The organism is Sphingobacterium sp. GVS05A, assembly GCF_019969845.1.
Classification (GTDB): Bacteria; Bacteroidota; Bacteroidia; order Sphingobacteriales; family Sphingobacteriaceae; genus Sphingobacterium.
Genome location: NZ_JAHXYR010000005.1, coordinates 346,028 through 403,698, shown reverse-complemented (window position 1 = coordinate 403,698; position 57,671 = coordinate 346,028). Strand labels below are relative to the sequence as shown.

Genomic DNA, 57,671 nt, shown 5'->3' with positions numbered 1-57,671 from the left:
ACGACACAAACCTTGCACGAATTTATGCCATCCAATTTTCCCGAAGCAATCGCCTTAATCACCCAAGTTGTTGAGAATCTAATTGTGGCAGGATATCGCGGTGGACTTGAATATATTATATTCCCCGACTACATCGAAACTTATGGTATTGATCATTTCGAAACAGCCGTGCGGTCGCTAGAAATAATTACACAATTCATCACTTGTGAATTTGCTGTTCGCCCCTTTATTATCAAATATAGAGAACAGATGATCAGCGTAATGGAACACTGGGCGCAAAGCCCGAATGCACAAGTTCGCCGTTTAGCAAGCGAAGGTATTCGTCCACGACTACCCTGGGCTATGGCTATCCCCTTTCTGAAGAAAGATCCAAGCCCGATTTTGCCGATTTTGGATTTACTAAAAAATGATGTATCAGAAACTGTAAGAAGAAGTGTCGCTAACAATTTAAACGATATCTCTAAAGATAACCCTGATATTTTGCTGGCCATTGCGAAAAATTGGAAAGGGATCAGTAAAGATACAGACGGAATCATTAAACACGGCTGCCGCACATTACTTAAGCAAGGGCATCCAGAGATTTTACACTATTATGGTTTGGACGGAACAGATTTTGAAGTTTCCGATCTACGCATTGAGACACCGTATGTAAAAATTGGTGAATATGTCTTTTTTTCATTTCAGATCGAAAATACACATGCGCAATCAAAACCACTCCGCTTGGAGTATGGATTATATTATCAAAAATCAAATGGTTTAATGTCCCGTAAAGTCTTTAAGATTAGCGAGAAGATCTATCTATCAGCTGAAAAAAATCGGATTGAACGCAGACAATCATTTAAAGTAATAACCACCAGAAAATTCTATATTGGTAAACATAAGATTTCCATTATTGTCAATGGCAGGGAAACATCGGAAATGGAATTTGACTTGATTTGATAATTCTCAAATAACATTTGCGCTGGTTGATTCGGGCTCCAAGTCTCAAGCTAAAACAAAGTGGGCAGTATGATGTTTTTATCCGTAGGTCTCTATTTGAGATGGTATTGATATAAACGTTCCACCGCAAACAACGCTATTATGAAGAAGCTACTTTTGGTTCTATTGTTATTGCTGATTGTGATTTTTATTGGTTTAGTGATCAACACATTGCTCTTCCCTTTCACCAAGACAAAAAAATCCGATGCACAAGCATTCCAGCCCATAAGCAATGATAGCATCTTATCCCGATTAGCTGGGGGAATTAAAATACCATCCGTTTCCAATGGTGACCCCAATTTATTTGTATACGCCCCTTTTGATACTTTTAAGCAGTATATCGCAGCAAGTTATCCGCTTATTCACCAACAATTGGAGATCTATACAGTCCATTCCTATGGTTTAGTTTTTAAACTTAAGGGTAGCAATAGCAATTTATTACCACTCCTATTTTTGTCCCATTATGATGTTGTTCCTCCGGGGTCAGCTGAAATTAAAAACAAATCCGAACATGTTTTCCGTCCTTCAGACAAACCACTCCCCCCAGTTTCCACGATATCAGAAGATTGGGATTATGCCCCTTTTTCTGGTGCAGTAGCAGATGGTCGGATTTATGGGCGCGGAACATTGGATATGAAAGGGATGCTCTTTTCATTACTTGAAGCCATGCAGCAAATACTGCTGGATAAGGAAAGGCCTCAACGTGATATCTACCTTGCGTTTGGTTTTGATGAGGAAGTTGGGGGCGAACTTGGGGCAAGCAAAATTGCTGCAGATTTCCAGCGTAAGGGACTTCGATTCGAAGCTGTCTACGATGAGGGTGGACTCATTATCGAGAAAGGATCTGTTAAAGGAGTTAATTCAGATGTCGCGCTAATTGGCTGTGCCGAAAAGGGGTTCCTGTCTTTAAAGGTTAAAGTTAAAGGTTTAGGTGGACATTCTTCAATGCCACCGTCTGAAACGGCCGTTGGCAAAGCCGCGGTGATCATGCAACGGCTCGAAGAACAGCAGATGAAACCAATGATCAGTCCACTTATTCAGCGTTTTTTCCAACAGATCGGTGGTTCAATGCCATTTGTTTCGCGCTTTGCGATAGCAAATAGATGGTTGATGGAACCTATGCTACTTGCCCAGTTAACCAAAAATCATTCGACCAACGCCTTGGTACGCACCACCACAGCGCTGACGATGATGAAAGGCAGCGATGCCCCCAATGTACTGTCACCAGAAGTCGAATTTGTTGTCAATTTTAGGCTATTGCCCGAAAATACAATTCAGGAAGTTCAAGCACACGTTAAGAAAGCGACAGCGGGATTTAATGTCGAAATAGAACAGGTTGATAATGCCCGGGAGGCCTCCAACGTATCCCCCAGCGATACAAAAGCCTATCAGATGATGGAAGCCTCCATCCGAAAGTTATACCCAGATCTTATTGTTACACCATACCTGACCGTCGGCGGTACAGATGCCGTCAAATACCAAGAGCTCAGTAGGAATATTTACCGATTTATGCCAATCAAAATCAATCATTCCGAACAGCAAAGCATGCACAGTACCAATGAATATATCAGTATCGAAAACTATATGAAAATGATTACGTATTTCTATTATATTATGCGAAATTATGACGGGCAAATACCATCATCTAAATAATGGCTATCTAGTGTAGCACTATGGTTTTCTGAATTTTATGCAAGTATGTAAGCGATTGCTATTAATTTCCGCTTTTAAAAGTCAAAAAATCACGTATGTTTGTAAGAACCAACGATTAAGCAATTGGAACCAAATTTAAAATCAGTAGTCTGGTCGGCTCTTTTTCGATACAGAAGCCTAATGGCATCTATTTCGAAAAGTTTAACAACTTAATAGGAATATAACCAATAGATGCCCGATGGCATTCAAAATCTAAAATAATCCAGAATGAAAATTAAAATTTTAGTCTTCTCCATTTTATGTGTCCTCTTACATGGTAAGAGCATGGGCCAACAAAAGAATGCTCCATTGAAAATAGGTTTAATTGCAGACCCGCAATACGCTGATCAGGACACCAAAGGGAGTCGATTTTACCGCAATTCCCTTTCGAAATTAGATTCAGCAACGACAGCAATAAATGCAACTGGTGTGGATTTTACGGTTATTGTAGGAGATTTAGTCGATGTAGGGACAAAAGATTTGACTCCGGCTTTACGGCATCTGGACAAACTCAAGGCACCAGTTTACAATTTACTTGGCAACCATGATTATGTTGATGTGAAAGACGGCGCCACACTCTACAAGGCTTATCGCATGCCCGCCCCCTACTATACCGTAGAAAAAGGGCATTGGTTATTTATTCTCCTCAACACCAATGAACTTAGCGAATACGCAACATCCGCAACATCAGCGGAGCACTCTGCTTGGCAAGCATTAAATAATCAGCTGAAACTCGAGCAACGGCAAAATACACAACCATGGAATGGTGGCATCAGCACACAACAACTTGCATGGATGGAAAAACAGCTAAAAAAAGCAGAAAAAGATGCTAAGAATGTCATCATCTTTACCCATCATCCCTTATTTCCAGAAAACGGACTTGAAACACTCAACAACAGGGATATACTGGCCGTAATTGAAAAATACCCTCGTGTGAAAGCAGTTATCTCAGGACATCATCATCCCGGTAACTTCGGCAACTATAAAGGGATTCCCATGATTACACTTGAAGGGATGATCGAAACCAGCAATGAAAATGCCTATGGGGTTTTGGAACTATACCTCCACCGAATAGACCTGAAAGGTCAGGGTCGTATGACCTCTAGAAAATTTGATTTTTAATAGCAGAATCACGCCAATATTGGATGATTTGTTAGCTAAGCGTTAGCGTACTGTTAAATTAGATTTGATTCAAATTGCAATTAGATGCCTGTAAAGATATTGAAAGCAAAGTTTTAAAATTATCTTTAAAGTGCTAAATATAATGCGCAACGGATATGGAAAAAATAAGAACTTTTCAGCAATATGAGCTAAACAAAATCAGGAAAAATGTCAAAGATAGCGGACTGCAATTCGAAAAGTTTGGGAGATCTTCAAATATAATGGATTATTCCGATAGAGAAATCAACGAGATGATTCTAGGCATCTATAAAGATAGTAAGCATCTATTGGTCGATGGAGATTATTTTATTGATGTCTCAACAGTGCAGAAAGCGACGTGCATTTTAACTGATATATCCTATTCCCGGAGAATAAAGCTGGATAAAAGCTCCCCGATCAAATTGAAAAATATAAGAAATTTTTATATTCAGGATTATTTCCTGGAGACAAGTGAAGAGTTTTCCAATTCCACTAAACACAAAATAACTGGCTACCTAAAAAAAATAGGCGGTATCAGTCTTGGCAAGGGAAGGTATAATCATGCTTACTCTATTCCAAACGATTTCAAAACCTTCTATACAGGCATTCCAATAGACCTTTTTTACCCAATCCAACATTATATCAATGGATTATTTTTTGGAGATGATTACCATGTATCAAATTTCGAAGTAATCAGTAACTTAACTATTATAGACGAATAGGGCTCTCAATTTCTCATAAAGAGTCTGTCTGTCTCAATCTTCAGTAATGAGTTTATTAGCTCCTATTATTTTCTCTCAAAAGTCAACAGTCCCTTACTTTTTCGTAAATTCAATGCATTGAAATATTATGCGCGCTATGAGAAAAGTAATTGCAGCGATTAATATGAGCCTAGACGGCTTTTGTGATCATACCTTAATGCTTCCAGATGATGAAATTCATCAACATTATACAGACTTATTACGTGAGTCTGGTACAATATTATATGGTAGAATAACCTACCAGCTCATGGAATATTGGCGGGCCTTCCTGAAAACCTCCAGTGGTAATAAATCCTCAGACGAATTTGCACATGTCATGAATGCGATACCAAAAGTCGTCTTTTCAAGAACCCTAAAAAATCTGGATTGGGATAGTGCAAGACTGGCAAACCGAACTATCGTTGACGAACTTCTGGCACTTAAACAGTTACCGGGCAAAGATATTTTGATAGGTAGTCCTAGTCTAATTGTCGCATTAACAAAAAGCGACCTTATAGACGAGTATCAAATTTGTATTCATCCCGTTATCGCTGGAAATGGTTTGCCTTTGTTCAATAACATAAACAGAAAAATACAGCTGACATACCTAAAGACAAAAACCTTTGCTGGCGGTGCTACAATTCTATATTACAAACCTGCTCACCAATAAACAATCGTATACTCATCTTGTTGTAAACGACTCCCTCCATTGGTCTGTATACTATTTAAAGATGTCCATACTTTCGTCATAAACAGGGCTCTGTATATTTAAGAAGTTCAGAACACTGTGAAATACATGGTTCTGGGTCAATATTTCATTGGGTTTTAGCTCTTTTGCTGGATCAGAAACCCAAACGATAAAAGGAATATCATATTGCTCCTTAGGTGCGATACTCATTGGTAATCCATGCATATATAAATTGTTTTCACCTAAAGATTCACCATGATCAGATACAAAAAGCATAGCACTTTGGTATTCCTTCAACTCTTTTAAATCTTCTATCAAGCGGTTTAAAATATAATCGGTATACACAATGGTATTGTCATAAGCGTTGACGAGTTCCTCTTTAGAACATTTACCCAACTCTACACTATTACAAACTGGCTTAAACATTTCAAATTGAGCAGGATATTTTTTGCTATAAGTCGGACCATGACTTGTACTTGTGTGTAACACAATAAATATCTTATCCTTTTTACTCGCTAATATCTGCTCCTTTAATCCTGCCAGAAGAACCTCATCATAGCTACAGTCCTCGCCTTGACAATTCGATGTTAATTGTTCTGCTTTTTTGTAATCCTTGATGTGAACCGGAGGTTCTCCCCAGTTGGAAGTTCTCCAGACAACATCTACATCATTCCTGAATAGATAATTTGGTAATATCTCATATAAATCTCCGCTATTTTTATGTTCCAAAATACATTTCACACCAGCGGTTGTATAAGTGGAACAGGAGGTCGCTTCAAAATGATGTAAATTCGGGATCTTGGATAGTAAGGGATTTGTATTTTTCTTATAACCGTACAACGAAAAATTCTGACTTCTAGCAGATTCACCTATTACCAAAACAACAACAGACTTTTTGTTATCCATTATTTTGGCATCTGGAAGCAAGATTTCCTTTTTACTTTCCTGCTGCTGATGAATATAAAAACGACTGAAGTTTACCGTATAAGACCAAGGCATCGCTAACCCTCCCAATATCTTTGAATTTTTATCGATCCATAACCAATTACTCGCGTTCGCAAAAATCAGAATGATAATAAACAATAGGCTGAGCGCAGAAGTAATAAGAAAACGCTTTAATTTCACATTCTCTATTTTCACTTTCGCAATATAGATACTGGGCAGGATACCCAATAAAACGACATATAAAATCAGTTTAATTGAGAAAAAACTACTCGACTCCCCGTAATTGGTATTGAGGATATTCCCCACCATCGTTTCATCTATGATGACACTATAGGTATTGATAAAGTAAACCGCGATAGAACTGCCAATGAAAAAGAAGATCAGCAAGACTTTGCCAACTAGACGTGACAGAAAAAATATTAAATAGAGTACAAAAGCATTCAAAACCAGCATTAGGATCACTAAGCTTAGGATCAGAACAATGCCATTCAGACTTTTATAATCGATATTATTAAAAACAAAGGAAAAAAAAGGGAGATGGAAAAATATAAAATTAAGAACACTCATCAATAACACGAATTGAGTTATCTTTAGGTTATTTTTTAGCTTAAACATTGTTGTTTTATAAAGTGAAATAACTATGTTCGCCAACGAAAAAGCAAGAAAAACATCAAATTTCCGTCAACTATTCCGATGATTAATATCGTGCCGAAAATAAGAAATAATAAAATAAAAAACGGATAAAATTTCTTAATATTAATCGATACCAGATTCATAAAAAACCACCCCACCCCGCGTATGACTGATTCCCGAAAATGCGCCTTAAAAGCTTTAGCCTAATCTTTAGAACACAGAATAAGCTAAAGCGTGGCTTATTTTAAATTTATAAGCTAAAAATGTTCAAAAAGTTTTCCAATTCTTCTATCGGAACCTGGTTTGCTGAAGCGACAACAGCATAACGATTGCCCTCTAAGTATTGTATACTCGTCAAGCCATCGCTTTCGAACATACTCCAGTCAAATGAGACTAACCATCCCTTATAATTTTTAACTGCTGACTTGTCTTCCGGTGTATAAATTTCTTTCAGTTCTAAATAATTCAATAGATTAGCTTTCACCTGCTCTGATCCAGGTCCCGCACCATCTGTTATCATGAGATAAATATTCCCCCCATCCTTTGCATAGTTGGCCGAGGCAAAGGAGCCAGTTTCCGGGTCTTCAAATGCCTGAACTTCCGTCAGTTTAAATCCATTGATCTCTTTTTTAAACTTTGCTTCAAAATCAGTCGTACGGATAGGTTTAAGTTTCTTTAATTCTTTCACCAAATTCTCCACTTTTGTCGAATCCGAATTAATCTGCACGTTTTCAAAAGAATGAACAGCTTGTTGATGGCCAGAAACAATATTGTAACGCATCATAAGCGCTAATCCGACACCTAACGTTGCCACCCCTAAATAAAAAGATTTCATATTGATATAAATATTTTAAATGTCAGGCTACACAAAAAACGCACCAATCCCCATCTAGACCAAAATCTTTGGCAATTATTTGATCCGCATTTTACACAATCCAATTATTATAAATAACTTATGAATCTTAAATCTTGTCCGAGAGAATTCTTTTTTTAATTCGGACCATCTTATGCTATCGGATAACTGAAATTTTATGATTATCGTCACGAGCGACTTCGATAACAGCATTTTCCGCAGTGATCTTAGAGTGGATTTTACAATTACATTGATTATTAAGAAATAAAAGGGAGTAAAATGCGTGTTTTTTGAAAGCTCCCGACTTTCCTAAATAGAATTTAGATATTTTGCACAATATCAATAAAACCAATCGGTTGTAGATTTCAAACTACAGTTTCAACGACTAGGATTGAGGTTATTATAATGGGCATGACTTTTGCCAAATTAAATTTATAAGTAATAAATAAAAAAATCATGAGAAGAACACCCTATACTACAACTGTCATCGTTTTATTGATACTATGTGTGGTCGTATTGATGACAACTTGCGCTAGAATTGTGTAAATGTTGGTGCAAATTCGGATCAGGCAAACAATTCAATAAAAGACCAGGTGCATCCAGAACCCCTAGTCCTTTACTGCTTTATGTCTGAAAATAGCTAACAGCCTATGCTTACTCCATTCGAGATAACTGCATTTTTCTTTACAACAACGATGCCGTCACAGATTGCATGCGTCTGAAAATCCCCATCTTCCAGATGTGGTCCTCCTTTTATTCTGACGTCGTTGCCAATCCTACAGTTCTTATCTAAAATAGCATTTTCGATATAACAACGCTCTCCAACACCAACAGGTGGAGGTTTTTGGGTATTCCCCAATTCGATGACTTCCTCAAGTTGTTCATAATGATCTGAGCCCATCATATAAGTCGATTTAATTACTGTCCCCTCACCAATACGGGATCGTATGCCAATCACAGAGCGTTCGAGCTTATCTGCATTGAGGATACAGCCATCAGCAATAACTGTGTTATTAAGTGTTGTTCCCGAAACCTTAGACGGAGGTAACATACGCGCTCGCGTAAATACAGTTTCATCAAACAAATTAAAATCAGGAACATCTGCAGTCAATCCAATATTGGCATCGAAAAATGATTTTATCGTTCCAATATCTGTCCAATAGCCATCGAACTGGTAGCTCAGTACTTTGTACTTGTTGATCGCATCCGGTAATATTTCCTTCCCAAAGTCCATACCTGGATTGGCAAGCAGTAAATTGAGCAAAACACCTTTTGAAAAAATATAAATCCCCATCGATGCCAGATAATTCCGTCTGCATTTCGCCATCTCACTGGACACTTCTGAAGACCAATTCAACACCTCTTCTTTATTGGGTTTTTCGGTGAAAGCTGTAATTACATTTGCTTCATTCGCTTTGAGAATACCAAACCCGGTTGCATCACTTACATTGACAGGAATGGTCGCAATTGTGATATGTCCGCCATTCTGCACATGAAAGTCGACCAAAGCGGAATAATCCATTTGATAGAGTTGGTCTCCTGACAAGACCAATACGTAATCGTAGTCAACATTTAATAGGTGTTTGTGTGTACGTCTCACGGCATCAGCGGTGCCCTGAAACCACCGATCTCCCTCGTTCGTTTGTTCAGCAGCCAGAATATCAACGAAACCTTTACTAAAAATGCTGAAATTATACGCATTTTTGATGTGTGTATTCAAAGAAGCTGAATTGAACTGTGTTAAAACGAATATCTTATTATATCCAGAATTTAAACAATTCGAAATAGGAATATCGACCAATCGATATTTCCCAGCAATAGGAACAGCTGGCTTAGAACGCTGTTGTGTCAATGGATAAAGTCGAGACCCTCTACCCCCTCCCAAAATAAGGGAAACTACTTTGTGTGCCATACCTCAAATTAAATAATTGGTTTGTAAATCTAATTAAATCGAACGCATCCATCCCTGGATCTATATGACAATCCGCTTGTTCATATTTACCCCTATCGTATGTCAAGTACCGGATATTCTTCTTTTGTTTAATTTGATGCAATTGGTTATTACTAATAGCCCTGCTTACCGCCTTTTTTAGGCTAAGCTACGCTACCTAAATATAATAAAATTAATCTTCGAAACAAAAAAACATTACCCAATCTGATCCATTCATATACTTAAAAATAGATAAGCAAAATAAGCCTGACATCCAAACGGTATCATCCTGACACCACCCAAACACTATGAAATAGATTTTTTTAGCGTGATAACCGTAATCTCTGGCCATACACCTATCCTACCCTTGAGTCCATGATAGCCAAAGCCACGGTTGACATACAAGTATTTGCCTTGTTTTTGATATAATCCAGCCCATTGTTCATAGAAATATTGTATCGGGCTCCATTTAAATCCTAACAACTCTATACCAAATTGCATCCCATGTGTATGCCCGGCCAATGTCAGATGCACATGCTTTTCGTGATCTAAAGTCACATGATCCCAATGAGAAGGATCATGTGACATCAATATGTTAAAAGAGTCCGCAGACAGACCGGATGTTGCTTTACTTAAGTCTCCATATTGATGAAAACCTCCCTTTCCCCAGTTTTCAACACCGATCAATGCAATGCTAGCATCCCCTTTTCGAATTGCAATAGATTCATTCATCAACAGCTGAAATCCCATCTCTCCATGAATTTCTTTCAACCTAATAAAATTAGATGCTTTCAATTCAGCACTATCCCATTGTGTATAATCTCCATAATCATGATTTCCGAGTACAGAATATTTACCAAACGGAGCTTTTAGCGAAGTGAAATCTGAAATCCAGGATTCCATTTCAGCGGCTCTATTATTGACGAGGTCCCCTGTAAACAGGAGAAGATCACTATCCTGAGCATTCGCTAGTGCGATGCCTTTTCGGACTCCATTAACATCCGATAAGCTTCCAGAATGAATATCCGAAATCTGTGTGATTTTAAATCCATCAAATGCATCTGGCAGATCCGGAAAACTTAAAACTTCCTCCCTTACCCGATATAAATGTCGCCCTCTTGTGAGGCCATAAATAATAATTAAAACAAACAGTAAAGCCAGTACAATCACAAATTCGCTTAGATAAGTACTTCTTGGAGGAAATCCCTGTAATAGTCGTACCAAGTCCTCCGCCAATAGGATTGGAAAGGCTGGCAATTTTGGAATAAATACGATCAAAAAAGAAGTAACCAGATCTCCTGCCAGTCGCTGAATATCTTTGCCCTGTTGCCGAAGAAAAATCAGGGTAAACACCCCGATAAGCAGCAATACATCTAGATACCAATAAATTTTGTGTAAAAATGGAGTATGAATAACGGTAGTGAATGCCTGAAAGAAATAAGCATCACCAATTACAAACAGCATTAGTATGAGCAATAACCTCTTCGCCATGTTTCAAATCGTTTAAATCTAAACAGGCGAATGATATGCCAAAAAATGCTGATGACGAAATGAACGGTTCTTTAAATAGAATATTGATATCTGTATGACAATGTCTGTCATAATCAGTTGAATTTCTTTGTCATAATTGACAGAGTGGCATAGCGCAATACTGTCCCCTTATCAAGCTTCGGTCGGATTTTTTTCGTTCTCTCCATAAGCCCAAGAGAGAATTGTTTTAACCGCATTGCGAATTCGGTCTAAACCATCAGCGTTAAGCTCAATCTCACAAAAAGTACTTTCTGTATTTATAGAATGTAATACCAGATAATAGATCCCAGCAGTCAGAATACTACTAATAGCCCGCAAATCGACATTTTTACCTTCCATTTCCTTATCGGCAAAAGCGAAAAACAAAGCACTCATCTTTTCCCGTTCTCTTGTAATCTGGGACATAATCTCAGATTTTTCACTGATCTGCCAAAGAACAGCTTTTTGCATTTCGGTATTCTCTAGAAAGCTATCCATTTGGTTTATTAACAATGATTCGAGAAAGCCCTTTGAGCCCTCGGTTGGGGCAGTACCAAAATATTCAACAGCACCCAGCGTAGCAGCCACCCAATAGTCTTTACTTCTGATGTATGTTTCAACCAAATTGTCAACGGAGCCGAAGTAAAGTGAAATGAGCTTCCTGTCAACACCTGCAATTTTAGAAATATTAGCAATTGTTAAGCCCGTATACCCCTTATCTCTAAGAACCTGACCAACAGACAAAATAAGTTTGTTCATGGTACGTTCTTTATCATTCTTTTCTCCTTTATAAGTTTTACGCATATGTTATTGATATGGTATTGATCTGAATCCCTAAAATTAAGCATTCCTATCAATATAATAAATAATTAAAGATTATAAGATTAATTTATCTTGATTTTTTTAGGCTTACAACCTTACTGATATCTTCCAGTGTATTTAATACCTTGTCCAAATGTTCCTTTGTATGAGTAGCCATCAGACTTGTGCGGATACGGGCATCTTTCTTTGCCACACCAGGATAGACAATACAATTTGCATAAACACCGTTTTGTAATAACATGCGCGACACCTGAGCTGTTCTAATTGGATCACCGATCTTTATTGGAATAATTGGAGATGCCGACCTACCAATATCAACACCAAGAGACAACAGTCCTTCTTTAAAATAAGCCACATTGTCACTGAGTCTTGTTCGCCAATAAGGCTCTTCGTCTATTAAATCAATGGCTTTCAATAAACCGAAACTTGCGGGGGTCGATGTAGAGGAAAATACCTGCTGCCTGGATTGATAACGAAGGTAATTAATGATTTCTGGCGTTGAAACTATAAACCCCCCTATATGACCAAACGCTTTACTCAAAGTACCAGCAATAATGTCTACTTTATCCAAAAGATTATAGGCTTCAATGGTTCCCCTACCTTTATCCCCCATTACACCTATTCCATGCGCATCATCCACCATTAAATAGGCACCATACTTCCTGGTCAATATATAAATTTCATCCATCGTGGCTAAATCACCATTTTGGGAATATACACCGTCGACGATCACCAACTTAGTTCTGAACTTATTCTCCGCGTCAGCCAACGCACGTTCAAGATGAATCATACTATTATGTGGAAATCGCTTGACATTTGTATTCAATAAGCCCTCATAAACACTTGCATGTACTTCCATATCAACAATAGCACAGTCCTCCTGTTTCAACAAGCTCAATAAAGTAGAACTATTTGCGGTATATCCAGTTGTAAAAACGATACTCGAACCGTCCGGACGATTGAAAAATTCACAAATCTTCTCTTCCAATGCGACATGGTATTCATGATGACCTCCTATTAACGGCGATGCTCCAGCCCCTGTGCCATATTTTTCTATCCCAGCTATTGCCGCAGCTTTCACTTTCGGATGTTGGGAAAAATTAAGGTAATCGTTTGACACAAGACTTATGCACTCTGTTGGTTTCTCTAAAAATGGTGAACTTACTATAGCGGTCGGCCCACAGCCTTGTGTTATAAATCTAAAGTTAAGATGCTGATTTTCTTTCATATAATTGATATAGGAATTGAAATACTTTGCAGTATCCATCATATCAAAACCAGCAATATTCTCAAATTCTTTGAAACTTGCTGTTGCAAAATCAATGTGTTCGTTAATTTCCATAGATATTTTTTTAGGTATTCATAATAATACCATAAATATAAAGTAAAAAACAGATCACCCATCTGCTCAGAGAGCCATTTGCTGGAAATTTTTGATGATATATTTAGGACATACCGGAACACGCCGGTCTATGAAAGTCGAATTTTAACACAAACAGCCTAGGGCGGGCTGAAGTTCTCAATAAAGAAATAAAACTTAGATCATATTGTAAGAAAAGCTATTTTAAACAACAGTGGTAGCCCCTACAGCTACCACTGTTAAATTATACACCTACCTACAGTATACATATCATATTTACATTTTTATATAGAAATACTCCCCTATAAAAGCTTACTCAGATCGCGCATTCAAGCTGAATAAGTAGAAAATGTTCTAACGATATACAAATATAGAAAAATAAAATTTCCCTTGTATGTCAAAATTAAAAAAAAATATAAAAATACTTGCACAGTCCTTGTGAGACAAGTTTTATACAAAACGAATATACATGTTTGAACTTTGTAACTATAGTTACTATATTTTTTCATTCCTATAAGAAAATAACATAGCCAACCTATATTCGAACAATAAATTTTCTCAAAACAAGGAATATTATAAATTATTGTTATAAATTTGAATAGTGAAAAAGGCTAAAATAACCAATTGTTACTTTATGCTATATTTTCATATGAATTAGCAAATGGATTAATCATTAATGCCGTATAGTGTATTGAAAGAAAAATGGCCACTAATCTGTTGATTTGTAGCCATTTATGATAGGTATACTGTAGGGTGCTGCGTAATAATTCTGTAAATCTAAGAAAAATACTGCAAAACATTTCTTTTTCGTAAAAAAAAATGTTTAAAACACAGATGAAATTAGTAATAATACAGATAATAATTTCCTTAAAAACTTTTGACTACTCCATAGGAATACCTATTTTGCTCCCATATTATTTCTTGAATTATTATGACAGTACACCTAAAAAATAACACATGAAATTTCATTCTACCAACTACATAGACACATTTATTGAAGTAGCTGAAGATACACAAGTATCCAAAGGAACAGTACCTCCTATAAGAAATAGAAAGACAATAGCGGAAATGCAATATGAGCTGATCACAGAGTTTCCATATAGATACACTTCCGATGAACTTCTTTTTCAGATTTATGCAGATCGCAATGCACTTAATGAAGCAGACTATCAAGAGGCGAAGAATATATTCTTTTCAAAAGGGCAAGCTTGCCTACGTGCATCTCCACTTACAAAAACCTATGGGTTTGGAATCCATAGTAATCACGAAGGCAAACTAGCAGGCTATGGAATGGAAACTAAAGAGTATCTTAATTTTATAAATGATGCGACCATAAAGAAAGTGAAGGCGATGAAATCAAACAAATAGCGGTTCACCCCGACAAAGTGGACGATTATCTTAATTGTTGTCGCATCATATAGTCTTCCTATTGGTTTAAGAAGATGATCAATATCTTATTGGGCAATCTTTGCTTTGTCTTTCGAAGTAAATGCTTTTATAATGACTGGTGCCGTTGCTATCAAAACGATAACGATAATAACAAGCTCCAGATTCTCCTTCACCCATACATTCTCACCTAACAAATAACCAAGGGTAACCAAGCTCCCTGACCAGACAACCGCACCAATCACATTGTACAACACAAATTTTCTGAACTCCATCCCAACAATACCAGCGACAATTGGTGCAAAAGTCCGAACAATAGGAAGAAACCTTGCAAGCACAATAGCACCTCCACCCCTTTTTTCGTAAAACTCCTGTGCTTTAAAGATATAGCTCTTTTTGAAAAACCAGCTGTCCTCCATGCTCATGATTCTTTTCCCAAAGACCTTCCCACACCAATATCCAACAAAGTTACCCAGAATTGCAGCCAACGATACAAGCACGATCCAATATAGTAAGGTAGGTACCTGTTCTGAAGGCGAAATGCTCATATTGGAAACAATCATTCCTGCAATAAAAAGAATAGGATCTCCAGGAAGGAAAAAGCCAATGAGTATACCTGTCTCAGCAAAAATAATAAACAACAGAAGATACAAACCTCCATGGGAAACAATCCAGTCTGGATTTGTGAGGTTATTTAGAAATTCAAAAAAAACATCCATCAAATAAGTCGAATAATATCAAAAACAAAAATAGTCGGCCGCTCTTCCACCGATGACCTGACGCGTTAATTCTATCACTTGTATCAAAATAAGATACAAGTGAAAAAATAAATTTTTAAAGCATCCAGCAATCAGTTAAACCTGCTTACAGCCCGAATATCTTATAGCCATGTGATCTCTAATTAAAGGCGCAAGATAGAAAATCGCTTGCAATTGTAGGCAATTTTTCATACTTATTTTTGGAACAAAATGTCATGTTTTGTAAAAGCCCAACTCACAGGGATATTTTGGAGAGGAAGATAGCGATCTTAATGAGTCGGTAGGTCTGCGAAGACCCTCTTCAGCATATTTTGTAATTCCTCAGCCCTTAGATTACGGGCGATTATTTTACCATCTGGATCAAGCAGAAAACTGGCAGGAATAGCATTAATTCCATAAATTTTTGCTGCATAACTGTCCCAGCCCCCTAGATCCGAAACCTGAGCCCATAATAGGCTATCTCCTTTTATTGCCTCAATCCAGGCATCTTTCCGCGCCGCATCGTCCAGAGAGATTCCCAGTATCTCAAATCCTTTATCATGATATTTTTGATAAGCTTTTACCAGGTTGGGATTTTCCGCACGACAAGGGCCACACCAGCTCGCCCAAAAATCTATGAGTAAATACTTTCCCGAAAAATCCGAAATTTTGATGGTTTTCCCCGCCGGGTTTTTGAGCGTTAGGTCTGGCGCCTGTTGCCCGACTTTGGTTTTGGACTGGGCTTCCAACTGCAACGGAATTACCTTACCCAACGGACTTTCTTTTAACCTAATCGCAAGACCATCAAACGCTGACTTGGCCGATGCATAAAATTTCTCCTGCCCTGCAACAAAACTTAAACCAATTACACTGAGGTATGAATCGGGATGGTTCTTAGCAAAATCCAGATAGGCACTGTAGTTTTCATCCATAAGATTCTTTTCCCGTGCGAGAAACTGGGCAAATATGACAGAATCTTTCTGTTGTTCTGGTGGAAGTTTGGCAAATTCTTTATTTAATGCGTCGAATTTATTGTCAACAGTTTTTTTCATCTCTAGGAGCTCCGCATTTTCCGTATTGAGTTTGGAGCCATTCAAAACAATATTTTTTAGTGAATCCTTCGCATTCATCTCGATCTGAGCAGCTTCCAAATAAAAGCGTAAGTAATCCAGTTTTTCACCGGGCTGTAGCTTGTTCACGTAGGGATTTTTATGGAGATAAAGCGCAGAATAAACCGGATACGCGAGCTGCCCCCTAAAGCTAAAGTGTCCCCCTTTGGTTTCTGTGGAATCTACAAACGAAACACCATCGCTATTATAAACCAGAAAAAGCTTACTGCCATCTTTCAGCTGATCTACCTTGCCTGTAATGAAGTAATGTGTCTGAGCAAAGGTCAAAATAGGAAATAGCAAAAACATCGATAAACACCGTAAAGAAGTTCTCATAAAGCTTCCCTTAAATCTATTAATCAAACAATTACTAAAAATAATAAATTTATTTCGATCAAACGAATATTTAAATATCCTGAGATATGCGTGTATTGGAAAATAGCTTTTTCACGACAGCAATCAATTGCTCAACCTGTTTCATATCACCCCCAATTGGAACAGCTATATGCGAATCTTTCAAACCATACAATGTCGGATCTTTTATCTTCAAAAACATTTCGCATTTACTCTTTCCAAGGTGGCGTTTAAAATTAATTTCCTGAATATCATTGATAAAGACAAACTGATAATCACTCATGTATATCCCGTTAGGAGCCAACTTAATGGTTGTTTTCTCTGTAAATGGAATCAGTAGAAATTTTCCACCAATAAATAAGACGAAAACACCGAAGATTGATTTCTCGTAAATCATACCAATTCCTGAAAAGCAAATAATTGATCCAAAAATCATCGTCGCTAATATACTTGAACTTACAGTATATGTCTCTTTGTAATTTATTGTGGCTTTACTCAAGGAGCGCTGATGAACAGCTTTGTACTTTTGTACAAACTCCCCTTTTTTGGTATCTTTCTTCCATTCCAGAAAATAATATAAATTGATCAGGGTTAAGCCAATTGCACAAAAGCTTAATCCTGTCGATTTCATATCGAACGGATAATACAACAAAAGATTGGTTACAATATACAATACATTGTAACCAATGACCCTATAAACCTTTTTACTATCCATTCAGTGTCTTTCAATTATCCGCAAAGATAATCATTTCAGCTTATCATTCGTCCCTTAAACAACCCACGGAATTAGCCAATGAAGCACTACCGGACAGCAAAAAAATTAATGCTTCAACCTACCTTTACATACTTAACTTACGTATATTTAATATCACAACTAAGTCATTCGAGATGTCAACTCCACTAGTACAATTATGGTTATATAACGATTGGGCGAATAACTTGCTCATCGACAAAATGAAACTGGAAGCCGAAAAAATGCCTTCCGTGTGTTTACGATTATTCAGTCATATAATGAATGCACAGCTGATATGGTTATATCGACTGAATGGCGAAAAACCTCCCGTAGGTGTTTGGGATGAACATAGTCTATTAACATGTGAACAATACCATCAACTGGCTTCTTCGGGATTTAAGGAAAAGGTCTACGCTGATGCGGCTGAGCTCCCAGCAATCATATCCTATACCAATACGAAGAATGAACAGTTCCAAAATTCATTTGGAGACATCCTCTTACATGTATTTAATCATGGTACTTATCACAGAGCGCAAATAGCCTCAGAAATGAGAAGAAATGGAATTGATCCGATCAACACGGATTATATTTCGTTTGTTCGAATATAATGTTGGTATCATAAGTAGAAATTAATAAAAGCGCTATTTCATAGAATGAGTTTCAAACATTACTTTAAGGCTGGTTTGACATGGTTTTACCAGGAACAGTCTACATCCCTACCAAAGGTATATAACAAGAGCCATCGGATTTCCTTCCAGGGAAAGGCAGATTTACAGGTCTCAGCGGCAAAGGCTTTCAAGGGTGACCCAAGATTATATAACCCCGAAGATCTCTTACTTAGTAGCCTTGTTTCCTGCCATATGATGTCTTATCTATATGTATGTTCCAAAAATAACATTGAAGTGATTTCGTACACGGACAATGCGGAGGCGGTATTAGAAACCAGCCCTGATGCAAGTGGCAGATTTGTGCAGGTTGATCTGTTTCCAGAAGTCGTTATTTCAGATCCTGATAAAATAGCATTGGCGGCATCACTACATCACGAAGCAAATCAACTTTGCTTTATCGCCAATTCCTGTAACTTCCCCGTACGACATCATGCTATTTGCCGCACTATTTAAGCGCTGCAAACCGGTGGAAGACAACTTATTTTTTCCAGTAGATTTGAACCTTACAACATGCATAATGACATTATCGACCAACTTTCTCAATTAGTCCAATAGTTTACCACAGATTAACCTTTTAAATTTAGGTGAATTTTTTCAGGAATTTTCTATTTTTAGGCCATGATTGACAACTCCAAGAAAAAGGCAGCCATAGGCTTTATATTTATCACTTTACTTATTGATATCACAGGATGGGGTATTATCATTCCAGTGGTTCCCAAGTTGATTGAAGAACTGATCCACAGCGACATCAGTGAAGCTGCAAAGTACGGTGGCTGGCTGGGTTTCGCTTATGCTTTCACACAGTTTATATTCTCACCTGTAGTAGGCAATCTGAGTGACAAATATGGACGAAGACCAATTATTTTGATTTCTTTGTTCGGTTTTGCAGTAGACTACATTTTTCTCGCCCTCGCCCCTTCGATAGGTTGGCTATTCTTAGGACGGGTTATTGCTGGATTGACCGGAGCAAGTTTCACAACTGCCAGTGCTTATATCGCGGATATTTCTACCGATGAGGATAGGGCCAAAAACTTCGGATTAATTGGTGCTGCCTTCGGATTGGGCTTTATTATTGGCCCCGTAATTGGGGGATTGCTTGGACATTATGGTGCACGGGTCCCTTTTTACGCTGCGGCAGGCTTATGTCTATTGAATTTTCTGTATGGGTATTTTATTCTGCCCGAAAGCTTGGACAAAGATAAGCGACGGGCTTTCGACTGGAAACGCGCTAACCCCATTGGATCCTTTCGCTTTCTGGGAAAACACCCCGAAATTTCTGGCTTGATCGTAGCATTGATCCTGATCTATATTGCGGGCCATGCCGTACAGAGTAACTGGAATTTCTTTACCATGTACAAATTTGATTGGACCGAAAGAATGGTTGGTATCTCACTTGGGGTCATCGGCCTATTGATTGGCCTTGTACAAGGTGTCTTGATACGTTGGACCACACCAAAACTCGGTGAGCAAAAAAGCATTTATTATGGACTGATTTTTTATGCAATAGGACTATTATTATTTGCATTTGCCAATCAGGGTTGGATGATGTTTGTCTTTCTTATCCCTTATTGCCTAGGAGGAATATGTGGTCCTGCACTGCAATCTGTCATTACCAAAAATGTGCCATCAAATGAACAGGGAGAACTTCAGGGAGCATTGACCAGTTTAATGAGTGCAACATCGATTATAGGTCCTCCAATGATGACAAATCTGTTTTACTTTTTTACACATGATAATGCCCCATTCAAATTCTCTGGAGCGCCCTTTTTTCTCGCGTTTATTCTAATGACTATCAGCGTCATTATTGTATATTCAGCTTTTAAACGAAAGAGTAAAGAACAGCTTGAAAATTAAATTTCGATAGCGATACTATCCAACGAAGGCCAGGCCATCTTTTTATGGGCTGGCCTTGCTTTTATCAAATATCAATCTGATACATTGACGAATTAAAACATAGCAGTCTACTTTCTAATTCCAAATCTTTTGTTTTTAAAATCAATAACAATCGTTTTATCCATAAAGAAGACATTGCCGACAATCCCGTCAATATTATCTTGTTTAAAGGAGAAGAAATCATCCTCGGTATACCAAAATTCCTTCACACCAAATGTGTTATCTCCGATCTGGACTGCCGTATTTGTCTCAACAGATTTTACAATAAGGGGGTTATTAAAATTTCGAATATTCAGTTCATCTTTAGCTTTTGCATTTGTGATTAAACGATCGAAATTCTGTCTGTAACTTACGATCGGGAATATACTTGAACCACTGTCATATAAAAAGTTATACGTTTTACCATCGATCTTCAAAGGGATTATTGCTTTATTATTGACGATGTTCATTGGTACGAATACCGTCTTCCGTTCAATACTCTTATCCACTTCGTTAACAACAGTAATACTTTGCTTTGGGAAATCAATAATTAGGCATTTCTCCTGAAAGACATCTGCGCCAACTGTCCCACAGGATTCCCCCTGATCATGATTCAATAGACCATAGAGCTTATGATTCTTTATCGGATAGTCACCAATATTAAAACTTTGGTCATCAATGGTAAAAATAGTATGCCCTCCCGCATCGGAAGTAGGATCTACCTTTTTCGATTTAATAAATGCGGCCTCGGAGAAGCATTGATCATAAATTAGTGTCGCATTAGCACCCAGGTCAAACTGAAAAGCATAAGTCTTATTTTCTATAATGACCGGTACGCTCATCGCAATTTTGTCGATCAGTCTGTCACCAATAGAATCCTTTTCCCATTTAAAATTGATTTTCTGTGCTTGCGATTGTGCACAATAGGCGATCAATATCGCGGATAGTATTGTTTTAATGTTCATGTTTTGTTATTGAATGGCATGATAATCGAAATCTTTATCGAACCAAGTTATTATAAAACAAATTCAACTAATCTGCCAATATTATTACCTACTGAATGACAACACCTTAAAAATAGCACCTTCTTTTAGATGTCCATTAATGAACGTTTGACTGTCCAATAATGGACATAATATACCGTATCAGGTAAAGAAAACCTGATAAAAGCATCCGAGAACATTCAATCCTCTTTGTTAAAAATGGAGGCAGCACAAAAAACTATAATTTTGATTTCAAGCGACTGAGTGTCTCCTGCGAAATATTTAAATAAGATGCGACCATTCTATTCGACATTCTACGTACGATCATCGGATTTTCCGTCAACAATTGTCGATATTTTTCTAGCGCATCCTGCATAAGGAAAGACATTAAGCGTCTGGTATTGGTAACATAGGCTATTTCCAGGTAAATCCGATAAAATTTTTCCCATTGTGGAACAACATCCAATAAATGGTAGAAATCTTTATGACTGATCCCATAGATCTCAGATTCTTCAACGGCCTGTATAAACTCCTCGGATTCTTCCGAGGTAATAAAGCTGACGAGGGCAGTCGCAAATTGGTTCTCAAAAGCAAAATAACGTATCGCTTCCTGTCCATTTTCATTGATAAAAAAGATCCGTAGACAACCTTTGACAACAAAAAATGAACGCTGACTAATCTCTCCATTCGCCAGCAATAGTTCATTTTTCTTTAATTTGATAGGCTTGAAAAAACCGAGTATAGTACCAAGTTCTTCATCTGTTACAGTTATCTTACTTGTTATATATGATATCAATAGATCATTCATGCATCTTTTCTAAGTCACTAAAGAACAAAGTTAGCAAAATTGCAAAGACAAATCTATCGTAATGATCAAGCTTTAGGGTTTTATTTCATCCGAATGCCCCCCTTCTTTGGTACCGATTTTCCAATACGAACAGGCATACATTTCTTTTGGATTCCAGCGCTTTTCGACACGAAAATAATGGCGCAACGTTTTAATTATATCATATTCTGCCGCTAGATAGATATATCTGGCCAGACCATTGTCATCAAATTCAAATGCTTTTACGCGCTCTGCGAGTACACTTCCCTGTTCGGGATGTAGGTTGTGGATCCATTCTAGATCTACATCGGCAATCGTAGAAAGCACAAGTTCATCTTCTTTTGTCGCAACTTCTATAAAGGCCTTGACTTTCACTCCTAACGGTAGCTGTTCCAAAATAGCCGCAATGACAGGTAAAGCAGTCGCATCACCAGCAATTAAATAATGTGCTGCATCCGGAACCAAGGTTCTCATACTTTCTTTCATACCGATTTCCAGACGGTCCCCAACTGCAGCATTTATCGCCCATGCTGATGCCAGGCCATTATCTCCGTGGTGGACAAAATCAATAGAAAGTTCCTTTGCGACAAGATCTATTTGACGATTTGTATAGGTTCTTACTTGTGGATTTTCGTCATTCGATGTCGAAATAAACAGTTTATTATTGGAACCGGATCGAACCCCCGAAAGCCAGACAAGTTGTTCTTCATTAATCTCGAAAACTACCCGAATAAGATGGGGAGTTAGGTGTTTTTTGTCTTTCACAGTAAATACCGAACGTATTTTTTTTGAATCTTTCTCGTTCATAAACAATATAATTTGTGATCATGAGTGATCAATTTTCTACTTAATTTGATTGGCGGTAAGCGATAATATCTGCTATTGACAGGACAGTAAGCCCCTCCTTTAATGCGAACGCCACAATTTGCGGCAAACGTGACATGCTACCATCCTCATTCATAAGCTCACATAATACCGACAACGGCTGTAAGCCCGCCAAACGCATCAGGTCAATACTACCCTCAGTATGTCCGTTTCTACCCAGTACGCCATCGGCATGGGCTCTTAACGGAAAAATATGCCCCGGGCGTACCAGGTCTTCTGGGTTGGCACCAATCGCAGACGCGCTTTTATAGTCGCAAGCCTATCCGCAGCCGAAAGCCCAGTTGTAGCACCCGATCTTGCATCAATAGAAACCGTAAATGGCGTTTGAAACGGACTTGAATTGTCATTGACCATATAAGGTAATTCCAGTTCATCTGCTTTTTCATGCGTCAGACATAGACAGATTACACCACTGCAATAGCGGATCATCTGCACCATATCCCCATGGTTCATTTTTTCAGCAGAAAAAATAAGATCACCCTCGTTCTCCCTATCCTCATTGTCAATGAGTAAAATACCCCTTCCCTTACGGAGTTCTGTCAGCGCACGTTCAACTCTTTCATGTGCATTACTTCCAAATACTTCCAATAGATTCTCCATCATTTTTTAATTTAATCAATATGTTATATGGCATCCTATATCACAGGATGGCATTATGTACAACCGCGGCCCCATCATGTTATAAAAACACTTTATCAAGGCTTACACCCTGATAAAGTGCATTGAACAAGTAAAGCGCTAAAAAGGACATTACTTGTTCTGTGGTTTCATAGTCTGAGGACAAAGATCAGCAGCTGCTTTTCCCTAAACATTGACTTAAGTCAAAAAATGATATTTAATTTTACTGTAGCGATTCTCCAATTTAGATCCTCGAAGTAAATTATTGAGGTTGTTGCTTGGTAACATAGTGAATCATTCCGCCATTGGTATATAGATTTCCAACATCGATACCGATGACGGCTCTTCCCGGATAGAGGCTTTGGATAGTCTTATTGGCAACAAGATAAATCGGAGGTATCGTCACTTCATAACATATCGCGGAAAAAACAACGGATTTGCAGGATCTTTATTGACACAGGCTTCGTATCCGCATTTCAACTGATCAGTGATCAAAGGCTGATCCATGATAACGCCGTAAAATCTGCGGCAACCAAGGTATCAATATCCGCCCATAACTCATCAATTTCTCTATTTCGGTATTGGTCCGTATGTATTCCAATACTAAAAACCTGTTGTGCCCTCAAAAAGACAATATCATGATGGGTAGATTGATGCTCTACCGCTAATCCAGCAATAATTTCCTAAAAAATACTCGCCTTTTCATCCCGTGCATCACTGGGCGAATGTGCAAATTGTTTTTTGAAGAATTTGGAAAAAGATTGAAGGCTATCAAAGCCAACCGCATAAGCTATACTGCTAATGGATTCATTTGTATAAATCAGTTTCTTATACGCGTTTTCAAGTTTTAACCGTTTTTGAAAGGCCTCAATCAATTCATTGAAAATCCCTTTAAATATGCGTTGTGTATTTCGGTAGGAATAATTTGACAGCTGCTCCAATTTTTCAATAAAAAGGTTTTCATTGTAATGTTTTTCGATGTACCTCATGATCTGTTGAATTCTTGCTAAACTCATCCTGTAATGGTAATGCTACCTATTCGGTTTTTCTAAGTCAGTAAACTTCTTTCATTTAAGAACAATCAGTTCTCTTATGTATATTCGCATAGAGAAAAACAATCTGTTATGAATAAGATACTCCAATTTTTCGATTTACATCCTGGAGAGGAACGAAAAGAAGCCGTTCTTGATAATGTGATCAACAACATTTCATTCCGCGGTGCCAATGCATGGATTTTAGCCTGTGCGATTGTTATTGCCTCTGTCGGTCTCAATGTGAATTCAACAGCAGTAATCATTGGTGCTATGCTTATTTCCCCATTGATGGGACCGATCGTAGGTGCTGGTTTTGCACTGGGTACATTTGATTTTCAACTCTTAAAAAAATCGATCAAGAATTTATTGATCGCAACATTGATCAGTTTGTTTGTATCATACTGCTATTTTCTCCTGAGCCCATTTAAAGAGGCGCAATCCGAATTGCTAGCTCGTACCTCACCCAATATCTATGATGTACTTATTGCACTTTTTGGGGGATTGGTGGGGGTTATCGCCATAACCAGGGTCGACAAAGGAAATCCAATACCAGGTGTGGCCATTGCGACGGCTCTGATGCCTCCACTTTGTACCGCAGGCTATGGACTGGCCATCGGAAATCTAAGTTATTTTGCAGGTGCCTTATTTCTTTACATCATCAATTGTGTATTTATATGTATAGCGACATTTACAATCGTAAAATACCTTAGATATCCCAAGAAACATTATGTTGATCCAAAAAGAGAGAAAAGAATAAGTCAGAGCATCACACTGATTATTCTTGCCTTGGTAATACCAAGCTTATACTTCGCCTATAATCTGCTACAAGAGAAGAAATACACAAATAAGGTTAAACAATTTGTACAACAACAATTTAGTGATAAAGGTTACACAGTCGTCTACGAAAAATTGCTCACTAAACCGAAACGTTTAGAATTAGCCTTTTTAGCGAAGAAATTTAGTGACCAAGAAATCGCGACTTTGAAAAAATCCATGGAATCATTTGGTATTGCGCAGACTGATCTGATCATTCGACAGGACAGCCTCGATCTAAAAACAACGATCCTTAGTGAAATCGACAAGCGAAGTGCAGCTGTAAATGATAAAGATTTAACCATACGGGCACTCAACAATGAACTTGCGAAATATCAAGTAGCAAGCCCACAATTAGATAAAGATCTAGCAGTACTTTTTCCAGAACTACAATCCTATAGCATAGGACAACAGCAGTATTACGCAAGAAAAGATAGTTTAGCGAATGTAGTTGCCTTTATTTATTCGTCAAAAAATCCTTTAGCTGAGGTACAGCAATTAAAATTACGGCTTTGGTTAAAAAACCGTTTTCCAAAAGATAGCCTGGAAGTCATAGACAGGAAGTTCAAATAGTCTATACACTATTCGATTTCCAAGTATGGACAGTTGATCGAAACAGCACGGGTTACAGCTGAAAGGTCGTCTCAGACAATCCGTCGCCAGCTAGATGTGACAGTGCTAATTATTGAGATATAATTGGCACTGATGCTTGAATGACATCTGATAATAGAATAAGGTCGCCATTTATTTCCAGCGTGGTCGTGCCCAGATTATTTTCGTCATCAGGTACTGTGGCCAGATAACCAAGATTCAATATAGATACCGCAATTCGAGCGGAAGGCAGAAAATATTTAGAAAACACAACAAATTGATATTTCCAGTGTTCTATGTTTATGGAAAGACACTATAACAAAGGAAACACAATTTCTAGTGGTCATAGTGCCCACAAAGGTAGGACAGGAAGAAAGTACATTGTCAGTGAAATTATCCTCAATGGCGAGCTCGTCGGTGTCGGCATTTATTATGATGGAACCGACGAACTTCGGGCCGCCGTTGTGGTAAATGATCAGGGACAGGGCGTCGAAATCCGCAATCTCCATGATGAACACTATCCAGAAGCACAATCAGATGATGACCTCGTGGAGCTCTGGCCGCTCTATGAAAAACTTGTGGCAAAATAGACGTCAGCCCTTTCCAATTCAACAGTCTTTTAAAAAAAGATAAAATCTATATTTATGTATAGATAAGTTTAAATACTTCAATTTTAACGTATTTAATATTTATACAATTATATTTATATATTATACATTTTAATTGATTAACATACTATACTTGTAGCTTTCCGGAACAATGTCCGTGTCTTATCCTTTATTCGATATAAGTTCGGACCTGATTTGAGACAGAATATGCCCTTCTTCGCCCCTCAGTCGGCATAAGACCATAATGAGTACATCTTCATACCACTGTTATACCGTGTTTAACTCGGACTCACCATGGACTCATGTCGGATGCATAGCGGACGCAGTACGAAGCAGGTAAGACGAAAGTTATACGCAGGCTCGACCAAATCCTATAAGATACCCGAATCACAGCCGACCATTAGCTCTTTTAAAAGAAATTCGTGTATAAAAAGTTTATTAAAATAATCTTATAGTGTTTATTCCAAACCTATTATGCCTACCCTTCCAATATTTCAACTTGAAGGGTAAGCACATCATAAATGAAAATTGATTTAGAACTTCATCTTCTGGATCCGAATTGCGTTCAGTATCGCGATAAGAGAAACACCCACATCCGCAAACACCGCTTCCCACATCGTCGCCAATCCTCCGGCGCCAAGGATCAAAACCACCCCTTTGACCACAAATGCCAATCCTATATTTTGGTAAACCACTTTTTTGGTCTGTTTACCAATATTAATTGCCATTGGTATCTTAGATGGTTTGTCGTCTTGTATGACTACATCTGCGGTTTCGATGGTTGCATCACTGCCCAGTCCCCCCATGGCTATACCAACGTCACTCAAGGCTACTACGGGGGCATCATTGACGCCATCACCAACGAAAGCCACACTTTCACCCATAGCCTTTATTTCCTTGACTTTATTAACCTTATCTTCCGGAAGTAGATCTCCATAGGCTTTATCAATACCCAATTCCTTCGCTACATAAGCGACGACCGTACTCTTATCGCCACTAAGCATGGTCGCTTTCACTCCTAACTTATGCAAAAGTTGTATTGTCTGTGCGGAATCTTCTTTGATACTATCTGCAATGGTAATAAATCCAACGAAGCGACTATCCAATGCAATGGCTATTGTGGTGTAAACGATCGTATTAGGATCTATGGAATAACTTATGTTAAACTTATCCAAAAGCTTAAAGTTACCAACTAAAAACACCTTGCCGTCCACACTACCTTTCAATCCATGTCCCGATATTTCTTCGACATCAGTCAAATTTACAGATTCATCGACCTCACCCGCATATTCCCTGATTGCTGTCGCTACAGGATGACTGCTATGACTTTCGATTTTATTGACCAATCTGAGGATTGTCGCTTCATCAAAATCTAGTTCTAAACGAACTTCCTGTACTTTGAAAACTCCTTCAGTCATCGTACCGGTTTTATCCATGACAACATTCTGTATCGCTGCCATCGCATCCAGAAAGTTACTTCCCTTGAACAGGATACCGTTTCTACTCGCCGCACCGATACCTCCAAAATAGCCCAACGGAATCGAGATCACCAAGGCACATGGGCAGGAAATCACCAGAAATACAAGCGATCGGTAAAGCCAATCGCTAAATACGTATTGCCCGACAAAAAAGTAAGGCAGCAGACAGATCGCTATCGCCAAAAGCACCACAATCGGCGTATAGATTTTCGCAAATTTCCGGATGAAAAGTTCCGTAGGCGCCTTCTGCGAGGTTGCATTCTGTACAAGCTCAAGGATTTTGCTCAATTTACTGTCTTGGTATGCTGTTGTAACCTTTACCAGACTCACGGTATTCATGTTGATCATTCCTGCCAACACAACTTCACCTTTGGTCTTTGTGTCAGGTTTACTTTCTCCCGTCAACGCCGCCGTGTTGAAGGAAGCGGTATCGGAGATAAGTTCACCATCCAAGCCCAACTTCTCCCCGGGCTTCAGTTGGATGACATCACCTATTGCTGTAGCCTCAGCTTTAATCACCCGGCTACTATTTGCCTCAACAATGGTTACCTCATCCGGGCGCTGATCCAGGAGCGCCTTAATATTGCTCTTGGCACGGCTGACAGCCAATGTCTGAAACACTTCCCCTATCGCATAAAAAAGCATTACAGCAACACCCTCTGGGTATTCTTTGATTGCAAAAGCACCAATGGTGGCGATACTCATCAGCAAGAATTCAGAGAAAATCTCTCCTTTTCCAATACTCTTCAATGCATCTTTAATCACTGGGAATCCAACCGGAATGTAAGCCAGTACATACCAAATGATCCGGACCCAGCCATTGAACCATCCCTGTGGTACCCAATTGTCCATTGCAATGGCTACAATCAGCAGGACAAATGAAATTATCGCCGGCAGAAAGAGTTTCAATGTGCTGCCTTCCGCCACCGAATGATCATGACCGTCATCATCACTGTGACTATGCGCCTGATCCTGGGCAGGCGCGCTCTGTATTAAACGTTGGGCGCCCGCCTGATTATATATTTTTTCAATCTGTGTACAACAAAGTTGTTTACCTTGTGCATCATAAATATGTTTATGTTCCATACCCTATCATGATTACTTCGTTAACAAATGCTACTAATTAATGTTCATGCCCACCTGTATTGCTCATTTTGGCATTGATAAAAAATGCTCCTTTCACAACGATTCTGGTTTGCGCAGGAATTTCCTGTACTGCGGTAATTGCTGTATATCCCAATGCTGAGACACCTTTTTGAATTTCAATTTTCTCGAAATTCACATTCTTACCCTGTTCAGTTGCATGTTTAGCAGCTTCTGATTCATTTTTATGTTCGTGCTTAGCCTCACCCTCATCATGCGCATGTCCATGATCATCGTGTCCTTCTTCATGCTCCTCGGCCTGCTTGCTTGTTTCTACGAAAATATAGAACTTACCATCCGCTTCCACAATTGCGTCATTCGGAACCGCCGGAGTGGTCACATTATTGATCCCGATCATGCCTGTAATATTCATACCGTCTATCAGACCAACTTTACTACCGATCACAGTACTATGAACGGCAATTGTTTTACTGTCATTTTCAAAAGACGATCCTATCGTAAACACTTTAGCCGAATAAGTTTTATCAGGGTTGTTTGTCAACTGAAAATTAATAATCTGCCCAATTTTGATCATAGGGAGATCCTTTTCGAAAACCTGAAGATCAAGGTGCAATAAACTATTATCTATAATCTCAATAACCGGCGATGAAACATCCACATAACTACCTATCTTGGCAAAGACATTACTCACAGTACCGTTAATCGGACTTGTCACCACAAGCGAAGCCCGTAAATTTGAAAGGCTCACTGTGTTGGGATTGATGCCCATCAGTTGAATCTGCTGCTGCAGCGATGCCTTTCTGGCGCGAAGACCATTGAAATCTGCCGTCGCAGACTGCAAATTTTTTCTTGCTCCTGCGTTGCCCTCATTGAGCTCTTGCTGTCTTGCCATCTCCTGTTCTGCAAGCGTAATTTTGCTTGCCAGAGCGACATACTCTTCCTGAAGCTGAATAAATTGCGGATTCGTAATGGTTGCTATGACCTGCCCTTTGCGCACAATGTCACCTAGTTGCACATTTAAAGTCTTAATTACGCCACCATACAAAGTTGTCGCATTGGCTTTGTTGTTATTGGGAACACTGAGGAGACCATTGGCTTTGATCGTCGCCGTCAGCTCCTTTTCCTCTATAGTTCCAAAAGCAATACCTACCGCCTTTATCTGTTGTTCACTCAATGCCGCTACCGTCACGGGCCCTTCCTCATGGCTTTCTTCGGCAGCACCTTTCTCTTCCTCCTTCTTGGCATCGCCAGCACCTTTTGAATCTGATCCGCAGCTATATAAAACTGTTGTAATCGCTAGTGCAAAAAATATTTTTATGATAACTCTCATTGTTGACTTATTTATTATTGAAGTAATTGTATTGGATTGCCGATTGATTATATTGATTGAGCACGTCTAAATAGTTCTGTCTGATACCGATCGCCTGGCTTAAGAACTGGCTCATCTCCGCAAAACTTATTTCACCGGTTCTGTACCCAAGACTTGCGGCTTTGATGATGGCGTCAGCTTGCTTGAGGCCTGCAGATTCATAGAACTGCAATAAAGCAGCATTTTTCTCGATATCAGCCAATGCATTCACCTTATTCGTCTGAAAAACTTGTGTATCATATTCCAGTTGTCTTTGTTGCGCCTCCATTTCCGCATTTGCAGCTTTTACCTTGCTTTTATAAGCACCCAGCCCAAATACAGGAAATGATGCCGACACCGAGAAGCCCGTAAAAGGATCTTTTGCCCCCCAAAGGCGCTGCGAAAAGAATCTTCCCGAAAATTCAGGCTTATTTGTATTTTTCTGTACCGCGATATTGGAGGATGCAATATTGACATTCTGTTGTTGCAAAGCTAAAACAGGATGTGAGGCATCAACCGACGGATTTTGTACATCCACGTCCATTTTTATCTTTTCCAGCGATTGCTCTACAGGTAATATCCATTCATTGCGGTTGAGAAGCATCATCAATTGCTGCTGCTGAACCAACATATTTTTCTTGTTTTGAACCAATTGGGCCTGCAACTCCCGTAACTTCGCCTCCGCAGCAATTTTATCCAATGCTGCGACATCTCCGGTTTTAAAACGTAATTCAGTCGCCTTAAACATTGCCGAGTAGATACTGTCCAACTCCACATAGAGCTTCTGTCTATCTTGAAGATACCAGAGCTGATAATATGCTGTGCGCACATCTTTCTTGATATTGGCATTGAGTACTTCGGTATTCAGATTGGCGTATTTTAGCTGTTGCTTAAAATATTCCTTACGTGCCGAATAGAGTCCCGGCCACGCGATGCTCTGCGTGATACCGATTTTCATGATCCCTGTCTTATCGCTGGGTCGGTAATCTTCATTCTCCACAAAAACACCCGTCTTGGGGATTTCATTCGCCGTTTTGACATTATAACTTGCTCCGGTTATTTCGGCCTCATTGACCTGAAATTGGCGATTGCTCTTCAATGCCATACCGATTGCGTTGTCAATCCCAATCCGTTCCTGTGAAAATGCCTTAAATCCAGTGGCAGAAAATAGGAAAACCAATACCGCCGCAATGGTCTTACCTGCATTTCCTTTTTTCATATTCAGTTTTGAGTTAAAAATAATATACAGCAAAGGCAGTACAAACAACGTTAAGAACGTTGCTGTCACCAGTCCGCCAATAACAACCGTCGCTAACGGTTTTTGGACTTCCGCTCCAGCACTCGTACTGATGGCCATGGGTAGAAAACCCAGCGACGCGACAGTAGCGGTCATCAATACAGGGCGCAACCTTGTCAATGTTCCCTCCTTCACGCGCTGAAAAATATCATCCATACCTTCCTTCTTCAGTTGGTTGAAAGTCCCGATCAGTACAATACCATTTAGTACAGCAACGCCAAACAAAGCAATAAAACCGATTCCGGCACTGATACTGAAAGGCATACCGCGGAGCATCAGGGCAAAAATACCACCAATTGCACTCATTGGAATGGCCGTAAAGATCAGCGCCGCCTGCTTAATGGAATGGAATGTGAAATACAATAGCATAAAGATCAGCAAGAGGGAAACAGGCACTGCAATCATCAGACGAGCACTTGCTTTCTGTAAGTTTTCAAACTGCCCCCCATAGGTGAAATAATAACCAGCAGGCAATTTCACTTTGGTCGACAGCTGTTGTTGGATATCTTTGACCACACTCTCCACATCTCTTCCTGATACATTGAAGCCAATGACGATCCGTCGCTTTCCAGCTTCTCTACTGATCTGCGCGGGGCCAAGTTTATAATCAATGGCCGCTACCTGCGACAATGGAATCTGAATACCTGTATCAGTTGGAATCATCAGATTGCGTACATCGTCTATACTATTGCGGTGTGTCGTATCCAAACGAACAACCAAATCAAAACGACGTTCATTTTCATAAATCTGTCCAGTACTGCGACCAGCGAAAGCCGTACTTACCACGTCATTGACATCTTGAATCGTAAGACCGTAATTGGCAATGCGTGTACGGTCATATACGATATTGATCTGCGGCAGCCCCGATACTCGCTCCACCTGCGGGGAAGTAGCACCTTTAACGGACTGAATCTGTGCTGCCACGATATTCGCATAAGATGCCAGAGAATCAATATTCTCACCGAAAATCTTCACGGCAACATCCTGACGGATTCCTGTCATTAACTCATTGAATCGCATCTGTATCGGCTGGTTCTTTTCAAAGAAAACACCGGGGATAACTTCCAGTTTTTCAAGGATCGCTGCTCCGAGTTCATTATAACTTCGGCCGGATTTCCATTCCTTCTGGGGTTTCAGTACCACCATCAAATCGGTCGCTTCCGGTGGCATAGGATCCGTCGGTACTTCCGCCGCTCCGGTTTTGCCAACAACCATTTTTACTTCGTCAAACTCTTTAATGATACGGGAAGCCTGCATGGAAGTTTCTATACTTTGCGAGAGAGAGCTTCCCTGTGGTAATATACAGTGAAAGGCATAATCCCCTTCCTGTAACTGCGGGATAAACTCTCCGCCCATATTTTTAAAGAAGAAGACAGATATCGCAAAGAAAGCGATAGTCAAGCTGACAATAATATACTTGAAACGGATAGCTTTCTGCAATAAAGGCGCATAGATGCGCTGAAGTTTTTCGATAAAACGGTCGCTGAACGTTTTCTTGTCATGATGCTTTTTAGGTAAAAACAGGGCACACATCATTGGAATGTATGTCAGCGAGAGGATCAATGCGCCAAAGATCGCAAAACCTACTGTCTGTGCCATCGGGCGGAACATCTTGCCTTCCACCCCGACCAATGTCAGGATAGGAATATAAACAATCAGAATAATGATCTCACCAAATGCTGCACTGGTCCGGATTTTTGAAGCAGATTCGAATACCTCATGATCCATTTCTGATTGTGACAGCTTCTCAGTAGACTTGCGCAGGCCAAGATGGTGGAGTGTAGCTTCCACAATAATTACCGCGCCATCGACAATAAGACCAAAGTCTATCGCACCTAGACTCATTAAATTGGCACTCACACCAAAAACATTCATCAATCCCAAAGCAAAGAGCAAGGATAATGGAATGGCTGAGGCAACGATAAGCCCCGCACGGAAGTTACCCAAAAACAGCACCAATACAAATATAACGATCAGCGCTCCCTCGATTAAGTTCTTCTCAACAGTACCTATTGCACGACCAACAAGATCCGTACGGTCCAGGTAGGGTTCAATCACCACATCATTGGGCAGGGATTTTTGGATCGTAGGGAGCTTCTCTTTTACACGCTTGACCACTTCATTGCTATTCTCACCCTTCAGCATCATCACCACACCACCCACGGCATCCACTTCCCCATTATATGTCAGGGCACCATACCTGACCGCATGTCCAAAACGCACATCGGCTACATCTTTGACATAGATAGGTACAGCACCGGTTTTTTTAATCGCGATATTCTTCACATCCTCCAGCGACGTAGCCAGTCCAATGCCACGAATAAAGTATGCGTTCGGTTTTTTGTCAATATAAGCACCACCGGTATTCTGATTATTTTTCTCCAATGCGGTGAAAATTTCCGGAATGGTGATATTCATCGCCTTAAGGCGATTAGGGTCAACAGCGACCTCATATTGTTTCAATTCACCACCAAAGCTATTGACCTCAGCGATACCGGGTGTACCGTAAAGCTGGCGCGCAACGATCCAGTCCTGCATGGTCCGTAGATCCTTTGCATTATACTTGCTTTCGCTGCCTTTTTTGGGGTGAATGATATATTGATAGACCTCTCCCAAACCCGTACTAACGGGAGCTAGTTCGGGTTTACCAATACCTTGTGGAATTTGGTCCACAGCTTCTTTTAGACGCTCGCTGATAAGCTGACGCGCAAAGTAGATATCGACATCATCATCAAAAACGACGGTAATCACCGAGAGTCCAAAACGGGAAATACTTCTGATTTCTTCGATCTTCGGTACCGTAGCGATACTCTGTTCGATCGGGAAAGTAACCAGTTGCTCCACTTCCTGACCCGCCAAGGTCGGACAGGAGGTAAAAATCTGTACTTGATTATTAGTAATATCCGGAACGGCGTCTATGGGCAGCTTTGTTGCACTCCAACCGCCCCAAATAATAAGTAACAAGGTCATTAAACCAATAATGATCTTATTCTTGATGCTAAATTTAATTATACTATCTAACACAATATGCTTGATTAATGCTTAAATAATAGATATATAGAATATCTTATTTCCCTGTAAACTCGAAAGTTACAGCTACACACCGTAGGCCAACATTAATTAGAAAAGCAAATTCACCAATAATGTTTACGTACGGCTATAAAAAGTTATAATTAAGCATCTACCTTAGGCGGCTGCCAGATAGTTCCAAAGTAGTTAGATAAAATAGGCGTATTGAGAACCGGCATCCGATTATCAAAATAAATTGAAATCGGGATACCTTCAATTTTTGGTAACTGATATTCGAAGGCTGTAATATTTCCGCTACAACAGTTGCAATAACAGAAAATAGAACAAGCATCGGTGGTATCTTCACTATGATTATGAGGTTCATTTAATTGTGTTTTCATAGCTGTCACCTCGCTGCGAATGTTCGCATCACTGCATGGGACAAAGGAAAGTCCCAAGATATAGGTGATCAATATGAAAACAATTACCCTCATTGTTATACAAATTTAGAAAAATATTTCAAAAATTTATTCTTTTATAATAACATCACCTTGTAAGCGTACTATATTAATTGCGATTGCCACACCCCCCCGTCCCTATGTCACGGTACCAATCGCCAGCAATCTGCTGTATAGGGACCAACTATTAAAGTCTTGAAACATTCAACTGCATATTGCACTGTCTCACTAACCTGTAGTCCAAGCTTACGCTTAGTCCAAATTGACTTACACAGGCAATATGCTTCAATAACGAATATCTTATTTACTCGTCCATATAAATAATTCATACGAAAACTATGCCATAATAGCATAGCTCCTATCATCATAGTCCGTCCCGTCAGATTATCCAACAGAAACCCAGTATTAACCAGAGAGAAAATATTAACCCAATAGAATTATAAATAAAACAGTAGATAACCGCCGTCAAAACACTTAAAATCAACGTTTAAACACTGATGCTGGTTTGTAGAACTTTCACTACAAGAAAAATTACTTAATGAAAATCATAATGATTAAACAGAAAGCTATATATATAATTGCACCAATAAATTTTGACAAGATAAAAAAAACAAAAATGACAATACGCTTAAATAGTAACCCTATAAATAAAAAGTAAAAAAATAACACAAGTACAAATCAATCAAAAACACTAAGAAACAAGTAAAATTAAAATGTCTACTTACATGAAAATGAAAAATTACCGCAACCTTAAAAATGTACTGATGCTGGGATGCATTATACTGGTTGCTTCAAGTATTTACTCTTGTAAAAAGAGTGGCGAAACCACCACATTAACCGAGGAAACTCTGGTTAAGATCAATCTTCGGGGGGTTGAGGCCTATGGTGAGAACGAAAGTAACGCTGTCGGCCAAAAGCAAGGGTCCACAAAAGCCTCTTCCGCAAGCAGTGCTTCTGAAGTACAGGAGATGACTGTTCCTTTCGGAAATAGTTCGTCCATTGATGTCGTATTGACAAATAGCTCTGCTACCGCTGTCAATAAAGGATTGGTGGCCTCATCGGGCACCAAAGCAACAACGACAACTCAAATAACTGAGAAACAATTGGACAAAGATGTTAAATATAAAGTAGTTGTATATGATGATCAAGGTAACTACGTTACCGAAAAGACCTATAGCTATGGCGGAGAAGCTGCTGCAGAGGGGATTATTCTTGATGCCGGAAAAACCTACACATTTGTTGCTTACTCAACAAATAGCACAAGTACAGTACCTAATATTAGCAATCAAAGTACTTTATCCTCAGCAAGCCTCAATAACATCAGTGGCGACCTGATGTATTTCGCTAACACGCTGAAAGTAAACAAAGGCGTTAACAACCTAGATGTTGTGTTGAAACACCGCTTAAGTCAGATTATCACAACTTTGACAATGGATGCCAACATGACCGGGGCAATCACCAAACTTGAAAATGCAGTGTTTAAACCAAGTCATACATCGGCCAACTTAAAACTTTCGGATGAAGCACTTACATACAACGGATTGAACGACGCAGGTGTACAAGCACAATTTCCGGCTTTGGGTATTGGACTACGTACAGTTGTCAGCACTCCTTCCCTATTGATCCACCCAGCAACAAGTACTGGAACGCTTAAACTTGGAAGCCTGACCATTGATGGTGAAACCAAATCAAATGTTACCATTCCAAATGTAAAGATCAATCCCGGACAGAAATATGATCTGAAGCTTAATTTCAAAACCTGTACGCAAGATGTGACCAGTAATGGTCTAAACTGGAGCTATCCAGCAGTGGTCGTTAATGGTAAAACTGGAATCCGTATTGATGGTGTATTTTATCCAAGCGGAACCACTATCTCCAGAAACTTCACTGCTCCCGCAGCAGATTATGGATTTGTGTTTGACATCACCGAACTGGACAATGCTTTCAATATGGAAATTAATGGCGTGAAACTGGCAAAAAATGAAATCCAGTTTGAAGTTGGCGCATCTTCAGCACAAAATATCCAGTTCCTGGATGGAAGTAAATATGCAGGAAATAATGTAGAAACAAATAATAGAATTGCTCAAATCTATAATATGCAAGGAACCGCCGCCAACCCGTTGATCAAACTTGTGATCAGCAGAACAGGTAAAGTGACTATGTTCGGTAGCAAAGTCAATGGTGGACCTTTATATGAACTTGTATTGAACAATGGTAATGCCTTCAATACCTTTCCTTGGGGAAGCACACAGAGCAACACTGTAAAAGTAACTCAGCTTGTTGATGGTCGTACGATCATTAAAGGTGTAGGTGCTGGAAAGAAGAAAATACCTTGTAGCTAAGAACTTATAGCTAGAAAAAATAAGAACAGATTTATCAAACATAATACAATAAATAAAAGACTATGAAAAAGAAAATAGCCTATATCGCACCGGAGGTTAAGGCGTACCAGATCGAACTCGAGCAAGGTATCGCAGCCGGTTCAGCAACTGCTAGACCCGAAGACTCCAACGGACAAGTCAATGAACAATGGGGGCTTGGCGACAATGACAACAGAACAATAGACTGGTAACAATCCCCACAGAATCAGTATGCATAAAGCCATATTAAGCACGGCAATGGTTGTGTTTAATACGGCTTTTTTACTTCTATTATGGTTATATTAGGATAATATCTTCTGTAAACGTTTTGGAAACTCGTCAATCTTCGAAATGCTCAGCTGTTTCATCACCTGAAATAGATGTGCTTTGAACATGTTGATGGTATGTTCTCCGCCTGCATTTCCCAGGGCACCTACGCCGTACATAAATGGTCGCCCCATAAAGTTAAATTCAGATCCCACAGCATGTGCGCGGGCTAGGTCTACTCCAGAACGGATACCACCATCCAACATAATCTTGATTTTGCTTTTATAATCTGGATTGGCTGCCAGATGAATCAATGAATTAATGGATGATTCACTAGCGTCGAGCTGTCTTCCACCATGATTAGAGACGATAACGCCATCTACACCCAATGCAATAGCAGCCTGCATATCCTCATCGGTAGCAATCCCTTTTAACACCAAAGGTCCCTTCCATAAATCCCGAATGGCTTTGATCTTTTCAACATCTACTTTACCAGTAAACGTCCTGTTCATAAATTGCCCCAGCTGCGCCAGATCCAGGCCTTTCTCCATATAAGGTTTTAAGGTTGCAAAAGATGGAATACCATGTTTAAGTGTTTCAATTCCCCAGGTAGGACAAGCAAATGTCTGTAAGATATTGGCGATGTTCATCTTTGGAGGCATAGACAATCCACTTTTAATCTCTTTGTACCGAAGTCCAAAAGCCGGAACATCGACCAGAACAACAAGCACGGGACATTCTACCTCTTTCAGACGTCGCAGGATATCATCGCGCAATTTATTTTCCGTAGGATGATAAAGCTGAAACCACGCTTTACCCTGTGACACTTCAGCAATACGTTCAATACTACTTGTCGATACGGTACTCAATATATATGGGATATCATTTTCTGCAGCGGCTTTTGCCAGAATTTCTGGTGCATTAGGCCACATCAAGCCCTGTAAGCCAATCGGCGAAACACCGAATGGCGCACTATAATGGCGACCAAAAAGTTCTACGGACATATCAATTTCCCCGCTCGTCTGAAGATATTGCGGCTTTAATAGGATATTGTCAAAATCATTTTCATTTCTGGCAAGATTCAGCTCTTCATTGCAACCACCTATTAAATAGTCAAACGCAAATTTCGGTATTCTTTTCTTTGCCTGTCTTCTCAAGTCTTCAACAGCAGGAAATCGGGTATTGTATGTAAACTTTTGGCTCATGATTGATGCATTAAATATTGGCAGTGAATTATCTGCGCGCCAAATATACTATATAATTTGAAATTAGTTCGCTATTTATCAATAATCTCCTAGCCATTCCGACGGTAGCCAAGCTCGGCACCACCACTCACAGGCAGGTTCACACCGGTAATAAACCGGGCACTGTCGGACAACAAAAACAGGCAGGTATCTGCGATTACATCCCCTTCCGGGCAATAACCCAAGAGATGGATATCTTTTAGAAAACCAAATACCTGTTCTGGCTCCGGTTGCTCCAAAGCCCATTGCTGAAGCATAGGCGTCATCACCGCCGCGGGCATGACAGAATTCACCCTGATCCCCAATACTGCGTAGTCTATCGCCATTGATTTGGTCAAGGCATTGACCGCACCTTTTGTTGCAGCATAAGCAGCATGATTTTCCTGGCCAATTTCCGCCACCAGACTACTTGTATTTAATATACATCCTCTTGAGGCTTTCAGATGAGGAAAACCATGTCGCGTCGTCAACAAAATACTTTTCACATTGACATCGAACAATCTGGTCCATTCCTGCTCCGTGGTGTCATGTAGTGGCTTTGATGGACTCGCAAGACCAGCGTTGTTGTGAATGGCATCTAATCGTCCAAAGGTTGCAACTGTTTGCTCCACCGCTGTCTTCACATCCTCCTCCTGGGAGAAATCTGCGCAGATACCCAGATGTGAAGCACCTAATAATTCGCCGGTAGCAGCAACAGAAGCCTGATCAAGGCCGATAAAAGCAACTTGGGCCCCAGCTTTTGCATAGGCCTGCGCACATGCCAGACCAATTCCAGCAGTACCACCACTGATTAATATCACTTTATCCTTCAATCTATTCACGATAAATCTATAAAAGCTTATTCAATTAATTCTAAGATCTAAAATACGACAAGTAACTTCTTACCTGAAAATTATGTATAAAATTGTGACAATAGCCAACAATAGTACCGATAAAACACGGTAATTCCCTATTCCTTTCCATGCGGCCCCACAAAGTGGCTCCAATGGACTCTTCCAATAGAGCTGTTCGCTTTCCGCGCTGTGCTGTACCGGATACCGGTGCGATAAGATAATCTGAATGATCATACAGGTCAAGAAAAGATAGAATGCCATCATCATAAATGGAGTTTGCCCGATCCAAGAATCTGGCAGGACCTTATTCAGAATAAACACCCCCATACCCAAAAAAGATCCGATCCACAGCGTCAGCTTGGCCGATACCGCCGACGCTTTCTGCCAGAACACCCCCAAGAGGAATACACATGTAATGGGAGGCGCAATATGGGCGATCACATCATTGATCCCATTAAAAATACTCTCATATCTGTCCAGTAATGGCAGTAGAGCCAGCGAAAAAGCCATGGCGATCACAGCGGATATTTTCCCGATACGGATAAGCTGTTTATCCGTAGCTTGTGGCTTCCGTTGCTTAAAAATGTCGTAACTGACCATCGTAGAGATCGAATTAAGCGCACCGGAAATCTGACTCATCAACCCGGACAACAAAGCCGCCACAAGGATCCCGATCAGACCAGAAGGCAACAGCTGCGTGATCATCAATGTGTATATTCCTTTGGAATTCACATTGCCTGCCGCGTCTAACCCCAGGCTACTCAAATCAAGATGCCCACTCTTAAACAAGGTGTAAGCGAATAAACCGGGAAGTACAAAAATAAATACGGGTAAAATTTTCAGAAAACCACAGAACAGCGCACCCACACGGCCATGGTTTTCATCCTTCGCTCCCAGTACACGTTGGACAATCGTCTGATCCGCACACCAGTACCAGATCCCCAGAATGGGATAACCAAAGAACACCGCAAACCAGGGCATGCCACTGCTGTCATCAGCACCACGGAGCATAGACAAGCGGTCGAGTCCTCCCTCAGCGACTAGTACATCTTTCATCGGTAGCCACCCACCCATACGATCGAATGCCGCAAAACTGATGATAAATGCGCCGGCTAACAATACAATGGTCTGAATGGATTCCGTCACAACCACCGCACGCAGTCCGCCAAGGATAGTATACATTCCGGTAATAACACATATCACTGTAATACTCAAATACATATTAATCCCAAAAAGGGTCTTTAGTACAATACCTCCGGCCAACATGGAAAAGGCGATATGGATCACTATGGCAGATATAATGGAAATAAACGTCAACCAATCTCTACTGGAACGGTCATACCTTCTTTCCAGAAAATCCGGGAGGGTTGCTACGCCAGATTTGAGGTAAAAGGGTACAAAAAACAAAGCCAATAAGACCAAAGTAAATGCGGCCATCCATTCAAAGTTTCCATTAAGCAAACCCGTATCAAATCCACTTTGCGCAAGACTTACCAAGTGTACAGTTGATATATTTGTCGCAAAAAGTGCCAATCCGATTGCCGGCCACCGCAAGCTTTTGCCGGCGAGAAAATAACCTTCGGCAGTCCCTGTATTTCTCTTACTGCCGATACCTGCGCGAATACCGACAATCAGAATCAGTGTAATATAGGCTACTGCGATACCCAAATCTATATTTCCTAACATAAGCTAATTTTTAGATTAAGTCACAACTACTTCCAGCTTCCATCGGCGTACGATAAACACCATTTTCGATTACTACAGGATGTACAAAGTGAGATTTGAGATGTGGAATATGTTCAAGAAACAGTGCTTCATGCCCAAGACTAATGTGATTAAATAACACGAGGTGCTGGTGCAGTTGTCCCATATCCCCTACATGTGGTACAACAGGAATACCATATTTGCGACAGAGTAAACTGACCGTAATAAATTCACTCACCCCACCGACACGGACCGCATCTACCTGTACAAAACCTGCGGCCCCCAACTGTAGGTAGTTTTTGAATAAAATCCGGTTAGGTACATGTTCCCCCATAGCGACCTTTATCGGCGCAATGGCATCAGTCAATATCTTATGCGCAACAATATCATCTGGATGTGTCGGCTCTTCCACCCAAAACGGATTCATTGCCTTGAGTTCATGGCATATCGTCAGCGCCTGCGGTAATGTCCATTGTTGATTCGCATCCAGCATGACTGTCGCCTCATCACCGGCGACCTCCCTAACAATATGAGCTCGTCTGATATCACGGAGCGGGTCCTCACTGCCCACTTTCAGTTTCATCGCCATAAAGCCGTTTGCAATGGCCCGTTTACAGTTTTCTCTAACCTGATCGTCTGAATAGTTAAACCAACCTACGGAGGTATCGTAACCCTTATACCCTTTTTCAATAATGTTCATTCGTTCCTGACGGCTCTGTCTATTTGCAGCAATCAGCGCAATGGCCTCCTCCTTTGTCAGCTCATCTTCCAGATAGGAAAGATCCAGGGTATTGACAATTTCCTCTGGCGATAGATCGACCAATAATCTCCAGAGCGGAACGGCACGGGTTTTCGCCCATAAGTCAAAACATGCATTTGTCACCGACGCCAGCGCTAAGTGCACAATACCTTTGTGCGGCCCTAACCAACGAAACTGCTGCTCATTGCTCAGTGTATTGAATATTGCACCAAAGTTTGCCATCAGCTCTTCGATGGGTATTCCTTTGAGCCGCTCGGCATAAAATGCTGCCGCCTGACAGACCAGTTCATTCCCTGCTCCTATGGTGAATGCCAATCCAGTACCTACACGTCCTTTATCATCTAACAAACGGGTAACGGCATAAGAATATACAGGATCTTTATGTATAGCATCGCTACCTGCTCCGGTATTTAAGGGAAATCGGCGATCCTGGATATCGTACGTTGTAATCATACTAATATTAATTTTTATAATCTATGGATAGGTGTATTTCTGCGCTATAATTTTAATTTTTCTTTCAATTGGAGAAGCAATGCTACATCTGTCTCTTTGATACGTCCTTCCCTATTGGGGCCAACATTTAGGATCAGTATATTATCCTGCGCGGTTGCCGTCCGGTAGATATCTTCCAGTTCTGCGAGCGTCTTGTACTTTTTGTCTGTTGTATTATAAAACCAGCGTTCGCCAAGTACAACTGTTGTCTCGAAAGGCATGTAGTAGATATTTCCCTGTGCTGTAAAGAGTTTGGGATCAGGCGTACCCGGCAAATATGGATCACCTAAACGGAAGTCGCTTGGGAAATAACGTATCGGGAATAAATTCTGTTGATCCTTGGGCTGTACAACATGCTTATCCGCATTTTCAGGACTGCCAATAGTCCAATTGATTCCTACCTGACACTGAGGAACCTTACTTTTAACTAGGGTATAGATTTCCTGTGCGGGCCATCTGTAATTCTCTTTTTCCCAGCCACCATCCAACCAAAGTTCGACGATGTCTGTATACTTCTTGGTCATATCAAGTAATTCCGTCAATTGATTGAGCATGTAGGTATTATAGGCTCTATCCGCTTTTCTGTCATTTAAATCCCCATTCTGTTTCCGGTCCCACAAGGAATAATAAAGTCCCAAACGGATGCCCTGCTTACGGCATTCCTTTGCCAGCACTTCCACAACATTCGTCTTGTTAGCCGAATTTGCCACATCGTAATCTGTATATTTACTATCCCATAAGCAAAAACCATCGTGATGCTTGCTTACCAATATGATATATTTCATTCCCGCAGCTTTCGCCGTAGATACCCATTGTTTTGCGTCAATGGTTGTTGGCGCATAAGAACTAGCGGGTTTCGACCCGTCAGTCCATTCTTGATCGTGAAAGGTATTTATACCAAAATGGATAAACATCCCATACTTGCGATCGATCTGCTCTTGTTGGTATCGATTGGGTTTATCGGATGCTGTGGGTATAACAACTTTCGTCTGAGCGAATACCTTAGCTATCAATAAGCATAAGGTTAAACTAAAAAACACCTGTTTTTTCATCTGTATAAATTTGTTTTTTCAATTGTGATGAAGCTATCAGATTTATTCATCGAGTGTACATTTTAAGTGGCATTCATGAGCTCGATTTGCTCGGTTATCCACTTTCTAGTGTAACTGAATAAATCATGATGGTTTCATAATTCTTTTATGTTTTAGGTTATTGTTCGGATTTTCTGTTTCAGTTAGTTTGCATGAAATACCTCTTCCATATCCGACCAGACAGCTCCTTTTGCACGGGCATCCGGGAGTGGCATCTGACAAGGATCCGTTTCCTTCCACCAACGTAGTGTTTCGGGATCAGCAGCCATCCGTTGCATATCGGCATTAAAATCCGCTCCGGTATACTCAAAATAGCTGAATAGATAATGTTGCCCATTCACCTCTTTTAAAAAAATAGAATAATTCTGGATATGGCATTCCTTGATTTTCCGCAGCACCGTCGGCCATGCATCTGCATGTAGTTTTTTGTAATATTCCAATTTTTCAGCTTTTACACCTGTAATGGAGGCATAGCGTCTGACAGATTCAGGTTCCTGATCCCGTCCACAGCAAACCATTAAAATAGAGATCGCACAAACGAGCGTAAAATGTACAAATGGAACTAATTTTTTTAATATCATATTAGGTATTCTTGTTATCAATACTCCTTTTTACATCATGCTAAACTACTACTCTTAGGACAATAAAACTGTGCCTAGATTGCTCAATATTGACACTATATTAACGGTATTTTGACTATCATTCCGTATTTACGACAAAATAAGCTATATTTAACATCCATTAAACAATATGATAACCAGTAAATGAAACCCATCTTCACTAAAATATTGGAGGGATCCGAGATAGCGACATTTGCAACAAAAGAAGTTTGTCAACCTTTTTTTTCCACGGAATTCCATTTTCACAGCGCCTGTCAGATGACTTATATTGTCCAAAGTGATGGTAAACGTATTATAGGCGACAGTATCGACAGTTTTTCGACCGATGAGTTGACTTTTGTGGGACCTGATCTACCCCATGTTTGGCACAATGACAGCTCGAATCAGGATTCGACAGGTCTATCGCGCTCAATGGCACTTTATGTCGAACCTAAATTACTCTTAGCGGTATTGGGACAGCTTTTTAAAACACATAAAATAGAGGCTTTTCTGACTGCCTCCAAGCGGGGACTTTTATTTCGGGGAGAAACAAAGCAGCGGCTAAAACACAAACTGGAACAAATAGTTCATCTTGACTACGGTTTTAAAAAAACAATATTGTTGCTTGAAATCCTTGAATTGTTGATTACAACCGATGAATATGAATATCTTTCCAGTCCAGGTTACACACACAATTACAGTTCGACGGACAATGAGAAAATCGACCGTATCTTTAAGTTTGTGTTCAATAACTTTACAAAAGAGATTCCGCTGGATCAGGTTGCGACCCTAGCGAATATGTCCAAACATTCGTTCTGTCGTTATTTTAAGTCCCGCACACAAAAGACCTTTGTCCAGTTTGTCAATGAAGTACGCGTCAGTGAATCATGCCGGCTGATTACTGAAAATAAATTACAGATCACCAATATAGCCTTTGCCTGTGGTTTCAATAGCCTTTCGAATTTTAATAAAATTTTTAAATCCATCAAAGGCATTACCCCAAGTAGATATAGATCACATATACAGCGTTAAAACAAACCATTCTGAGATCAAGAAAAAAATAACATGGACTGAGCCCGTCTACTCAAAAGTAAGGTTGATCTTCGAAAAGCCCAGTCCTTGCAATAATGGTTTGAACACAGTCGTTGCATTTGCTTTGGTTTGTTGTAGGATATCGGATTTCTTCACATCATCCGCTACAGCTTTTTCAGCAGTTTTGTAAGCTTCATCAACCAATTCCGCCTCCCGCAGGAAGGCCATTTTGGTATCATAGACCTTTGATGCTTCATGGTCAATCTTGATATAGCAAATCTCTGGAGCTGGCAATTTAATGGAAACAGAGTCCCCTACCACCATAATATCCTCTGGTGTCAGTTTTGTTAAGTTCACACAGCCTACAGCATCAGCTTTGACAATTAGTAATACACTCGCCGTAGGCAAGAACGTATTGATATTTTTATGTTCAACAACATCGCTGTAGCGATATTTCACCAATTCCAATTTCCCCATAGCTTCAATGCGATCAACCAGAAGCTGATGCTTGCTCTCTACCCGTGGTCCACTATTATATTTTTGATAGACAAACCAAGCACCTACTGCCAAAATGGCTACGATAATTAAAAATTTCAAAAATTTTCCCATAAATAGTATAATACAAATAATAGACCAAGGTCCAATTATGGCCATTTGAACCGAAAATGTTACGCGAATATTATCTTTTGTCGCCTTTCAATATGCTCCGGCAAAAATATACCATTTGATAGACAATTGTTTAGTCAAAAAGTTTAAAAAACATTTGGAAGATATGGGCTATAATACTACTTTTGTGACATCAAAATCACGGTAGGTATAGCTCAGTTGGTTAGAGCACTAGATTGTGGTTCTAGGGGTCGTCGGTTCGAGCCCGATTACTTACCCAAAAGGCAGATCATTAAAATGATCTGCCTTTTTTGATTTTCAATATGTCTGGTATTCAAAACCTAGACAATTTGGATGCTGTGCGGGGGCATTGATATCAAATCATTTAATCCCTTAACAAGGTAATATCCTGAGCCGGTGCAGTTAAACTAAGGTTAGCAATCTCCGTATAAACAGATTCATCAACTTTGAAACCCCATTTTCTAAAGAAATCTGAAAGATCCTTTTGTGTGATCTGACAGGCTGAAAGCATAAAATAACGCATTTTTTCGGCATCGGTAGAAACGGTTGGTCGATTTTCACGTGTAGATCTACTCAAATTAATATAGAGGTTATCGCCAAATGCCAACCATAACTGATGGAACATAATCATTTTTAGATCATTGTCACCCGCATTAAAATTACGGTCTGCGATATTTTTTTGAAAGTAAGTATCCAATTTTGGCCAGGAATTATTTGCGGTTATACGGCTCACAGGAATACCGAATCCTCTTTCGCTGGCCAATGAATAGACATTGACTGTTGTTTCGGTGAGATTGCCCCAAGTCCAGGCCTTTTGCTGATAAGTATGCCCCACTTCATGCCAGATTCCCCAACCATTTGTATTGGAAAGATACTTAGGTTGCAGCATTCTATACGATAAAGATTCTGTAAAATAAATAGAAATACCAGCTGCCATATACCCTCCAGCAGAAGAATCTCTAACCGTAATCAAATGTTTGTTATAAGGAATAGCATGTACGCCGCTTGCACCGCTCAAGCCACTAATATGATTTGAGAAGCCGATGATAGAGTCCAGTCGGTCAACAATGAGCTGCTGATCTTCGTTTTGATATAAAAGAGCCTCATCCATATTGGCGACCATAATCGTACGGTCAGAGGAGAACATGACATCAGGGGCTATATTTTTTAGGGAGTCTAATGTAGCCAACCATTGTGTATGCGTGGTTTTCCCCTTCTGAAAATACGGAACAGGAATGAAGCCATCTCCAAAGGTCAATTCAATTTCTCCTGTTGTACTGTAGTTGTTGGCGGTATAGATCACATACACCAAACCTCCATATTGATCGGCCGTGAAGGTCTGCGTTCCCGCCTGAAGATTAAAATACTGTCTAACAGGTCGAATATTATCTCGAAAAGGCGTACCAATTGCCAGACGGGCAACAGTGGTACCGGAATTGATTTTTACGTTCAGCGTAATTGTGCTATTGGGAGCGACATAAAATCCCGTAGCCTGCATATCGTTGTGATTTGCTCTGAATTGTAGCCGATCCACCTCTGTGGATGCCGATGGTGTAATTTTGAAGGTTTGCACGCTGTCTGCAATGGCCAGTTCCAGGGGTTGTGGGTCAGTAGGAACAGGAATCATCCAACCACCGTCCCTTTTGCAGGATGAAAATGCAGCAATAATGCAAAATGCAATAACATAAAAGATGTTCTTTCTCATTGGTTTTTAAATTAAGTTTATGAATTGTATTAATTATTTAATTCGCAAGAATCCCATCCCGGATTTTTATATCCGTTACCTATTTTCATCATATCTTTAAATTTCTATATCAAGAAATTTAGCGGTTTAAAATCAGTAGCAATATAGGCGGAAAAGTTTTAAGAAATTTCATCAAACGATTGCGTAATTACCGAAAACGTTATAGTGTATAATAAACACTATAATTTTAAAACAATGGAGCTACAATAGTTAATAACAAATCATCTCGATTACCGAAAATTAACTATTACACACTTTAAAGAAATTTTAAAATGTATAGATACAAAAACAATATTTAACCGCTGATCAATCTGTATCCCGCTCATCTTTTTAAATTGCTACCATATAGTTGTCGGGGAGTTTATTGGCTCAGCCAGCTGGTCATCCTCTTTTATTTTTCCATGGAGATAAAATAAATCCTTGTAAAACAACGTTTCCATGAATAAAAAAGAATTTCCCAAATTGTATAATAGCATTGGATGATATCACCTATTCCGATATATTAGGCATTTTATTTTACGACATCAACTATGAATCTGCACTACTTGACAACATTGTTTATTGGATTATTAGCAATTACCGGACTAAAGGCACAGAAAACATCCAATTTAATTAAATTGAATCTACTGCCTCTCTCAGTTGGTAACCTTGCATTTGAATATGAAAAAACCATTCATGAGCATATATCACTGAACGGAACGCTTAGCTTCCGTCCCAAATCTGGTCTTCCATTCCGGTCGATATGGGAATCCGGTGTCGATGATACTTATAATATTCTTGGCGAGGCAAAACTTGCGGCTTTTTCGTTTACACCAGAGTTGCGATTTTACCTTCGAAATAAAGAAGCGCTTAAAGGATTTTATGTCGCGCCATTTATCAAATATTCGAACTACCACCTTTCCACCATACTTTCGGTCGATCAGTCAGACTATCAAAAAGAGCTTCCTATTTCAGGCTCTTTGAATGCTCTTACTGTCGGAGTGGCGATCGGTAACCAATGGCGCCTCGGTGATGCGATCTATTTAGACTGGCGGATTATCGGTCCAAATTATGGATTCAACAAAGGTACATTTGAGGGAAAAATGCAGCTTAGTGCAGAGGAACAACGGGAGGTTCGAAAACAATTGGAAAGTTTTGACATCGATGTACTAAATCTGAAAAAAGAAGTCAGCGCCGAAGGTGTCACCATAACAACCAAGGGCCCCTTTGCGGGGCTCCGTACCGCATTGTCACTGGGATACAGGTTTTGAGCAATATTAAATGCCATCCGAAAAATAATTCCGGCTAATTCATAGGGATGGAAACTGGTTCCTTGAACTCAAGAAGCTTATCACTAGAGCACAAAATAATACTATGCTTGTATCGGTTGATTACGAACTGACTGAATTCGAAAAAAGCCTTCATCAAATTATTGACACCGTGGGTGCATAGGGAATCAGGTACAGAGAGCAGATCTTAAAATAGCTTGGCCTTTTGATAATGTAACATGGGAAGTAAAATCCCCTGTATATAGAAAAAAAAACGGCAAATCAGTACAGTGATCTGCCATTTTGGGGAGCCTTTGAAAGATTTCAGTTAAATCTACTCCAATTTGGTAAAATCTTAAATTACAGTTTGTAGGAAACCGTTGCCACAAAATTTCTTTTTTGTTGTGGATTAACAGACCAATAACCAACATAGTATTGTTTATTGTTGATATTGTTCATATTAAAGTTTACGCGGAATTTATGAAAAGAATAAAAGATACTTCCATTTAAAAGCGCATAACTCGGAAGTTCAAATACACCCGTCACACTATTGTCTACTACCTTATATTCTCCGCCATAGTTACCTCCGATTCCAAAACCGAGATTCCGCAGCTTCCCGTGCTGAATCTGATAACTTCCCCAAAGGTTTGCCAAAGTACCCGGGCCTTGTCCTCCGGGAGCTCTTCCTTTTTCATTATAGAAGTCATTTCCATTCCCGGCAATTATCTGGATATCATTATAGCTAAAGCCAGCTTTTACCGAAACTCCCTGGTAAGGCAATGCTTCAATATCAAAATCAAAGCCCTTGCTTTCAACCTTCCCCCCTTGTATAGATCCTGTTGGTGTACTGTACACTCTATTTGCAACTGTAATGTCGTACAATGCTAATGTGGTCCATAGTCTATCTTTGATCAGATTTGCTTTGGTGCCAAATTCCCATTGGTTGGCCCGCTCGGGCTTAAATGACTGTACACCTGTTTTTACATTATTGTCGTCATAGGTTATGCTCGGTGCGACATTATAGAAAGCGTTCATATAATTAGCAAATATCGAGACTCTATCTTTTACGATCTGGTAGACAATTCCAAATTTTGGAGAAAGTGCCCATTGGTTATAATTATCGTCTTTATTGGAAACATCGCCTTTTGAGTCAAAATAATCCGCCCGCAGGCTCACCATAACAGAGAGTTTATCTGTAAGATCCACTAGATCGGAACCATATACACTAAATGAGCTATTTTTGATATGAGAAGGATCTCCGGCTTGTGTCCCTGCCAGCAACTTGTCAATGGCATCCTTGGTCAGTGGAACGGGATCTAATACTGTTGAGTTTTCACCCAATGGTCCTTTTATTTCCCCCTGTGGGCTTACCCTACGTCCTAGTCCCCAGCCGGAGCCATTTTCCTTGACATCCCTTGAAAAATAGTCAACACCAACCAAAAGCCTGTTTCTTAAGCCTGCCAATTTAAAATCACCGTTGAAATTTTGCTGCAGGTCATAAGTTCCCGTCTTTTGATTTTCATTGTGAAAGTATTGGTCAAAAAAATTGCCCTGATTACCCCATATATAGGTGTATATTCCATTCGACTTCACCTTTCCGTATGAAACAACGGTCTGCGAATTCCAGTTCTCATTGATTTTATAAAGCACTTCACCCTGTATATTCGTCCGTGGGTTTTTGATCGTCAGTTCATTGCTTGTAAAGGAAAGCTTAGGATCAAGGTTTAGTTCGTCTATATTTTTAAATGTGAGCGGTGCTACCCTATCCGAATGGAAAAAAACGGGAGCAACAGCCCTTTTCATATCAAGCAATTCGGTCATCAGATTAACGGTCAACCTGTCATTTACCTGATAGGTCAACGATGGTGCAAAATAAAAGGATTTTTTAAATCCGGCATCCTGAAAACTGTGTTCATGATGATAGGCTGAATTGATCCTGAGTGCCAGAGTTTTACTTTTATTCAGGACACCATTGAGATCAACTGTCGCACGATGCAGCTTATTGCTACCTTCGCTGTAGGAAACTTCACCACCATTCTCAAAATATGGTCTTTTCATAATCGTATTGATTACACCACCATACCCATAAAAGCTGGCACCGAATAATGTACCCGAGGGTCCTTTCAAGACTTGAATCTCCTCTATTCCGGCCGGATCCAAGATACCGCTGGATAAACCAGGAAGTCCATTGACAAGATTACTTTGTGATTCAAAACCCCGCAAGGAAAAATATGCACCTCCATCTCCTGCTCTACCTGTGGATTCCCATGTCCGACTGAGTCCCGAGACATTGCGGATCAGGGCATCATCAAAATTTGTGATTGCCTGTTGTTTTAATAACTCATGCGAAACGGTACTATAGACCTGCGGATTCTCTATATTGCTCAAGGGCATCTTGGCTACAGCGCTGATCGTTCGGTTGACTTTGAAAGTAGATACCAGTACCTCCTGCAGTTGAGCGTAGTTCTCATTTAACGCGAAATCCAGGATGATAGGTTTATTATTTTCAACGGTTACTTCCTTTTCAATCGAATTTAGCCCTGTGAAACTGGCGACAATCTGGTAACTTCCAGGTTTCAATCGGTCAAATTTGTAGTTCCCGCTTTTATCTGTCCGCGTCTGTCGATTAATTCCTTTGATGGTCAAATTGACGGACTCTGCCGGATTACCATCAATTGTCGTTATTTTACCAAAGATACTCGCTGTCTGCGCATTGGCTACTCCTGTGAGCGAAAGCATCGCTACTGCAATAGGTATAGATCTGATTCCCATAAAAAAAATTATGGAGCCGAATATAGCGCATCTAATTGTATAAATGAAATTAATTAGACTAATTATAAATAATAAAACATCCTATTATTGACTTATAGGTTAAATAATAGCAAGCGAATGATCGCTGAGTGATCAAAAAAATGGTAAATCGACTCTAATGACTTTCAACAAATACAATACATTTCCAAAATAATTATCCCAAAAAATATAAATTGCTGATTGGCCTTTTGTAACGGTTATCTCTCTTTTTTGACAGATCTACCTTGTTGATCAACATGAAATCGCAGATCAATTGCTTTTTACAAATACCATTTACGGTTGGAACATAATCGTCTATATGTACTCGCTTTAACTTAGCGGCGATTTTTCTTATGATCCACTTGGCCTGAAATAATCAACATGAGCTAGTCGCGGGAAACGAGAAAAATTGCATAAAAATAGGGGCGCCCGATTTTTTGCCCCCCCCAGTAAAATATGTGACAAATAATTTTTACTGTGTAACGGCACGCATTAGAACTTATAGGCTAGGTTCAACCTAAATCCCTGCGGATTGACTGCCCGCCATCCATAGTGTGTATATCTCCAGGCGCCGGGATAGAAACCGACGTAATTATAACGGTTGGTCACATGATCTATCCATTAAAGAGTTTGCCTTCAAAACGGGGTATTCATCGCCCTCGTCCTTTTCCGTCGCATTCAAAAAGCAATGTGGCATAGCGCCCAATCAGATTCGAAAGAAATCGAATACTGTACATGAAGATAAAGATTCTTTTAAAAGGTCTGATAATTGATTCATTCTACTTTTGTTCTATTACTTTAATTTAATAGCTGCAATAAATGTTTATGAAAATTGCCAGAATCCCGGTATTATCCGACCTGTGGAACTGTGTTTATAAAGGTAGAGAGACCCATATGCGAAAACATATTCCGAAAGCTCTAAATATCCCTCTTCTTCAATTTGCAGAAAAAAGGTATATCCATCCTTTTCAAGTTGTTCATAGTAAAATTTACTATACTGAATCAACCGCGGTAATCCACCAGCTTTTACAAACAGAAAATCACCAGTCTGCTTATCCCTGTATTCACTAATCGAGTGTTTACCGAGTTGGAACAAACAAGAATCCTCATTGGCACCCTCTTCCGAATAGGCATGTTCGATTACCTGAATAGCAACTGAAGGATAAATGTTATTATCAATTAGGGTATCAAAATCTCCATGTATTAAAATAGAGATCATGGTATCATTTTTCTCAGGATGGATTAAAGTAGCATAGAATTTATATTCCTTCGGCACCGATTGTTCTATCGCTAATGGCGGGTTACCTCCAATTCGTCCCCGGAACAGGTTATTATACGGAACACATTGCGCAAATATTTCATTCATCATGCAGTAATTTCCCTCGAATATACGCTATATTCATCATGCAATTATATAATGTGTTATTTACATAATACGTAAAACATACCTTCTATGCTCAAAAAATAGAAAAACATTGACATAAGGGTTATAGATACGTCCAATCCGCTTAATCTTCTTCCAAATAAATATTGTGGACGACAAACTTAACATTTTTACTGAATAATAGCATATCATCGACATCCTCCGAATCTATCGCATAAAGCGTATCTAGTTCTCCCCCATCCAAAAGCTCAGAATCAGGTATCAGCTCAAAAAAGGTAATCCCCTCGATGGTAGACAACTCTTCTACCTTAATATAGGACACATCCTGGCTCTTCCAGATCGATAGAATCTCTTTGGAAAATAATTGATAGGTATTTGCTTGCATTGACATGTGTGCAAATTAGCAAAAAATTGGTTCATTACACTTTTATTATAAGGTTTCTAAAATCTTACTTACTTTTTCGTTTTTTGGATTGATTTCTAGCAACTTTATGTAGTTCTGCTTTGCTTTGTCTCTTTTGCCCGCTTTGAGATAAGCTTCTGCCAGGCTATCATATACGTTTTCGCTCTTCGGGTATAAAATCGTATTTAACCTAAAAATATCGATCGCTTGAATCAATTTCTTTTGGGAAAGGAGCTCATAACCTGTGCCATTCAGAAAACCTTCTGAAAGCAACCGATGCCCACTATCCTCTTGTTGTGCACGTTGATAAGCTTTTACTCCCCGTTCAAAATGACCTCCTAAAATCAGCTCCAGCGGAATAATATCGTCCTCATTAAGTTTTGGATTTCTGGCATGGATTGTTTTATCACGCAAAACCTGAACAAGCTCCCCCTTACCTGTGGCTTTATCTTTTACAAAAGCCATTTTAAAATCCCAGTCATGCATAGCAAATGTATCTACCCCCACTTTAATCAGTTCGACAGGCGTGTCTAGATTTTGTATGGCCATCAGTTTATTATTTTCTTTATAGACTTTGATTAATCCATATTTATCAGCACGATAACGTCCGATATAGGAACTTAACTCTTGTGAGGTTGACGGTAAAATTTTATTAGCTGGAGCAATGTAATTGGGCCATTGATAGGTTAAAGCGACAGCTCGAACGAGTTCGTTAATAAATAGAGGTTTGTTGGTATTTGTCAATACGACAACCCCGTCTCCACTAGTCTTGCTCCCAATAGAATAAGAACTAAAACCTTCATTCCAGCCACCATGACAAAAGTAAACTGCTCCGGCATAGTTTTCAATAAATAGCCCTAGACCGATAAAGGATTCAATGAAAGGGCTGGTAAATTCTTCTGCTGTCTTTTTGGAAATAACTGTACTGCTTTTGCCTGCCAACGTATGTTGAATATCGATCACAAACTTGGCGTAATCTTCAGCTGTAGACCACAATCCCGCTGCAGCCTGCTCCGGATAAACATGATATCGTCCTTCAACAGGCTTTCCATCTGCGGAATAGGCTGTGGCGGCATACTCTGCTTGTGCAGCTGGAAGTGGTTGCGCAAAAGTGCTATTCTTCATTCCCAATGGCAATAGCACTTTCTCATCCATAATGCTTGTGTAATCTTTCCTCTCGATATCCATAAGCATCTGTTGCATCACGGTATATCCACCTCCTGAATAGCGAAAATTAGCTCCAGGAAGTTTATCGACAAATACCGCAGGGGTGTTGGCGGGTTTACCTCCATTCAATACCTCTACTGCCGAGGGAATAGGATCTGTTACCTTATATCCCGGAAATCCACTTACTGTAAAACCAGCAGTATGGCTGACTATATTCTTGAGGCTGACTTTTTCCTTTTCGGTCCATTCGTTTTCGGGGACTTTCCATGAGGTTAGAAATGAATTTACATCCGTATCTAAAGTTAATTTGCCAAGTTCTACCTCCTTTAGCGCAGCGTAAGCACTGACAGGCTTGCTCATCGAAGCAACCTGAAACAATGTCTTAGCGGTAACTGGAGCCTTGGATTCAAAATCTACAACACCGTAGGTCTTAGTCCAGATGACCTTAGAATCTTTGATAACTGCTATACTCACACCAGGAATATTATAAAACTTCATGCGTGAGGCAATATCCCAAGATCGCTCCCCCACAAAGCGGACAGGTGGTATCAACCCTGATTCAACACTGGAAATTTCCTTTTGGAGCCGACTTTCGGTTTGCGCGCTAGCTGTTGAAACCATTAGTCCAAAAATAAGGGCAATAGGCAAAGATTTTATGATCTTCATAAGATGTTAAGTTTTAGACTCCGAATAATATAATTCATGTCGCTTTTTTCGGTTTTTGTTGCAAAAAAGCGGATGATTTCCGCTTCATCGTTTCCACAATTTTCTCGATTAACTTCGTTATCAACTCGCTTGCCAAAACAGTATACTGCTATTAAACAAGACACTACAATATATTAATGATCAAAGATTGATCATAATCGAACACCGAGTGTTCAGAATCGAACGATATGACAAGGATCCGTGGCCCCAGCTATCAATGTTAAATATCATTATGCTTTGTTTTATTTAAGCCAATCATTTGTTCGACCAATAACTCCAGCACAGGTCTCTCGGCAATCAGATTGAAACTCCAAATATCATCTGTAATAAACACATAGTGACCAGATAAACTATAGATATAATCACCGCCTTCTATTCCTGTTGACCAGTTTTCCTTTTTTAGATCAGGAAAAGTTCTCAGTACCTGCCAGCAATATTCCCTAATTTCGTTTTCATTCCAAGTAGCACCCAAGCTATCGATCAAGCTCTCAGCTGTACTAAGTCCATACATTTCTAGCATTTCCGCAACGGTATTTCCCATGGTTGACCGATTATTCTAACTGCCTCTAAATATACTGGAACGTTCGATGTTCCACTTTTTTCACTAAAATAATGAAAAAAATGCGTGCACAAAGTATGTCTGTTTTTTCAATTTCTCCGAATTTTAAAATGCAAACTCCATAAAATATCCACTAAAAAGTAATAGTGTTAAGGACACTAAAACAATGAGGCCTATGCCTTGTCTATATCTTGCTATTTTTCGCCGATATTTGAATTGATAGGTTTCATAGACAAAAAAGATCAAACTTGTTTCCAGTGTCCTTTTGTCGTTTTTCCCCCTTGAATTTGTCGGATATCCAACCTAAGCCCAATATAAAAAACAAATAGATTTGTTTATAATATTTTAACAATAAGACAAATATGAAAACAAAAAAGACATTAGGGCTAATAATAATGCTAGTTTTTGCGTTATTGATATCCTGTCAACAACAGACAAACAACCGAACAGGCTCGCCAGAAAATTCATCAGTTGCTAAAACAGCTACACCATCAGAAGCCGGTTATGTTGATGTAAATGGGTTAAAAATGTATTATGAAGTTTATGGTGAAGGTAAACCTCTAGTATTACTTCACGGATCCTACATGACGATTCCATTAAACTGGTCTCATGCCATCCCAATGTTTAAGGGGCGAAAAGTAATTGTTGCGGAAATGCAGGGACACGGACGTACCAGAGACATTGCGCGAAAAATTAGTTATGAGGGTATGGCAGATGATGTATCTGGCCTATTGAAACATCTTCAAATAGATAGTGCCGACATTTTGGGCTATAGTATGGGCGGTGGTGTGGCTTTTCAGATGGCCATACGGCATCCCGAACAGGTGCGGAGACTTATCGTTCTGTCTGGCAGTTACGCACATGATGGATGGTGGCCCGATGTGGAAGCATCTTACTCATCGATAACTGCGGATATATTTAAAGGTTCACCCATTGAGAAGCAATACGACAGTCTTGGCAATGATCCAAAACATTTCCCCGAATTTGTAAAGAAGGTAATTAGCATTGACCTGGAACCTTACGACTGGTCCAAAGAGGCAAACAAAATAAAAGCGCCCCTATTTATGGCTATTGGTGATGCCGATGGCATACAGTATGAACATGCATTAACATTATTTCGTGCCTTGGGTGGTGGAAAAATGGGTGATATACATGGATTACCTAAATCTCGTCTGGCCATCCTACCCGGGACAACACATATTGGTATGATGTACCGCATGGATTGGTTAGTTCCGATGATCGATGACTTCCTGAATTCTGACTTAAAAACAGCGGCACCAACTTTTTAGTGTTTTCTGACTGATCAGCGTCATTTTTATGCGATGGTAGTCAAGAGTCTACAAACGAATATTATCTAACTATAGCGCGGAAAGTTCCACAGCTTTTATTTCGGTCTAAATTTTAAATGGGCTTTAAATGTTTTTAAAAATTTAATATATATTTATGTATCTAAAACGAATAC

General features: G+C 39.6%; 50 protein-coding genes and 1 tRNA gene (1 of these 51 cut by a window edge). 18 read left to right on the top strand and 33 right to left on the bottom strand.

Annotated features, from left to right (window positions below):
* From LC454_RS15205 to LC454_RS15185, 5 genes are all read left to right on the top strand, one after another.
* Positions 1-939: the 3' portion of a DNA alkylation repair protein gene (locus LC454_RS15205; RefSeq protein ID WP_223583337.1), read on the top strand. It extends 156 nt beyond the left edge of the window; 939 of the gene's 1,095 nt are visible here — the last part of the coding sequence; its start codon lies beyond the left edge, outside the window; the stop codon is at positions 937-939.
* A 141-nt stretch (positions 940-1,080) separates the two neighbouring features.
* Positions 1,081-2,631, top strand: a complete 1,551-nt coding sequence (locus LC454_RS15200; protein ID WP_223583336.1) for a M20/M25/M40 family metallo-hydrolase — start codon at positions 1,081-1,083, stop codon at positions 2,629-2,631.
* A 267-nt stretch (positions 2,632-2,898) separates the two neighbouring features.
* Complete coding sequence (locus LC454_RS15195) at positions 2,899-3,792, top strand: metallophosphoesterase (protein ID WP_223583335.1); 894 nt, start codon at positions 2,899-2,901, stop codon at positions 3,790-3,792.
* Between the two features lie 155 nt (positions 3,793-3,947).
* Positions 3,948-4,532, top strand: coding sequence for a hypothetical protein (locus tag LC454_RS15190; protein ID WP_172394064.1), 585 nt, complete (start codon positions 3,948-3,950; stop codon positions 4,530-4,532).
* Positions 4,533-4,668: 136 nt separating this feature from the next.
* Positions 4,669-5,220, top strand: a complete 552-nt coding sequence (locus tag LC454_RS15185; RefSeq protein WP_223583334.1) for a dihydrofolate reductase family protein — start codon at positions 4,669-4,671, stop codon at positions 5,218-5,220.
* A gap of 51 nt (positions 5,221-5,271) precedes the next feature.
* Here the strand turns inward: LC454_RS15185 and eptA are convergent, their stop codons facing one another.
* The 6 genes from eptA to LC454_RS15155 form a co-directional block, all read right to left on the bottom strand.
* Positions 5,272-6,798, bottom strand: a complete 1,527-nt coding sequence (gene eptA / locus LC454_RS15180) for a phosphoethanolamine--lipid A transferase EptA (RefSeq protein ID WP_223583333.1) — start codon at positions 6,796-6,798, stop codon at positions 5,272-5,274.
* 268 nt (positions 6,799-7,066) lie between these two features.
* Positions 7,067-7,651, bottom strand: a complete 585-nt coding sequence (locus LC454_RS15175) for a hypothetical protein (RefSeq protein ID WP_223583332.1) — start codon at positions 7,649-7,651, stop codon at positions 7,067-7,069.
* A gap of 658 nt (positions 7,652-8,309) precedes the next feature.
* On the bottom strand, positions 8,310-9,581 hold the full coding sequence (locus tag LC454_RS15170) for a glucose-1-phosphate adenylyltransferase (RefSeq protein ID WP_223583331.1): 1,272 nt from the start codon (positions 9,579-9,581) through the stop codon (positions 8,310-8,312).
* Positions 9,582-9,905: 324 nt separating this feature from the next.
* Positions 9,906-11,090, bottom strand: a complete 1,185-nt coding sequence (locus tag LC454_RS15165) for a metallophosphoesterase (RefSeq protein ID WP_223583330.1) — start codon at positions 11,088-11,090, stop codon at positions 9,906-9,908.
* Between the two features lie 171 nt (positions 11,091-11,261).
* Positions 11,262-11,912, bottom strand: coding sequence for a TetR/AcrR family transcriptional regulator (locus LC454_RS15160; protein ID WP_223583329.1), 651 nt, complete (start codon positions 11,910-11,912; stop codon positions 11,262-11,264).
* 85 nt (positions 11,913-11,997) lie between these two features.
* Positions 11,998-13,272, bottom strand: coding sequence for an aminotransferase class I/II-fold pyridoxal phosphate-dependent enzyme (locus LC454_RS15155; protein ID WP_223583328.1), 1,275 nt, complete (start codon positions 13,270-13,272; stop codon positions 11,998-12,000).
* 975 nt (positions 13,273-14,247) lie between these two features.
* Here LC454_RS15155 and LC454_RS15150 point away from each other — a divergent pair.
* Positions 14,248-14,658, top strand: coding sequence for a DUF6157 family protein (locus LC454_RS15150; RefSeq protein WP_223583327.1), 411 nt, complete (start codon positions 14,248-14,250; stop codon positions 14,656-14,658).
* A gap of 86 nt (positions 14,659-14,744) precedes the next feature.
* Here the strand turns inward: LC454_RS15150 and LC454_RS15145 are convergent, their stop codons facing one another.
* The 3 genes from LC454_RS15145 to LC454_RS15135 form a co-directional block, all read right to left on the bottom strand.
* A complete protein-coding gene (locus LC454_RS15145) occupies positions 14,745-15,395 on the bottom strand; it encodes a DedA family protein (RefSeq protein ID WP_223583326.1) in 651 nt (216 codons plus the stop codon).
* 308 nt (positions 15,396-15,703) lie between these two features.
* The gene (locus LC454_RS15140; RefSeq protein WP_223583325.1) at positions 15,704-16,831 is read right to left on the bottom strand and encodes an AhpC/TSA family protein; all 1,128 of its coding nucleotides are present in this window, start codon (positions 16,829-16,831) and stop codon (positions 15,704-15,706) included.
* Between the two features lie 97 nt (positions 16,832-16,928).
* Positions 16,929-17,591 carry a hypothetical protein gene (locus tag LC454_RS15135; RefSeq protein ID WP_223583324.1) on the bottom strand — a complete coding sequence of 221 codons (663 nt, stop codon included), beginning with the start codon at positions 17,589-17,591 and terminating at the stop codon, positions 16,929-16,931.
* A 173-nt stretch (positions 17,592-17,764) separates the two neighbouring features.
* On the opposite strand from LC454_RS15135, the gene LC454_RS15130 reads away from it, so the two are divergent.
* The 3 genes from LC454_RS15130 (at position 17,765) to LC454_RS15120 (ending at position 20,131) form a co-directional block, all read left to right on the top strand.
* Entirely contained in the window at positions 17,765-18,217 is a 453-nt protein-coding gene (locus LC454_RS15130) for a DinB family protein (RefSeq protein WP_223583323.1), read from the top strand.
* A 45-nt stretch (positions 18,218-18,262) separates the two neighbouring features.
* Complete coding sequence (locus LC454_RS15125) at positions 18,263-18,730, top strand: OsmC family protein (RefSeq protein ID WP_223583322.1); 468 nt, start codon at positions 18,263-18,265, stop codon at positions 18,728-18,730.
* A gap of 165 nt (positions 18,731-18,895) precedes the next feature.
* Positions 18,896-20,131, top strand: a complete 1,236-nt coding sequence (locus LC454_RS15120; RefSeq protein ID WP_216660733.1) for a TCR/Tet family MFS transporter — start codon at positions 18,896-18,898, stop codon at positions 20,129-20,131.
* Between the two features lie 107 nt (positions 20,132-20,238).
* On the opposite strand, the gene LC454_RS15115 is transcribed toward LC454_RS15120, so the two are convergent.
* From LC454_RS15115 to LC454_RS15090, 7 genes are all read right to left on the bottom strand, one after another.
* Complete coding sequence (locus tag LC454_RS15115; RefSeq protein ID WP_223583321.1) at positions 20,239-21,114, bottom strand: hypothetical protein; 876 nt, start codon at positions 21,112-21,114, stop codon at positions 20,239-20,241.
* 256 nt (positions 21,115-21,370) lie between these two features.
* Complete coding sequence (locus LC454_RS15110) at positions 21,371-21,940, bottom strand: Crp/Fnr family transcriptional regulator (RefSeq protein ID WP_223583320.1); 570 nt, start codon at positions 21,938-21,940, stop codon at positions 21,371-21,373.
* Between the two features lie 72 nt (positions 21,941-22,012).
* On the bottom strand, positions 22,013-22,765 hold the full coding sequence (locus LC454_RS15105) for a siderophore-interacting protein (protein WP_223583319.1): 753 nt from the start codon (positions 22,763-22,765) through the stop codon (positions 22,013-22,015).
* A gap of 40 nt (positions 22,766-22,805) precedes the next feature.
* Positions 22,806-23,036, bottom strand: coding sequence for a 3,4-dihydroxy-2-butanone-4-phosphate synthase (locus tag LC454_RS26435; protein WP_317196267.1), 231 nt, complete (start codon positions 23,034-23,036; stop codon positions 22,806-22,808).
* Complete coding sequence (locus LC454_RS15100) at positions 23,024-23,446, bottom strand: 3,4-dihydroxy-2-butanone-4-phosphate synthase (protein WP_262903084.1); 423 nt, start codon at positions 23,444-23,446, stop codon at positions 23,024-23,026. The genes LC454_RS26435 and LC454_RS15100 overlap by 13 nt, the downstream gene beginning before the upstream one ends.
* 277 nt (positions 23,447-23,723) lie before the next feature.
* On the bottom strand, positions 23,724-23,867 hold the full coding sequence (locus LC454_RS15095) for an agmatine deiminase family protein (RefSeq protein ID WP_223583318.1): 144 nt from the start codon (positions 23,865-23,867) through the stop codon (positions 23,724-23,726).
* 277 nt (positions 23,868-24,144) lie between these two features.
* Positions 24,145-24,477: a helix-turn-helix domain-containing protein gene (locus tag LC454_RS15090; RefSeq protein WP_223583317.1), complete on the bottom strand. Its 333-nt coding sequence runs from the start codon at positions 24,475-24,477 to the stop codon at positions 24,145-24,147.
* 108 nt (positions 24,478-24,585) lie between these two features.
* Here LC454_RS15090 and LC454_RS15085 point away from each other — a divergent pair, with 108 nt between their 5' ends.
* Positions 24,586-25,881: a DUF389 domain-containing protein gene (locus LC454_RS15085; protein ID WP_223583316.1), complete on the top strand. Its 1,296-nt coding sequence runs from the start codon at positions 24,586-24,588 to the stop codon at positions 25,879-25,881.
* Between the two features lie 320 nt (positions 25,882-26,201).
* A complete protein-coding gene (locus LC454_RS15080) occupies positions 26,202-26,489 on the top strand; it encodes a hypothetical protein (RefSeq protein ID WP_223583315.1) in 288 nt (95 codons plus the stop codon).
* A gap of 551 nt (positions 26,490-27,040) precedes the next feature.
* Here the strand turns inward: LC454_RS15080 and LC454_RS15075 are convergent.
* The 4 genes from LC454_RS15075 to LC454_RS15060 all read right to left on the bottom strand — a co-directional run bounded on the left by LC454_RS15075 (position 27,041) and on the right by LC454_RS15060 (position 35,237).
* A complete protein-coding gene (locus tag LC454_RS15075; RefSeq protein WP_223583314.1) occupies positions 27,041-29,071 on the bottom strand; it encodes a heavy metal translocating P-type ATPase in 2,031 nt (676 codons plus the stop codon).
* Positions 29,072-29,108: 37 nt separating this feature from the next.
* Positions 29,109-30,419: an efflux RND transporter periplasmic adaptor subunit gene (locus tag LC454_RS15070; protein ID WP_223583313.1), complete on the bottom strand. Its 1,311-nt coding sequence runs from the start codon at positions 30,417-30,419 to the stop codon at positions 29,109-29,111.
* 7 nt (positions 30,420-30,426) lie between these two features.
* Complete coding sequence (locus tag LC454_RS15065; RefSeq protein WP_223583312.1) at positions 30,427-34,758, bottom strand: CusA/CzcA family heavy metal efflux RND transporter; 4,332 nt, start codon at positions 34,756-34,758, stop codon at positions 30,427-30,429.
* Positions 34,759-34,907: 149 nt separating this feature from the next.
* Entirely contained in the window at positions 34,908-35,237 is a 330-nt protein-coding gene (locus LC454_RS15060; RefSeq protein WP_223583311.1) for a DUF6660 family protein, read from the bottom strand.
* Between the two features lie 689 nt (positions 35,238-35,926).
* Here LC454_RS15060 and LC454_RS15055 point away from each other — a divergent pair.
* Both LC454_RS15055 and LC454_RS15050 read left to right on the top strand, forming a co-directional pair.
* Positions 35,927-37,543: a fimbrillin family protein gene (locus LC454_RS15055; protein WP_223583310.1), complete on the top strand. Its 1,617-nt coding sequence runs from the start codon at positions 35,927-35,929 to the stop codon at positions 37,541-37,543.
* Between the two features lie 62 nt (positions 37,544-37,605).
* On the top strand, positions 37,606-37,773 hold the full coding sequence (locus tag LC454_RS15050) for a hypothetical protein (protein WP_167457177.1): 168 nt from the start codon (positions 37,606-37,608) through the stop codon (positions 37,771-37,773).
* Between the two features lie 90 nt (positions 37,774-37,863).
* Here LC454_RS15050 and LC454_RS15045 read toward each other — a convergent pair whose 3' ends face one another.
* From LC454_RS15045 to LC454_RS15020, 6 genes are all read right to left on the bottom strand, one after another.
* On the bottom strand, positions 37,864-39,033 hold the full coding sequence (locus tag LC454_RS15045) for an alpha-hydroxy acid oxidase (RefSeq protein ID WP_223583309.1): 1,170 nt from the start codon (positions 39,031-39,033) through the stop codon (positions 37,864-37,866).
* 89 nt (positions 39,034-39,122) lie between these two features.
* Positions 39,123-39,893: an SDR family NAD(P)-dependent oxidoreductase gene (locus tag LC454_RS15040; RefSeq protein ID WP_223583308.1), complete on the bottom strand. Its 771-nt coding sequence runs from the start codon at positions 39,891-39,893 to the stop codon at positions 39,123-39,125.
* Between the two features lie 60 nt (positions 39,894-39,953).
* Positions 39,954-41,591 carry a sodium:solute symporter gene (locus LC454_RS15035; protein ID WP_223583307.1) on the bottom strand — a complete coding sequence of 546 codons (1,638 nt, stop codon included), beginning with the start codon at positions 41,589-41,591 and terminating at the stop codon, positions 39,954-39,956.
* 10 nt (positions 41,592-41,601) lie between these two features.
* The gene (locus LC454_RS15030) at positions 41,602-42,822 is read right to left on the bottom strand and encodes an enolase C-terminal domain-like protein (protein ID WP_223583306.1); all 1,221 of its coding nucleotides are present in this window, start codon (positions 42,820-42,822) and stop codon (positions 41,602-41,604) included.
* 44 nt (positions 42,823-42,866) lie between these two features.
* Positions 42,867-43,913, bottom strand: coding sequence for an alpha-L-fucosidase (locus LC454_RS15025; RefSeq protein WP_223583305.1), 1,047 nt, complete (start codon positions 43,911-43,913; stop codon positions 42,867-42,869).
* A 182-nt stretch (positions 43,914-44,095) separates the two neighbouring features.
* Entirely contained in the window at positions 44,096-44,533 is a 438-nt protein-coding gene (locus LC454_RS15020; RefSeq protein WP_223583304.1) for an L-rhamnose mutarotase, read from the bottom strand.
* A gap of 183 nt (positions 44,534-44,716) precedes the next feature.
* Here LC454_RS15020 and LC454_RS15015 point away from each other — a divergent pair, with 183 nt between their 5' ends.
* Positions 44,717-45,583: an AraC family transcriptional regulator gene (locus tag LC454_RS15015; protein WP_223583303.1), complete on the top strand. Its 867-nt coding sequence runs from the start codon at positions 44,717-44,719 to the stop codon at positions 45,581-45,583.
* A 48-nt stretch (positions 45,584-45,631) separates the two neighbouring features.
* Here LC454_RS15015 and LC454_RS15010 read toward each other — a convergent pair whose 3' ends face one another.
* Complete coding sequence (locus LC454_RS15010) at positions 45,632-46,192, bottom strand: DUF4230 domain-containing protein (protein ID WP_223583302.1); 561 nt, start codon at positions 46,190-46,192, stop codon at positions 45,632-45,634.
* 201 nt (positions 46,193-46,393) lie between these two features.
* Between LC454_RS15010 and LC454_RS15005 the strand changes: the two genes are divergently transcribed.
* Positions 46,394-46,467: transfer RNA gene (locus LC454_RS15005), tRNA-His, on the top strand.
* A gap of 107 nt (positions 46,468-46,574) precedes the next feature.
* Here the strand turns inward: LC454_RS15005 and LC454_RS15000 are convergent.
* Positions 46,575-47,915 carry a M60 family metallopeptidase gene (locus LC454_RS15000; RefSeq protein WP_223583301.1) on the bottom strand — a complete coding sequence of 447 codons (1,341 nt, stop codon included), beginning with the start codon at positions 47,913-47,915 and terminating at the stop codon, positions 46,575-46,577.
* Positions 47,916-48,484: 569 nt separating this feature from the next.
* Here LC454_RS15000 and LC454_RS14995 point away from each other — a divergent pair.
* Positions 48,485-49,204, top strand: coding sequence for a DUF3575 domain-containing protein (locus LC454_RS14995; RefSeq protein WP_223583300.1), 720 nt, complete (start codon positions 48,485-48,487; stop codon positions 49,202-49,204).
* Between the two features lie 357 nt (positions 49,205-49,561).
* Here the strand turns inward: LC454_RS14995 and LC454_RS14990 are convergent, their stop codons facing one another.
* Positions 49,562-51,973, bottom strand: coding sequence for a TonB-dependent receptor (locus LC454_RS14990; RefSeq protein WP_223583299.1), 2,412 nt, complete (start codon positions 51,971-51,973; stop codon positions 49,562-49,564).
* Positions 51,974-52,545: 572 nt separating this feature from the next.
* Here LC454_RS14990 and LC454_RS26650 point away from each other — a divergent pair.
* Positions 52,546-52,764: a helix-turn-helix domain-containing protein gene (locus LC454_RS26650; protein WP_223583298.1), complete on the top strand. Its 219-nt coding sequence runs from the start codon at positions 52,546-52,548 to the stop codon at positions 52,762-52,764.
* A 50-nt stretch (positions 52,765-52,814) separates the two neighbouring features.
* On the opposite strand, the gene LC454_RS14980 is transcribed toward LC454_RS26650, so the two are convergent.
* From LC454_RS14980 to LC454_RS14965, 4 genes are all read right to left on the bottom strand, one after another.
* Positions 52,815-53,360 carry a hypothetical protein gene (locus LC454_RS14980; protein ID WP_223583297.1) on the bottom strand — a complete coding sequence of 182 codons (546 nt, stop codon included), beginning with the start codon at positions 53,358-53,360 and terminating at the stop codon, positions 52,815-52,817.
* Positions 53,361-53,499: 139 nt separating this feature from the next.
* Complete coding sequence (locus LC454_RS14975) at positions 53,500-53,766, bottom strand: hypothetical protein (RefSeq protein WP_223583296.1); 267 nt, start codon at positions 53,764-53,766, stop codon at positions 53,500-53,502.
* A 39-nt stretch (positions 53,767-53,805) separates the two neighbouring features.
* Complete coding sequence (locus LC454_RS14970) at positions 53,806-55,611, bottom strand: serine hydrolase (RefSeq protein ID WP_223583295.1); 1,806 nt, start codon at positions 55,609-55,611, stop codon at positions 53,806-53,808.
* A gap of 259 nt (positions 55,612-55,870) precedes the next feature.
* A complete protein-coding gene (locus LC454_RS14965; RefSeq protein WP_223583294.1) occupies positions 55,871-56,191 on the bottom strand; it encodes a hypothetical protein in 321 nt (106 codons plus the stop codon).
* A 380-nt stretch (positions 56,192-56,571) separates the two neighbouring features.
* Here LC454_RS14965 and LC454_RS14960 point away from each other — a divergent pair, with 380 nt between their 5' ends.
* Entirely contained in the window at positions 56,572-57,498 is a 927-nt protein-coding gene (locus LC454_RS14960; RefSeq protein WP_223583293.1) for an alpha/beta fold hydrolase, read from the top strand.
* Positions 57,499-57,671 lie beyond the last annotated feature (173 nt).

Bases quoted from the DNA above. Each gene is read 5' to 3' on its own strand.
- LC454_RS15030 (WP_223583306.1), bottom strand. From the start codon at position 42,822: ATGATTACAACGTACGATATCCAGGATCGCCGATTTCCCTTAAATACC.
- LC454_RS15100 (WP_262903084.1), bottom strand. From the start codon at position 23,446: ATGATGGAGAATCTATTGGAAGTATTTGGAAGTAATGCACATGAAAGA.
- LC454_RS15145 (WP_223583326.1), bottom strand. From the start codon at position 15,395: ATGGATGTTTTTTTTGAATTTCTAAATAACCTCACAAATCCAGACTGG.
- LC454_RS15195 (WP_223583335.1), top strand. From the start codon at position 2,899: ATGAAAATTAAAATTTTAGTCTTCTCCATTTTATGTGTCCTCTTACAT.
- LC454_RS15185 (WP_223583334.1), top strand. From the start codon at position 4,669: ATGAGAAAAGTAATTGCAGCGATTAATATGAGCCTAGACGGCTTTTGT.
- eptA (WP_223583333.1), bottom strand. From the start codon at position 6,798: ATGTTTAAGCTAAAAAATAACCTAAAGATAACTCAATTCGTGTTATTG.
- LC454_RS15155 (WP_223583328.1), bottom strand. From the start codon at position 13,272: ATGGAAATTAACGAACACATTGATTTTGCAACAGCAAGTTTCAAAGAA.
- LC454_RS14965 (WP_223583294.1), bottom strand. From the start codon at position 56,191: ATGGGAAATACCGTTGCGGAAATGCTAGAAATGTATGGACTTAGTACA.
- LC454_RS15075 (WP_223583314.1), bottom strand. From the start codon at position 29,071: ATGGAACATAAACATATTTATGATGCACAAGGTAAACAACTTTGTTGT.
- LC454_RS15165 (WP_223583330.1), bottom strand. From the start codon at position 11,090: ATGGCGAAGAGGTTATTGCTCATACTAATGCTGTTTGTAATTGGTGAT.
- LC454_RS14960 (WP_223583293.1), top strand. From the start codon at position 56,572: ATGAAAACAAAAAAGACATTAGGGCTAATAATAATGCTAGTTTTTGCG.
- LC454_RS14970 (WP_223583295.1), bottom strand. From the start codon at position 55,611: ATGAAGATCATAAAATCTTTGCCTATTGCCCTTATTTTTGGACTAATG.
- LC454_RS15130 (WP_223583323.1), top strand. From the start codon at position 17,765: ATGTCAACTCCACTAGTACAATTATGGTTATATAACGATTGGGCGAAT.
- LC454_RS15020 (WP_223583304.1), bottom strand. From the start codon at position 44,533: ATGATATTAAAAAAATTAGTTCCATTTGTACATTTTACGCTCGTTTGT.
- LC454_RS15080 (WP_223583315.1), top strand. From the start codon at position 26,202: ATGGAAAGACACTATAACAAAGGAAACACAATTTCTAGTGGTCATAGT.
- LC454_RS15105 (WP_223583319.1), bottom strand. From the start codon at position 22,765: ATGAACGAGAAAGATTCAAAAAAAATACGTTCGGTATTTACTGTGAAA.
- LC454_RS15050 (WP_167457177.1), top strand. From the start codon at position 37,606: ATGAAAAAGAAAATAGCCTATATCGCACCGGAGGTTAAGGCGTACCAG.
- LC454_RS15010 (WP_223583302.1), bottom strand. From the start codon at position 46,192: ATGGGAAAATTTTTGAAATTTTTAATTATCGTAGCCATTTTGGCAGTA.
- LC454_RS14995 (WP_223583300.1), top strand. From the start codon at position 48,485: ATGAATCTGCACTACTTGACAACATTGTTTATTGGATTATTAGCAATT.
- LC454_RS15060 (WP_223583311.1), bottom strand. From the start codon at position 35,237: ATGAGGGTAATTGTTTTCATATTGATCACCTATATCTTGGGACTTTCC.
- LC454_RS15000 (WP_223583301.1), bottom strand. From the start codon at position 47,915: ATGAGAAAGAACATCTTTTATGTTATTGCATTTTGCATTATTGCTGCA.
- LC454_RS15015 (WP_223583303.1), top strand. From the start codon at position 44,717: ATGAAACCCATCTTCACTAAAATATTGGAGGGATCCGAGATAGCGACA.
- LC454_RS15200 (WP_223583336.1), top strand. From the start codon at position 1,081: ATGAAGAAGCTACTTTTGGTTCTATTGTTATTGCTGATTGTGATTTTT.
- LC454_RS15125 (WP_223583322.1), top strand. From the start codon at position 18,263: ATGAGTTTCAAACATTACTTTAAGGCTGGTTTGACATGGTTTTACCAG.
- LC454_RS15150 (WP_223583327.1), top strand. From the start codon at position 14,248: ATGAAATTTCATTCTACCAACTACATAGACACATTTATTGAAGTAGCT.
- LC454_RS15055 (WP_223583310.1), top strand. From the start codon at position 35,927: ATGAAAATGAAAAATTACCGCAACCTTAAAAATGTACTGATGCTGGGA.
- LC454_RS15070 (WP_223583313.1), bottom strand. From the start codon at position 30,419: ATGAGAGTTATCATAAAAATATTTTTTGCACTAGCGATTACAACAGTT.
- LC454_RS15190 (WP_172394064.1), top strand. From the start codon at position 3,948: ATGGAAAAAATAAGAACTTTTCAGCAATATGAGCTAAACAAAATCAGG.
- LC454_RS15035 (WP_223583307.1), bottom strand. From the start codon at position 41,591: ATGTTAGGAAATATAGATTTGGGTATCGCAGTAGCCTATATTACACTG.
- LC454_RS14975 (WP_223583296.1), bottom strand. From the start codon at position 53,766: ATGTCAATGCAAGCAAATACCTATCAATTATTTTCCAAAGAGATTCTA.
- LC454_RS15085 (WP_223583316.1), top strand. From the start codon at position 24,586: ATGAATAAGATACTCCAATTTTTCGATTTACATCCTGGAGAGGAACGA.
- LC454_RS15090 (WP_223583317.1), bottom strand. From the start codon at position 24,477: ATGAGTTTAGCAAGAATTCAACAGATCATGAGGTACATCGAAAAACAT.
- LC454_RS15025 (WP_223583305.1), bottom strand. From the start codon at position 43,913: ATGAAAAAACAGGTGTTTTTTAGTTTAACCTTATGCTTATTGATAGCT.
- LC454_RS15140 (WP_223583325.1), bottom strand. From the start codon at position 16,831: ATGTTTTTGCTATTTCCTATTTTGACCTTTGCTCAGACACATTACTTC.
- LC454_RS15160 (WP_223583329.1), bottom strand. From the start codon at position 11,912: ATGCGTAAAACTTATAAAGGAGAAAAGAATGATAAAGAACGTACCATG.
- LC454_RS14990 (WP_223583299.1), bottom strand. From the start codon at position 51,973: ATGGGAATCAGATCTATACCTATTGCAGTAGCGATGCTTTCGCTCACA.
- LC454_RS15120 (WP_216660733.1), top strand. From the start codon at position 18,896: ATGATTGACAACTCCAAGAAAAAGGCAGCCATAGGCTTTATATTTATC.
- LC454_RS14980 (WP_223583297.1), bottom strand. From the start codon at position 53,360: ATGATGAATGAAATATTTGCGCAATGTGTTCCGTATAATAACCTGTTC.
- LC454_RS15170 (WP_223583331.1), bottom strand. From the start codon at position 9,581: ATGGCACACAAAGTAGTTTCCCTTATTTTGGGAGGGGGTAGAGGGTCT.
- LC454_RS15115 (WP_223583321.1), bottom strand. From the start codon at position 21,114: ATGAACATTAAAACAATACTATCCGCGATATTGATCGCCTATTGTGCA.
- LC454_RS15135 (WP_223583324.1), bottom strand. From the start codon at position 17,591: ATGGATAGTAAAAAGGTTTATAGGGTCATTGGTTACAATGTATTGTAT.
- LC454_RS15110 (WP_223583320.1), bottom strand. From the start codon at position 21,940: ATGAATGATCTATTGATATCATATATAACAAGTAAGATAACTGTAACA.
- LC454_RS15045 (WP_223583309.1), bottom strand. From the start codon at position 39,033: ATGAGCCAAAAGTTTACATACAATACCCGATTTCCTGCTGTTGAAGAC.
- LC454_RS15175 (WP_223583332.1), bottom strand. From the start codon at position 7,651: ATGAAATCTTTTTATTTAGGGGTGGCAACGTTAGGTGTCGGATTAGCG.